The sequence below is a fragment of the Actinoplanes sp. KI2 genome (genome assembly GCF_025630775.1).
GTDB lineage: Bacteria > Actinomycetota > Actinomycetes > Mycobacteriales > Micromonosporaceae > Actinoplanes.
Window position 1 is genome coordinate 112,347 of record NZ_JAOSZE010000016.1, and the last position, 56,504, is coordinate 168,850.

A 56,504-nucleotide genomic window follows, 5' to 3' on the forward strand; every position below is an offset into this window, starting at 1 on the left:
GCACACCCCACTTCGGTTTCGGACGGGTTCACGGATGGGCATCATGGTGAGATGCGGATCCTGATGGCCGGCGCCTCCGGCTTCCTCGGCACGCGGCTGGGCGACCGGCTCGCCGAGGCCGGACACGAGATCACCCGGCTGGTCAGGCGGCCGGCCCGGACCGCCGACGAGTCGCCCTGGCGGCCGTCGCAGGGCCAGATCGACCCGGCCGTGGTGGCCGCCGCCGACGTGGTGATCAACATGGCCGGCGCGAACATCGGGACGCATCGCTGGACCGCGCACTATCGCGGGGTGCTGCGGTCGAGCCGGGTCGACACCACCGCCACGCTGGCCGACGCGATCAAGCAACTGCCGCCCGCCGACCGGCCGGGCACGATGGTGCAGGCGTCCGGGATCAGCGCGTACGGCGACACCGGGGACCGGCCGACCACCGAGGCGGGACCGGCCGGGCAGACCTTCCTGGCCGACCTGTGCCGGGTCTGGGAGGCCGCGGCCCGGCCCGCCGAGGACGCCGGCACCCGGGTGCTGCTGTTGCGTACCGCGCCGCTGATCGACGCGACCGGCGGCCTGCTCAAGCCGCTGCTGATCCCGTTCCGGCTGGGCCTGGGCGCCAAGCTCGGCAGCGGCCGGCAGTGGATGGCCTGGATGGCGCCGGCCGACTGGCTCGGGGCGGTCGAGTTCCTGCTGGACCGCGAGGACGTGGCCGGCCCGGTGAACATGACCGGGCCGGCGTCGTGCACGAACGCGGAGTTCACCCGGGCACTGGCCCGGGCGCTGCACCGGCCGGCGATGCTGACCGTGCCGGGCGTCGCGCTCGACGTGGCGCTCGGCGGGCTCGCCGAGGAGCTGCGGGTGAGTGTGCGCGCGGTCCCCGCCGTACTGGAAAAAGCGGGTTTTCACTGGTCGTACCCGGACATAGACGCCGCGGTTCGGGTCGCCGTCGACACATCCCCGTAGACGAAACAGCTTCGCTTGCTAACCTGCGCGTGATGTTCGTCGCAACGCCTGCCACCGATGCCGCCGAGGACCGCCCGGCCCCGCCCGACACCGTTACGGTGGTCCGGCGGCTGCGGTCCCATCTGCTCGTGGCCGTGATTGCGCTGGCCCTGGCGGTTTACCTGGTCCAAGGGCTCTGGCAGCAGCCGTACCATCACGTCATCGCGGGCAATGTCGGCGACCAGGCGTTCTTCGAATGGGTGCTGGCGTACGGCGTGCACCTGCTCCGCGACGGCGGCGACCCGTTCTTCGCCACCGTGATGAACGCGCCGAACGGCGTCAACCTCGCCGCCAACACCTCGATCACCGCGTACGCGATCCTGTTCGCCCCCCTGACGATCCTGGCCGGCCCGCAGGTCACCTTCGCGACGGTGCTGACGCTGAACATGGCCGGCTCGGCCTTCGCCTGGTACCTGTTCTTCGACCGGTGGGTGACCCGCAACCGGCTTGCGGCCGCCGTCGCCGGGCTGTTCTGCGGGTTCGCGCCCGGCTTCGTCGCGCACGCCAACGCGCACCTCAACTGGACCGCGGGCTGGGTCGCGCCGGTCGTGCTGTGGTGGCTGTTCAAGCTGCGCGAGCCGGGTCGCTGGCTGCGTAACGGCGCGGTCCTCGGCGTACTCCTCGGCGTGTCGTTCACGGTCGCGGCCGAGGGGCTGTTCTTCACCGCGCTGGCCGGCGGCGTGTTCCTCGTCGTCTGGTCGCTGTCCCGGGCCACCCGGGCCGAGGCGCGCGCCGCGCTGCCTACCGTGCTCAAAGGGCTCGGGGTGACCGCGCTGGTGGCCGGTGCGCTGCTCGCCTATCCGCTGCACATGCACTTCTCCGGGCCGCAGACGTTCGCCGGCACCGGCTTCAACCAGCGGCACTACGCCGAGGACCTGGCCGCGTACTTCTCCTTCTCCGACCGTACGATCGCGGCTCGGGCCGGGCTGGGTGCCAACTACGCGGCCAACCCGACCGAGCAGACCTCGTTCTTCGGGCTGCCGCTGATGCTGCTGGTCATCGCCTCGTTCGTGCTGCTCTGGCGCCGGGCCGACCCGGGCCGCCGGGCGACGCTGCGGGCGCTGGCGGTCGTCGGCGGGGTGTTCCTGGTGCTCTCGCTCGGGCCGCGGTTGCATCTGTTCGGGACGGAAACCCCCATTCCCCTTCCGTACGCGTTGCTCGCGCACCTGCCGCTGTTCGACTCCGCGCTGCCGCTCCGGTTCGCGCTGGTGCTGGTCGGCGTGTTCGGCACGATCCTCGCGTTCACCGCGGACCGGCTGCTCGACCGCGACGAGGTGCCGCACCCGGCGCACGCGCCGTTCGCCGCGGCGTTCGCGTTCGCGCTGGTCCCGCTCTTCCCACTGCCGCTGCTCTGGAGCGAGCGCGCGCCCGAGCCGAAGTTCATCGCCGACGGCACCTGGCAGCGGTACGTGCCCGAGGGCGGGACGTTGAGCGCGCTGCCGTTCGCGATCAACGTGGCCGCGGACGGCCAGCGCTGGCAGGCGTACACGATGGCGCGCGGGGGACGGCAGTTCCGGATCCCGGACGGATACTTCCTCGGTCCCGATGTCGGCGGAGCCGACGAGAAGGGCCGCATCGGCGCGCCGGCCCGCCGCACCGACTGGCTGTTCCTGCGGGCCGCGCTGTACGGCTACGTCCCGGTGGTCGACAACTGGGATCGCGCGCAGGCCCGCGCCGACTTCCAGTACTGGGGGGTCGACGCGGTCTTCCTGCCCGACGAGATCACCGGGCCGGACGGGATGCTGTACCGCTCGGCGGTCGAGAAGAGCGCGACCGAACTGCTCGGCCCGCCCGAGCGCGTCGACGACGTGCTGGTGTGGCGAATCCGTCCGGGTGTGGATCCGATCGACCGGTGACGCCGGGGTTATGTTGGGGGGCGTGACATCCTCCACGCTCACCGTGCTGCGTCCCGGCCTGGTCGACTACCGTGAGGCCTGGGCCGAGCAGCGCCGCCTGCACGACGCCGTGGTGGCGGGCGACCAGCCCGACACCATCCTGCTGCTGGAGCACCCCAGCGTCTTCACCGCCGGCAAGCGCACCGAGCCCGCCGACCGCCCGATCGACGGCACCCCGGTGGTCGACGTCGACCGCGGCGGCAAGATCACCTGGCACGGTCCCGGACAGCTGGTCGGCTACCCGATCCTCCGCCTGCCCGACCCGGTCGACGTGGTCGCCTACGTGCGCCGCACCGAGCAACTGCTGATCGACGTGTGCGCCGAGCTCGGTGTCGCCGCCGACCGGGTCGAGGGTCGCAGCGGCGCCTGGGTGCGCGCCGACGACCGCGGGCCGGACCGCAAGATCGCCGCGATCGGCATCCGGGTCGCCCGCGGGGTCACCCAGCACGGCTTCGCGCTCAACTGCGACTGCGACCTGTCGGCGTACGACCGCTTCGTGCCCTGCGGGATCCGGGATGCCGGGGTGACGTCGCTCAGCGCCGAGCTCGGCCGGCCGGTCCCGGTTGCCGAGGTGCTGCCGGTCGTCGAGCGGCACCTGCCGACGCTGTTCGGCTGAGTCGCACACCATGGCTCTCTACCGGGATCCGCGGGACCGCCGGATCTTCGTGCCCAAGGAGGGCGGTGGGCTGGCGCTGAACTTCGGCCACCCCATCGCCTGGGCCATCCTGATCTGCACCACGATCATCCCGCTGGCGATCGTCGCCGCGGTCACCATCGCGGTCCTCACCTAATCGCCGGACGGTCGGCCCTCAGCTGATCCGCCAGACCGTCAACGACCTGCCACTCGCCGGGCAGGCCAGGAAGCGCCCGGCCGCGTTGCAGCCGGACGGCGCGAACACCGGCAGCCCGCCGAGCACCCGGCCGTCGGCCGACCGAGTCACGAACGTGTGGTCGCGGTCGTACCGCAGCAGCAGGTCACCGGCCAGCGAGCCGTGGCCCAGTTCCCGCACGACCCGGCCGGTCGCCGGATCGATCCGGGCCACCCGCTGATCGCGGGCCACCGCCAGCCCGTCCGGGTCGATCACACGCCACCGCGGGCTGTGCCAGCGCACCGCGCCGGTGGCCGGATCGAGCCCCCAGGCGCCCCGCTCGGCGGTGACGCAGATCAGGTTCCCGCACGGCCCGACCTGGTCCGGCGTGATCGGGATGCGCCAGAGCGGCGCGAGGTCGCGCAGGCGGTATGCGGCCAGGGACGTCTGCCCGTACATGTAGATCGTGTCGCCGATGATCTCCGTGGGGGCCACCCCGACCGTATCCGGCCCGGACGTGTCGACGGCCAGGTCCTTCTCGCCGGAGATCACCGAGCCGTCGACCGCCGAGTAGACCACGGCCCGCCCTTCGCCGTCGATGCCGATCACGTAGCGGTTCTCGACGTCGCCGTCGAACGTCCACGCCGACGTGGCCCGCTGCCAGAGCACGCGGCCGGTGGCGACGTCGGCCATCCGGAGCGTTCCGGACAAGTCGGCGTACGCCACCCGGTCGCCGAGAACACGGACGTAGCTCGGTCCCTGGGTTCGCCACCGCTCCCGGCCGGTGCGGGCGTCCAGGAAGGACGTCGTCGGTCGGACCACGAGCGTGCCGTCCGCCAGCGAGAGAGTGAGCGGCGACACGCCGTCCACCCGTACCGACCAACTCGGGCCGCCGGGCACGAGCGGGATAGCCGATACCCGGCCGTCCTCCCGGGCCAGGTAGATGGCGTCGGCGGTGAGCAGGGTGAACCCCGCGTCACCGGTGTTGGTCACCGCCGTCAGCTCGCCGAGCCGGGCCGGCCGCGCCGCCCCCTGCACCAACAGGGTCAGCAGCAGCACGGCCGCGAGCAGCGCCGGCCGCATCCGCCGTCGTCGGGGAGGGGCCGGCGCTGCTCGCGGCAGCACGTCGAGGTCGATCAGCACGCTAGGGCGCGATCCGGTGCAGGTCCCGGGGGAAGGCGGTCACCTCGCGCACGTTAGCCAGCCCCAGCAACCTTGTCACCAGGCGTTCCAGGCCGATCGCCCAGCCGCCGTGCGGCGGCATCCCGTAGCGGAAACCGTCGAGATAGCCCGCGTACGGCTCGAGTGGCTCGCCCGCGGCGGTCAGCGCCGTCACGTAGTCCTCGTAGCGGTGCAGCCGCTGCCCGCCGGTCACGATCTCGAGACCGCCGAAGAGCAGGTCGAAACCGTTCGAGTACGCCGGGTCGGCCGGGTCCGGATGCGTGTAGAACGGGCGCTTGCGCATCGGGTAGCCGGTCACGTACACGAAGGCGGAGTCGTGCTCGCGCCGTGCCCACTCGCCCAGCGCCCGCTCGTAGGCCGGGGTCATGTCGCCCTCACCGGCCGGAGCGCCGGCGATCCGCAGCGCCTCGGCGAACGGCACCGCCGGAATCTCGGACGGCACCTTCGGCGTCTCCACGCCGACACTCTCCGCGATCGTCGCCATCATCACGCGCAGCGTGCTGGTCAGAGTCGCCATCACGTCGCGGTGGTCCGCGACGAAGCCCATCTCGGCGTCCAGGGATGTGTACTGGGCCAGGTGGCGGGCGGTGTCGCTGGGCTCGGCGCGGAACACGGGGCCGACCTCGAAGACCCGCTCGAAGACGCCGACCATCAACTGCTTGTAGAACTGCGGCGACTGCGCCAGGTAGCCGGGCCGTCCGAAGTAGTCGATCGCGAAGACGTCGGCGCCGGACTCGGTGGACGATCCCACGATCTTCGGTGTGTGGATCTCGACGAAGCGCTGGGCGGTCAGCGCCGTACGGAATCCGGCGGCAGCCGCGGCCGCGACCTGCAACGCCAGCCGGCGCCGCGGATGCCGCAGCGCCAGCGCGGCATGGTCGAGCTGGGTGGGCAGACTCGCGCTCAGCGCGGGTCGATGCAGCTCGAACGGCAGCGGTACGTCCACTCGCGACAGCACGTGGATCCGCGGCCCGGTGAGCTCGATCCCGCCCGGCGCCTGCTCGCTGGGCGTCACGGTGGCGGTGACCTCGACCACGCTCTCCTCGGTGAGCGCCTCGAGCTGAGCCCGGGTCTCGGGTGCCTCGACGACGACCTGGCTGAGGCCCTCGGCGTCCCGGACGATCAGGAAGGCCACCGACTTCAGCAGGCGGCGGCGATGGATCCAGCCGGCGATGGTCACGGTCTCGTGCGCGTGCTCCGCCAGCTGGGTGGAGAGGATGCGTTGCATGGCGGGAACCTCCTCTGGTGTCTGCAACGCGGCCCCAGGGAGGTGTGGGCGAGCGGGAACCTCGCGGTGCCACCACACCTTCACGCCGGTCGAAACCGGCGCCTCTTGTCGTGCTCGGCTCAGGACTGTCTTCGCACCCGGCTGTCCGGGCCGCCATCACAGCTACGGCGGCTCTCTCGGCCGGTAGGGCGGGGTGCTACTTGGTTCCCTCGACGCCGTTCCTATTCGATCTGTCGGACGTTAACAGCAGGGGACCAACGGGGAAACCGAATTATCACGGCGTGAGTGACGGCGGTCACATCGTCGCCCACGTGAGCCTCGTCGCCCCTGTCTAGGCAGGAACCTATTCAGGCGTATTTTGGGGCTGTGACTATTGCTCCCGAGGGCCGCCGCATGCTGCGCATCGAAGCGCGCAACGCCGAAACTCCCATCGAGCGGAAGCCTCCGTGGATCAAGGTCAAGGCCAAGATGGGGCCCGAGTACACCCAGATGCGCGGCCTGGTGCAGAAGGAAGGCCTGCACACGGTCTGCCAGGAGGCGGGCTGCCCGAACATCTACGAGTGCTGGGAAGATCGCGAGGCGACCTTCCTGATCGGCGGTGACCAGTGCACCCGCCGGTGCGACTTCTGCCAGATCGACACGGGTAAGCCGGCCGAGTTCGACGCCGACGAGCCCCGCCGGGTCGGCGAGTCGGTGGCCACGATGGGCCTCCGCTACGCGACGGTCACCGGCGTGGCCCGCGACGACCTGCCCGACGGCGGCGCCTGGCTGTACGCGGAGACCGTCCGCCAGATCCACCGCCTCCAGCCCGGCTGCGGCGTCGAGCTGCTGATCCCCGACTTCAACGCCGACCCTTCGCAGCTCGCTGAGGTGTTCGGAAGCGCGCCCGAGGTGCTGGCGCACAACGTCGAGACGGTCCCGCGGATCTTCAAGCGCATCCGGCCGGGCTTCCGCTACGAGCGCTCCCTCGGCGTCATCACCCAGGCCCGGGCGGCCGGCCTGGTCACCAAGAGCAACCTGATCCTGGGCATGGGCGAGGAGCGGGCCGAGATCTCCCAGGCGCTGCGCGACCTGCACGGTGCCGGCTGCGAGCTGATAACGATCACGCAGTACCTGCGGCCGACGCCGCGGCACCACCCGGTGGAGCGGTGGGTGAAGCCGGAGGAGTTCGTCGAGCTGCGCGAGGAGGCCGAGCAGATCGGCTTTGCCGGGGTGATGAGCGGGCCGCTGGTCCGGTCGTCGTACCGGGCCGGGCGCCTCTACCGTCAGGCCCTCGAAGCCCGCGGTTGATCGTTCCGCTCCTGTTCGCCCGATGCCCCGGCCCACGCCGGGGCATTGCCATGTCCGGGCGTGATCCTTACCACCGCCGGCCGGGGCTATGGCTCGATACTCACCCTCGGTATGACATTTCGGGCATGCGCGTTTTGGGCAAGTCGATCACGGTCTTGGCGATGCCCACCAACCGGGCCTAACCTCGATCAGCCGGGACAAACCAGCCCCGGCGGGGAGACGCAGACCCTGGCCGAGCTCGATCCGGTCACCGTTCCACGGCCAGGCGAGTCAGTGGTGAGACCGCCCCCACCCGAACCATGTGGGGACCACATCATGCGCCGTTTGTTGCTGATCCTCGCCGTCATGGCGACCTCCCTCGTCCTGGCCCCCTCCGCGGCGGCCACCGCCTCCCCGGCCGCCACCGCCACCACGGCCGCCACCGCCACCACGGCCGCCACCACCACGGCCGCCACCACCACCACGGCCGCCACCACCACCACGGCCGCCACCGCCACCAGGGCTGCCACCAGCGCCGTCGCCGCGGCCGCGGCCACCACCTGCGTGTCCGCCGAGAGCGCCTCCTACCGCCACTCTTTCAACGGCCCGGCCGGCACGGTCACGATCACCGCCACCCGCCCGCTCTGCGCCGGCGAGTCCCAAACAGTCGCTCTGGCCTCGTACACCGCCGCCGGCACCCCCGGCACCGCCGCCGGCCAGTTCGTCTACGACACGGCGACCGGCAGGCTCACCGGCGGCAACCGCAGCCTGACGCTCAAAGTCGCCGTCCCCGGCTGCCTCACCCAGGTGGTCGCCTTCTTCGGCACCGCCGTCCAGACCGAGCTGACCAGCACCGGCGCCCCCTACGGCAGCGCCAAGCTGGGCAGCGCCGCCGGCCGATCGACGGGCCCGCTCTCCTGGTATGCCGGGGGCGCCGCCGCGTGCACCATGACGCCCACGGTCGCCTACACGTACGCCTGCGACGGGACCTTCGTCGCGACCCTGGCCAACGGCGCCGGCGCCAACACTTCGGCCGTCTTCCTCACCGGGGGCCGCCGCATCCGCCTCTCCCCCGGCGGCTCCACCACGGTCAACGCCGCCGCGGGCGCCACGCTGACCGTCCGGGACAGCAGCTTCACCACCCACGTGGCGACGTGGCGGTCGCCCGCCACCGGCTGCGCCGCCGCTCCCCCGCAGGCCCCGGCCATGCCGGTGGCCCAGCCCGCGACGGCCGCGCCCACGGCCTCGCCATCGGCCTCCGCGGCCCCCGCCACCACCGCGCCGCTCACCACCGAACCCGTCTTTGACGCACCCGCCGCCTACCCGACGTTCGCCGACAAGGCGGCGAAGGCGATCACCGCCCGGACCGGCATGGGCCTCGGCAGCGTCCTCCTGATCGCCCTGGGTGTCCTGATGGTCGGCGCCGGCATCGCGGCCATCGCCTACCTGGTCCGCCAGAATCGCAGCCACGCGTAACCGGCCTCAGCCTCACCGGCCGACCAGCCCCCGCCAGGCCAGCCTCAGCCCTCACCAGGCCGGCCTCAGTTCCCCAGCAGTCCCAGTCGGTGCGCGACCGCCGCCGCCTCCATCCGATTGGCCACCTCGAGCTTCGCGATGATCCGCGAGACGTGCACGCTGGCCGTCTTCGACGAGATGTACAGGCTGGCGGCGATCCGGCCGTTGCTGTACCCCTCGGCCACCAACCGCAGCACCTCCCGCTCCCGCGCCGTCAAGACCTCCGGTCCCTCCGCGGCCACGGCCGTCCCCGGAGTCCGCAACCCCAGCCGCCGCGCCAGCGTCTCCGAGGCCTCCAGCAGCGGCCCGGCCCCCAGCTCGTCCGCGATCATGGCGACCTCGCTCAGCGTCTCGGCCGCCACCCCGCGCGACGCCGCCTGCGCCTCGGCGAGCCCGAGCAGCGCCACCGCCAGCTCGTACCGCCGGCCGTCGGCCCGCCAGGCGTCGACCGCGGCCCGCCACCGCTCCTCACCGCCGTGCAGCGTCGCCCCCACCTGCGCCGCATACGCCCGTTCCGCGGGCTCCTGCCGGGTCAGCCGGCCGGCGACGTCGCCGACCGCCGCCGCGAGGTCTTCCGCACCCGGCGCGGCGACGGCCGCCCGCGCCGCCGTGGCCAGCAGCGGCCACGAATACCGGGGGCGCTCGAAGACGAACGACTCGTGGATCGCCTTGCGCGCCACCTCGGCCGCCGCGATCGGGTCGCTCGCGTCCAGCGCCAGCAGCATCTTCAGATCGAGCAGGTAGAGCCGGTTCTCCGGCTGGAGATACGGCTTGCCGAGCCACAGCACGGCCTGGTTGCCCAGTGCCGCGGCCCCGTCCATCCCGCGGGCCAGCCGCAGCCAGGCCCGAAGCCGCAGCCACGGAAGCGCCAGCCGCCCGGGCGGGTCGTACCGGGCCGCCTCGGCCAGCCGGGCGTCTGCCTCGTCCCACCGGCCCAGGGCGAGCAGCGCCTCGGCGTGGTTGGCCAGCAGGAACACCCCGGTGGTCCGGCTGACCCCGACCCGGTCGGCGTCCGGCACCCCCTCGGCGGCGGTGGCCGCGGACTCCTCGTACCGCCCGATCTCGTACAGCGCGTCGGAGATGTTGACCAGCGAGTGCGACAGGCTGGACAGGTCGCCGGCGGCGCGGGCTCGTTCGGCCGCCGCGTACATGGTCGGGAGGGCTTCCTCCGGCGGCATCAGCCCCGCGCAGACCTCACCGAAGACCACCTCGGCGGCGACCAGGGTGGCCAGGTCACCCTCGTCGGCGGCGGCCTCCCGGGCCTCCCGGGCGAACGCCGTGGCCCGCTCGCCGTCGATGCTCGCGTAGATGTGGGCCAGATCGGCCAGCAGCCGCGCCCGGTCGGGCCCCTGCGGCGCGAGGCCGAGCAGGCGGTGCGCCTCCAGGCACTCGGCCGAACCGTCGCTCTTGCCGGCGTTGCGCAGCAGTTTGGCCCGGCGCAGCAGCAGCCGGGCGGCGCGCAGCGGCTCGGCCTCGGCATCCAGGTCGCGCAGTGCGGCCCGGGTCAGGGTGAGCGCACGCATGTGGTCGCCGGAGTCGACGGCGACCATCGCCGCCACCTCCAGCAGGTCGAGATGGCCGATCCCGAGCAGCGTCTCGGCGTCGGGCACGTCCTCCCACAGCTCGAGCACGCGGTCGAGCAGCTTGCCCTGCTCGCCGTACGCGAAGCTCCGGCCGGCCGTGTCGGCGGCCCGTTTCGCCGCGACCAGCGCCCGGGCGTGGTCGCGCGCGGCATACCAGTGGTGGGCGATCTCAGCCGGCGCCCGCCCGGCGGAGACCAGCGACGGATCCTCCTCGACCGCCACGGCATAGCGCGCGTGCAGCCGGGCGTGCTCGCCGGGCAGCAGGTCGTCGTGCACCACCTCGCGCACCAACGCATGCCGGAACTCGTAGCCGCCGTCGGGATCGAAAATGATCAGCTGGGCCGCCACGATCGCCCGCAGCGCCGACTCGAGGGCGCCCTCGTCCATCCCGGCGACCCGGAACAGCAGCTCGTGGCCGAACCGGGTGCCGCCGACCGCGGCCACCCGCAGCACCCGCTGGGCCGGCTCGGGCAGCAGGTCGACCCGGGACAGCAGCAGGTCGCGCAGGCTGGTCGGAATGTCGCTACAGGCCGGGTCGGCGGCGGCCGCGAACTGCTCGATGAAGAACGGGTTGCCCTGGGCACGCTCGTTGACCGCGTCGACGGTGGTGGCGTGCGGCTCGACGCCGAGGAGCTGGGTGAGCAGCTCGGCGGTGCCCTCCCGGTCGAGCCGGTCGAGCTCGTGGCGCTGCACGCCACGGACCCGATCGAGCTCGGCCAGGAACGGCCGCAGCGGATGCCCGCGGTGCAGCTCGTCGGTGCGATACGTGCCGATGAGCAGCAGCTGCGGCACCCGGGCGGCGCGCACCAGGAACCCGATCAGGTCGCGGGTGGACCGATCGGCCCAGTGCAGGTCTTCGATGATCAGGACGACGGGCTGCTCGCCCCCGACTCGCTCGAGCAGAGCGCCGACCGACTCGAACAGCAGGCCGCGCCGCGCGTCGCCGGGCTCGGGCGGCGGCCCGAGCTCGGGCAACAGGCGGGCGAACTCCCGCTCACGCCCGTCCAGGATCGCGGTGCCCTCGGCGCGTACGAGGTCGCGCAGGGCCGAGGCGAACGGCGCGAAGGGCAGACCCTCCTCGCCGAGCTCCAGGCACTGGCCGGTGAGCACCCGCACCGGCTCGCCGGCCAGACCGCGGCGGAACTCCTCGATCAGCCGGGTCTTGCCGACCCCCGCCTCGCCGCCCACCAGGACGGTGGCCGGCTCGGCCGAACGGGCTCGTTTCAGCGCGTCGCGCAGCGCGGTCAGATCGGCCTCGCGGCCGACCAGGACCTCGCTGTGCGCATGCGCCGTCATGAGGTCGAGCATGCCATGGGGGTACGACAAGAATCGCTCGACTTTTTCCGCGGTCATGGCGGCGCTCAGGCCGCGGCGGTCACGTGGCCACCGCGGCCCCGCTCCGGCCTGCGGCGCCACCGGCCGAACCGGCGGCTGCGGCCGGCGGAGGCGCCGCTGGCCAGCCTGTAGTCGGCGGCCTCGCGGATCATCTGGGCCACCTTCTGGCGGTGCAGCTCGAGCGCGGTGTCCGGGTAGACGTTGGAGAACATCTCGGTGCCTTTCGACGACTTCTTTCGCTGATGTCATCGACTCTTCGCCGGAAGGCACCCCCGCCACATGAGGCAGCCTCCTCATTTCCGCGCCCGTACCCTCCTTACCCGGGCCTTCGGCAGGTGCCCGGGCCGCGTAAGGCACCGCAGCACTACTACACTTCCGGGTATGGCAAACCCGCAGGAGAAGGTGTCGTTCGGCGAGCGCCTGAAGCAGATCGGTCAGGTGTTCTCCTTCACGGCAAAGCAGGACAAGTGGTTCGTTCCGCTGCTCGTCGCGGCGGTCGCGATCCCGGTCGCTGTGACCGTGCTCGTCGTTCTCCTGACCGGCGGCTACATCTGGATCCCGGTCGGCATCATGGTCACCCTGCTGGCCGCCGTGATCGTGCTCAACCTGCGGTCCAACGCCGCGATGATGAACGCGGCCGAGGGCCAGCCCGGCGCCGCCGCGTCCTTGATCGAAAACATGCGCGGCGACTGGCGCGTGCGCCCCGCCGCGAGCTCCACCACCAGCTTCGACATGGTGCACGTGGTGATCGGCCGGCCCGGCGTGATCCTGCTCGGCGAGGGCCACCCCCAGCGCGTCCGCGGCCTGCTCGGCCAGGAAAAGCGGCGCCTGTCCAAGGTGATCGGCAACGCACCGATCTACGACTGGATCATCGGCAGCGAGGAGGGCCAGCTCAACATCCGTAAGCTGCGCACCACGCTGATGCGCCTGCCGAAAAACCTGACCGGCAAGGACGTCAACGCCCTCGACAAGCGCCTCGGCGCCCTGATGGCCCGCCCGCAGATGCCCAAGGGCGCGATCCCGAAGAACATGCGGCCGGCCCGCGGCGCGTTCCGCCAGCAGCGCCAGCGCTAGAAAACCCGAAAACCGCCGATTTCGTACGCGGCGAGCCTCGCCCCACGCGGATCAGCGGCCGTCCCCGCCTCGCCCCGTCACTGCTTCCGGCGGCCCTGAATCATCACCGAGCCGGCGACCCGGTCGTGCACTCCACGACCGTCCCCATCGGAGATCATCGCCGGGATGAGCAGCGCCAGCAGCGCCGCCCGCAGCAACGCTCGCGGAATGCCGACCGCCCCGCCGTCCGCGATCGACACGCACCGGATCCGGACCAGCGCCATGCCCAGCGTCTGTCCGAAGAGGCCGACGAAGAACGCGTGGGCCAGCACGAACACGGCCAGTTGCGGCCACGGGTTCCGCGCCAGGCTGTCCACCAGGAAGCTGGCGACCAGCGTGGCCGCGAGCCAGTCGACCAGCAACGCCAGCAGCCGCCGCCCGAACGACGCGATCTCGGTCTCACCGAGGTCGGCGGCGGGCGGCTTCGGGTTGCTGGTGGTGGCCATGGTGTCAGGGTAGCCGGGCAGGTTTCGGCGACCGGGCACGCGGGCGGCCGTGGCCGCGATAGCCTCGCCTTGATCCCTGCCGTCCAACCCACTCCGTAACACGACGGAAACAATAGGGATACGCCGGGGCAACTCCGTACCCATAGCGTCGCGACCAGCCTAGCCACGCGGCGGACCCAACGCCGCCCCGGTATCGAGTCATGTGCCAGGAGGACGTGTGTTCGCCAATCCCGAGGAACTCCTGCGGTACCTCAAGGACGAGGACGTCAAGTTCGTCGACGTACGCTTCTGTGACCTGCCCGGTGTGATGCAGCACTTCAACACCCCGGTCGAGTCGTTCGACGACAGTGTGATCACCGACGGCCTCGCCTTCGACGGTTCTTCCATCCGAGGGTTCCAGGCCATCCACGAGTCCGACATGATGCTGCTGCCGGACGTCACCACCGCCTTCATCGACCCGTTCCGGCAGCAGAAGACGCTGGCGCTGAACTTCTTCATCCACGACCCGTTCACCCGCGAGGCCTACTCGCGTGACCCGCGGAACGTGGCGAAGAAGGCGGAGACCTACCTGGCCTCCAGCGGTATCGCCGACACCGCGTACTTCGGCGCCGAGGCGGAGTTCTACATCTTCGACTCGATCCGCCACTCCACCGCGGCGAACCAGGCGTTCTACTACATCGACTCGATCGAGGGCGCCTGGAACTCCGGCAAGGAGGAGGAGGGCGGCAACCGCGGCTACAAGACCGCGTACAAGGGTGGATACTTCCCGGTCTCCCCGCTGGACCACTACTCCGACCTGCGCGACGCGATGGTCCGCCGCCTGCTCGACGCCGGCTTCACCGTCGAGCGCTCGCACCACGAGGTCGGCACCGCCGGCCAGGCCGAGATCAACTACAAGTTCTCGACGCTTCTGCACGCCGGCGACCAGATGCAGCTGTTCAAGTACATCATCAAGAACACGGCGTGGGAGAACGGCAAGACCGCGACCTTCATGCCGAAGCCGCTCTTCGGTGACAACGGTTCCGGCATGCACACCCACCAGAGCCTTTGGCTGGGCGGCGAGCCGCTGTTCTACGACGAGACCGGCTACGCCGGCCTGTCCGACACGGCCCGCTGGTACATCGGCGGCCTCCTGCACCACGCGCCTTCGCTGCTGGCCTTCACCAACCCGACGGTGAACTCGTACCGCCGCCTGGTGCCCGGCTACGAGGCCCCGGTCAACCTGGTCTACTCGCAGCGCAACCGCTCCGCCTGCACCCGCATCCCGGTGACCGGCAGCAACCCGAAGGCAAAGCGCGTCGAGTTCCGCGTGCCCGACCCGTCGAGCAACCCGTACCTGTCCTTCGCCGCCCAGATGATGGCCGGCCTGGACGGCATCAAGAACAAGATCGAGCCCCCGGCCCCGATCGACAAGGACCTCTACGACCTGCCCCCGGAGGAGTGGGGCAGCGTCAAGCAGGTCCCCGGCTCCCTCGACGCCGTCCTCGAGTCCCTCGAGGGCGACCACGAGTTCCTGACCGCCGGCGGCGTCTTCACCGAAGACCTGATCTCCACCTGGATCGACTGGAAGCGAGCCAACGAAATCGACCCGGTCCGCCTCCGCCCGACCCCCCACGAGTTCGAGATGTACTACAACGTCTGAGGCCCCCTAAGGCACTGACCAGCGGAAACACCCGCCGGTCCGATCTTGGGCACAGCTCGGACACAACGTGAGAAGCGGCGGTCATGCTCGGCTCCCAGCCGACGTGGCCGCCGTTTCGCGTCGCCCGAGCGCCCCGTCGACCAGTGACCGGGTTCGGTCGAGCGCATCCGGCCACTCGTGCGCGTACTCGTTCAGCGACCTGTCCCAGGCCGGCTACGACGCCCAGGCCGAGCTGGTCCGCCGTCACCGTCGGAGTCGAATGGCCAAGAGCGAGTTGCACCGTCTTGACGCTGGCCCCGGCGTGGATCAGCAGGGTCGGGTAGTAGTGCCGGCAGCTCGACCGCGTCGTCAAGGCCGTGAGCCGGCTGGCTGCGGTAGGCCCCACCGTTAAGGCCCCCGCCCTCTTACCCCTCGACGGCTCGGCGGCCCTTGGTCGTCCGCCCGCGGACGCCGGCCGACGGACGTCGGCATGGCCGCCCGCCTTGCAGGGGGCGGCCGTGACGCCCTGGCCGACGGAGTGAGCGGCCCGTTTTGGGGCCGCCTTGAATGCGTACAGAAAACTTTGAGCGGTCGCGCCGTTTTAGATCCGGCAGCGCGACAAAGCGCGACACAGCGACACAGCGCGACAAGCCCGTGTCCCGTCACGGCTTATGCTTGACACTCACGTCCCACCATGCTGGCTTGGGCTCACGTTCCGGCTAAGGGGCTTGGCTACGGCGGAGGTAGGCCACCTTTCCGCTTAGCTCGAAGTTGACGATCTCCCAGCCGCGGGTCTCGAGCCACTCCACTGCGGTGAAGACGGCGTCGACTTTGGCCGCGTAGGCGGTGCCGCCGAACGGTGTGGTGATTGATGGGTGTATCGAAATGTAGATGTAGCGGAACGGGTAGCCGTCGAGGTTGACCCGGCCGCTGAGGATGTCGTCGGCGACGAACCAGCGTGGCGGTCGGGGCGCGGTCATCGGGCGACCAGGTCGTCGAGGACGTCGTTGGTGATCTCGGAGGCGGCCTGGTGCAGCGGCGTGGTGTCGGGCTTGCCGGTGGGTGGTTTCAGGCGAACGGTCGCGACGGCGTTGCCGGAGATCGTGCGGACGACGACCGCGTCGGGCTCCTCGGCGATGAAGCCCTGGTCGCCGACGTCCAGCGGGGTGCTCTGGCCGGTGCTGAGGGTCTGCCACTGGGCGTCGGCGGCTTCCTGGCTGGCCCAGATGGAGACGCGGGCGTCGACGGCGTTGCCGTGCCCGTCACTGGAACCCCAATGGCAGTCGGCCTGAGTCACCACCGCGCTGGTCGAGTACTCGTCAGTGGGGGCACCTGGACCTGCCACGCCGAGGTCTTTCGCCGCGGCGCTGGTCAGCTTTGGGCACTGGGAGGCGAACCCTTTCCAGTGGCCGCCTGGTGACGGGAGTGGTCGCTGGGACGCCGAGGACGAGGCGTTCGGAATGCCGCTGTCGATCGGTGAGGTGTCCACGTTCGTGCAGCCGGCGAGAACGAACGCCGGCACGGCCAGGACAGGCCAGGCTCGTCTCATCCGTTGACCGCCTGCGGCCATCTGCCCTGGGGTAGGCCGGTGTGGTCGCCGTACTCGGCGGCGAGCTGGGTGATTTGCTGCAGTACATCGGCGAGCCGGTTGGCCAGGTTGGTCAAGTACTGCGACATCTGCGTGGTGACCGTGCCGAAGAACTCCGACAGGTGCAGGGCGCCGCCCTGCACGGCCGGGAGGTCACCGGCGGCGGCCTCGCCGACGTCCGTGACGATCGCGACCAGCGTTCCGGTCAGTTCGGCGACCCGGTCGGCCAGCTCGACGATGTACGCGGTGTTGGCCTTAGCGACGTCGGAGAGCCAGAGGCTGGTGGCCTTGACCTTGCCAACGACGGCGTCAACCGCGTCGGTCTGGTCCTGCACCCGTGTCTTGTACGTCTCGTGGGCCGGGCCGCGCCAGTTGTCGATAGCCCCGGACGGTGACAGGTCGGGACTGATGTCGGACAGCGGCGTGTCGACCTTGGTGGCCCAGGCGAGCCCGACGTCGAACAGCGACAGCACGGGGACCGATCCGTTGACCGCCTTCTCCAGCGTCTGCAGGATGCCGTCGATCTGCTGCCGCGCCTGCTCGATCAGCTCGCGGATGCGGGCGATGCCGTCCCTGATGTCGTCGGTCCACCACTCGGTGAGCTGTCCCCACCAGCTGTCGTTCTCGAGGGCCTGCTGCACGCGGGCGAAGAATCCGTTGATCGCGTTGATCAGGTTGTTCCACTCGCGGCGCACGCTCTCGATGCCGCTTTCCAGTACCGACACCCCGGTTTGGAAGGCACCCATGATTGCGGGGGCGAACGGCTGGTTGGTGCCGGTCTGTCCCGGGCTTGGCTGCGTCACCGTGACACCCCGCTCACTCGGTCGCGATCTTGTCGAAGTTCTGGGCCGAGTTCGCGTCCGCGTGCTCGTACCACTCAGCGTTCTTGCTCAGCGCCGCGCCCATCGCATCGAACTGACCGACGGCCTGCGTGAACAGGCTGTTGAGCCACTCGTACATCTTGTCGTAGCCGTCCTTGAGGTCAAGGGCGGTAACCGCGCCGGTCAGCGCGTCGGTGACGGCGAACGCGGTCACCTGTAAGCCTTGCCCCTGGGCGGTCGCCGAGACCCCCGCCATCCGGTCGGCCAGGCCGTGCCATTTCTTCGCCTCAGCCCGCAAACCGTCGGCCGCGACCTGCACAGCCTCCTCGGAGAACCAGTTGTAGTCGCCCATCAGCCCTCCCAGCCATTCGCGAACGGCCGGCGGGCGGCCAGCAGCGCGTCACGTGCATCAGCTGCCAACTCGTCACCATCCTCCGGCCGCAACGCGTATTCATTCACCCGCGCACCAACGACCGAGAGCCCTCGAAGCAGGACGTAGAACATCCCGCGAGGGCCGGCCACCTCGCGCGGCTCACCGCTATCGCGTTCCCGCGCCAACCGCTCGGCGCTGCTCAGCACGGACGCCGCCCGACTCACTTTGCGCAACAACTCGTCGGGAAAGTCAGGGGCATCGTAGTCGGGAAGCTCCCGCGGCGGGTCCCCAGTGAACAAGGACTGATAACCCGGTGCCGGCACCACGTACGGGATGCGGTGCCGGTCCAGCAGCATGCGCGCCAGCCCGGCCTTGTCACGAGCAAAGCGCAGCGACTCCAGAACGGCCGCCGCGACACCATGCGAACCGACCGCATCCCACCAACCTGCGACAATCTGCACCTGACGGAGGCTGCCGCCCAGGTCGACCACCGCATACACGGTCCCGGACTGGTCAACCCCATCGATGGCGTCCGGAACCGGAGAATGCCCACCCGGACGTGCACGAGAGACAAGATCTTCGAGGTTCGTCAGGAAGCCACGAGCGTCCCGCTCCTGCAGCTGGTTGACTACCATTCCCCGTTGCGTTCCTCTCCCTCGCCTACCCGGATGCTATGCCCCAGCCACAACCGGGTTGGCTTCGCTCAGTAAACATGCCCGTCTCGCCCGAAAGCGAACACGTACTGTGACCCCATGGTCAAGTCGGAGACACGCGGATGCGCTGGTGCTGGCCGACATGGGTATCCCAGAGGCGTTCGATGCGATCAGCGAACGGCTGCGCGACCCGCGGACGGCACGAAGTCGCGGAAGGTCAGCCGGTCCGCATTTGGCCTGCTCACCGGCGTTAACGCGGACATCGGAGCGGACACGTGGAACCGCCTGCGCGACCGCGTGCAGGCCGCCCTACTCACCGCCGATGACGAACAACGGACTGAGGTCCTGGAGCCGCTGCTCGAGATGTTTGTGTAGTTGCCACGACCGGCGAAATCCAGGCGCCGGACATCAGCCACCTGAACCGCCGCCACTCCGCCGGGTGCTGATGGAGTTGACCATGGCGGAGCAGCGGTAGCGGGCTGTGTTGAGTGTCCAGACCGCTGGCGGTGAGCCAAGATGCCGAAGCGCGCACTGCGACACGCTCCGTTGTTCTCGACAAGCTTGGCGGTTATGGGTACACGTCATGGTGCCTGGCGGATCGCCTCTGCCCGCTGCTGCAACGGCTCCGCCTCGGCCGCCCGGCCCAAATCGCGCAAGGTGGCCGCCAGGTTGCCCAGCCGGACGGCGACGTCCGGGTGGTCTGGGCCGAGCGCGTGCTCGCTGATCGCCAGCGCCCGCCGCTGCAACGGCTCCGCCTCGGCCGCCCGGCCCAAATCGCGCAAGGTGACCGCCAGGTTGTTCAGCCCGATGGCGACGGTCGGGTGGTACGGGTCGAGTGCCTGCTCGCTGATCGCCAGCGCCCGCCGCTGCAATGGCTCTGCCTCGGCCGCCCGGCCCAGCTGGCGCAAGTTGACCGCCAGGTTGCTCAGCTCGGTGGCGACGTACGGGTGGTCCGGGCCGAGCGTCTGCTCGCTGATCGCCAGCGCCCGCCGCTGCAACGGCTCCGCCTCGCCCGGCCGGCCCAGCTGGCGCAAGGTGATCGCCAGGTTGTTCAGCCGGGTGGCGACGGTCGGGTGGTCCGGGCCGAGCGTCTGCTCGCTGATCGCCAGCGCCCGCCGCTGCAACGGCTCCGCCTCGCCCGCCCGGCCTAGATCGGCCAGGGTGAGCGCCAAGTTGTCCAGCCGGGCGGCGACGTACGGGTGGTCCGGGCCGAGTGCCTGCTCGCTGATCGCCAGCGCCCGCCGCTGCAACGGCTCCGCCTCGCCCGCCCGGCCCAGTGCGCGCAAGGTGACCGCCAGGTTGTGCAGTCGCGTGGCGACGTCCGAGTGGTTCGGGCCGAGTGCCTGCTCGCTGATCGCCAGCGCCCGGGTCTCGGCCTGCACAGCCGCTTGATAGCGGCCCTGCTCCCAGTCGAAATACGCGTTCGCGGCGATCAAGGAGGCCAGGTCGTTGCCACCAGTCGCATCGTCACAGCACCCGGCCAAGGCGCTGATGTGCGGGCTCAATACCGCCCACCGCGGCCACGTCGCGAACTCGACCTCGGGGCGGGCAGTGTTGAGGGCGTCCAATGCGGTCCGCAGTGTCGTGGTCCATGCGCCGCTGCCCGCCGTATCCGAGACACCTGCTGTGTCGGCGGCGGTGGTTTGGAGTTGGGCGCGGATGACGGCCTGGACCAGCCGGTGCACGGTCACGGTGGCGTCGGTGAGGGTGAGCATGTTGTAGGAGGCGAGCAAGCCCAGGGCCTGATCGAGGTCGGCTGCCGACCCCGCGAGCGGGCTGAGCACCTCCCGGGGCAGATCATCGGGAGCCAGGCAGGACAGCACGTTCAACACCGTCACCGCGGTCCGATTGTGCGCGGCGACCTCGGTCAGGGTCACCGACCACACCCGGGCGACCGCGCGTTCGGCGTCCGTGTCGGCCGCGACCGCCCGCAGCATGCCGGCCGGGTCCTGACGCAACTGCAGCAGATAGCCGGCCATCGCGGTGCGGGTCTGCCGCAGGTACGCGCCGGCCTGCTGCAGGGCCAGCGGCAGACAGCCCAATTCCCCGGCCAGTACCGCCGCTGACGCGGGATCGTCCTGCCCGGACAGCCGCCGCAGCAGCGCCACCGCCGCGTCCGGGCGCAGCACCTCCAGCCGCAGACAACCGTCGGTGATGTCCTCCCAGCCCACATCCCGCCGGGTCGTGATCAGCACATGCCCACCGGTCAGATCCGCCAGCAACGGTTCCACGTCGTCGCGGTGCTCGACGTTGTCCAACACCAGCAGCCAGCCCGGATGCGACTGCAGCCACCCCACCGCCCAGACCGCCGCCTGCTCGTCGGTCGCCGCCACCTGCGCATCCGGATGCAACCGGAACGCCAGCTCCGCCAACCCGGACTCGATCGCCGCCGGCGTGTCGGCCAGCACCCACCAGACCACCGTGAACTGACCGCGCCGGGCGTGCGCGAACTGCAACGCCAACTCGCTCTTACCCACCCCGCCCAACCCGTGCACCGCCTGCGCGACCACCCCGGCACCAGCCGCGACCAGCCGACCCACCTGCGCCAACTGCTCGTCGCGGCCGACGAACGTACGCGCCGGGGGCTTCGGCAACCCGACCAACCCGGCCACCGGTACCGGCACCTGCGACGGCGGGCCCAGCGGCACCGGCGGCCCGGTGAACTGCACCGCCCGCGCCCGGTCCCCGGTCTGAACAATCCCCGAGCTACTGCCCCACGCCGCCGACCGCGCCCCAGCAGCGGTCGCCACCGGCCCGGATGCGACCGGGTCAGGCGCGCTCACCGCGGATCGGGCGGGTTCGGCAGCTGGGCGGCCTGACCGTGATCGCCGGTCTGCACGATGCCGTAATTGGTGTGTACCCCGACCGCCCGTTGACCAGACACCACGATCGACACACCCGCCTGCCGCAGCATCGCCTCGACATCGGCCGCCAACTGCGGATCGGCTTGCAACGCCCGCCGTAGCTCCGTCTTCAACACCGTCACCCGCTCACCATCGGCCGGTGCCTGCACCAACTCATCGACCGCCTGCTGCACCGCCGGCGCCGACTCCCGCCGCCGCAGCACCCGCCGCAACACGCTGCCACCCAACCGCACGGTCGCATCAGCCGACGACTCGGTCGCCTTCGACAACACCGACGACCCGTACGCCGTCACCGCCGCCACCACCGACGGCACCGCCGCAGCCGCCACTGCCACCACATCGATCACCACAACCACCTCACCCGGCCGACGCCGCTCCGATCTGTAGCACGGCCGCCCACAACCGTCACCGGCAACAGCCACCATCCGACAACACCAGAACCTGACGGACAGCCATACCGCCGGTGCGGCCGGCGTGGACCATGCCGACGTGGCTGCGTTGCCCGGCGACGGCCAGGGAACCCCAGACCCACTTGGGACACCCGCAATGCCAATGCTCGACCGCAGGTAGCATCGTCCCGTGTTCGCCTCGCGCAAGCCGAGCCTCAGAGCACGTATGGCGTTCTTCTTCATCTGGACGGGGCTAGCCGGCCTCTTTTTGCTCGTTGCCTTGTTCACCCAGTCGAGGCGAGATCACCGGCGGTCAGTCGAGGCATCTGACGAGACCAACCGGTGAGTCGGCGGCACTCATCCCAACACTGGAGGTTCCATGCCCAAGGGCTACTGGGTCAGCGTCTACCGCACCATTTCAGACCCCGAAAAGCTGGCTGCTTACAACAAGCTGGCCGGTCCGGCCGTCAGGGCCGAGGGCGGCCGGACCCTCGTCCGCGGCGGTCGGGTCGTGGCGCATGACGCCGGAATCGCCGAGCGCACCGTGCTGGTCGAGTTCGACAGCTTCGAGCAGGCCGTGGCGGCGCACGAGAGTGCTGCCTACCGCGAGGCGCTGGTCGCCCTCTCCGACGGCGTCGAGCGCGACTTCCGCATTGTCGAAGGCATTGACTGACCGATTCCTAGTCGGATCTTCACTGAAGCCTAGAACCCGGCAACCGGTCCGTCGACATCCTCGCCCCCGCGGAACGGCATCGGACGCCTCCCTCTGGGCCTTGCAGGGGGTCACGCTGCTCGCAGTCGCCGTCTTCGGCCGGCCGATCCGACACCGCGAACCGAGCCCGCCGGAGCTGGCCGACCACCGTACGAGCGCCTAGAGATCCTGGTCAGGCGCCGATGGCGGTTCGGAGATCTCGGACAGGAGCCGATCGTATTCGCTTCGGGTGCCGATGGCCGAACGGTGCTCGGGGTGGGTGGTGTAGTACCGGATGGCCAGCGCCGCCAGCTCCTGATCGATGCTGTTGGTGAAGAGCTGACGCCGGCTCGTGACCAGCCCACGCCGGCGGACGAGCTCCGGCCGGGCGCAGCGAACGCGCAGGGTGGCATGCTCGTTCGGGTGCCCGGGGATCGGAACCACGGGTAGCGCTTCCCACGGCATGATCATCGTGCCTGCCCATTCCCGATCCCGCAGGCCGTCGGGACGCAGCTCGATGCCCAGACCGCGCCATATGCCGACGTACGGCGGGACCGTCACGAGTATCGAGAACAACGCGCGGAGCCAGTCGATGACCGTATCGGTCGTCCCGAGATCCCGGAGCACCACGCCGGTATTGCCCGCCGCCAGGACCAGGAGCGCCAGGGTGGCGAGGACGGTGACCGGACTGGCCGGCGCGCTGAACGCGGGTACCTGCGGTCGGACCTGGAACACCCAGGGCCGCGGAATCATCGCCGCGACGGTCGCCAGCACCAGGAGACACAGGACCAGCGTGATCAAGGTGGGGAACGCGCGCTGGGCCAGATCGGGCAGCCAGAGGTTGGCCGTCACGTACCCGACGGCCAGGGCCAGGCCAACCGCCAGGATGACCCGCCGATTGCGGCCGACGGCCGAGAAAAACCTGGTCACAGTCGGCACAGTACGGGTGTGCAGTTCCCCGGCAACAGAAATCCCGATCACGTCAAGCGTCAGGTGGGCGGCTCACCGCCGGTGAACAGAAGCCCGCGCGCACCGCAAACACCGCGGATTGAGTACGCCGGGCAGAATCGTAGCCGTGGACATCGCGGTGCTCGGGCCGGTCGAGCTGCGCGACGGGGGCGGTCGTGCCGTGCCGGTCGCGGGCGCCCGCCTGCGTACCCTCCTGCTTCTGCTCGCCCTCGACGCCAACCGCACCGTGTCCGCCGAGCGTCTGATCGACGGCGTCTGGGGTGACGAGCCGCCGCAGGCGGCCGGGAACGCGCTGCAGGCCCTCGTCTCGCGCCTGCGCCGCGCCGCCCCGGAGCTGACCGTCGAGTCCTCGGCGAACGGTTACCGCCTGGCCATCGAACCGGACCGGGTGGACGCCGTCCGTTTTATTCGGGAGGCCCAGAGTGACCCTCAGGGCGCCCTCGGCCTCTGGCGCGGTGATCTCGAGTTCCCCGCGGCGGCCCGCGCCGACGCGGTCCGGCTGGAGGAGCTGCGGCTGGCCACGCTGCGCCGGCACCTCTCGACGCAGCTCGGCGACCGCGACGTCGTTCCCGAGCTGGAAGGCCTGGTCGCCGCGCACCCGCTGGACGAGCAGCTGACCGGCCTGCTCATGCGGGCCCTCGGTTCGCAGGGCAACCCCGGCCGCGCCTTGGAGATCTTCGAGGATCTGCGCCGCCGCCTCGCCGACGAGCTGGGTGTCGACCCGAGCGCCGAGCTCGCCGCGATCCACCTCGATCTGCTGCGCGCGCCCCTGCAGCGAGGCAACCTCCCGGCCGAGATGAGCAGCTTCGTCGGCCGCGACTCCGACGTCCGCCAGGTGCGCGCCCTGATCGACGACCATCGGCTGGTCACCTTGATCGGGCCGGGCGGCAGCGGCAAGACCCGGCTCTCTGTTGAGGTGGGCAACCGGTCGCCGGGCGAGGTCTGGCGGGTCGAGCTCGCCCCGGTCAGCGACCCGGCCGAGGTCCCGCAGGCGATCCTGAGCGCGCTCCGGCTGCGCGGCCAGGCCCTGATCGGCCGGAAGGCGACCATGGCCGACTCGGTGCCGCCGCTCATCCGGCTCAGCGAGGCGCTGGCCGGCCGGGAGATGCTGCTCATTCTCGACAACTGCGAGCACCTGATCTCCGCGGCCGCCGAGGTGGCCGACGTGCTGTTGCGGGCCGCGCCGCGGTTGCGCCTGCTGACCACGAGCCGGGAGCCGCTGGGCATTCCGGGCGAGCGGCTGTTCGCGGTCGAGCCGCTGGCTCTCCCGCCGGTGGGTGCGGACGCTGCCACCGCTTCCGGCTTTCCCGCCGTACGTCTGCTGCTCGATCGCGCCGCGACATTTGCCCTCACCGCGCGGAACGTCGAGGCCGTGGTGCGGATCTGCCGGGCGCTGGACGGCATGCCCCTGGCGATCGAGCTGGCCGCCGCCCGGCTGCGCACGCTGCCGGCCGAGGTGCTGGCCGATCGCCTCGCCGATCGGTTCCGGCTGCTCACCGGCGGCAGCCGGGCCGCGCTCCCCCGGCATCAGACGCTGCGCGCGGTGGTCGACTGGAGCTGGGACCTGCTCGACGACGACGAGCGGCGGCTGTGGCGGCGGTTCGCGGTCTTCCACGGCGGCGCCGACGTGCCGGCCGTGGAGCAGGTCTGCGCGGCCGACCTCGACCTGCTCGGCACCCTGGTCGACAAGTCGCTGCTGGTGCTCGGCCCGGACGGCCGCTACCGGATGCTGGAGACGATCCGGGAGTACGGCTTGGAGCGGCTGGCCGAGTCCGGCGAGGCCGAGTCGCACCGGCTGACCCTGGCGCGTTACCTGCTGTCGCTGGCCGGCGAGGCGGAACCCCGGCTGCGCACCGCCGAGCAGCTGGTCTGGCTGCGCCGGCTGACCGACGAGCACGACAACCTGCAGGCCTCGCTGCGGGCCGCGATGGAGGCCGGCGACAAGGCCACCGCCGCCGCGTTCGTGGCCCGGATCGGCTGGTACTGGTGGCTGCGCGGGCACCGGATGGAGGGCGCCGCCGTGGCCGCCGAGGTCGCCGCGATGCCGGGCGAGGCGGACGCCGAGGACCTGGCGCTCACCCACGCCTTCGCGGCGATCAACGGGCTCGAGGGCGGGCTGCCGATCACGGCGGTGCAGGAGCACTTCCTCGAGGCCGAGGCGCACGGCGCCGGGCCGCACGCCAAGCATCCGGCGCTGCGGCTGTTGCGCCCGCTGGCGGCCATCTTCGACAACCCCGACCTCGACTCCGGCTTCCGGGCGGTCCTGCCGCTGTTCGAGGACGACGACGCGTGGCTGCGCGCGACGGCCAGGATGATCGTGGCGCACCTGCGGCTGAACTTCGGGCACAGCGGCGAGCCCGCGGCCGCCGACATGCGGGCGGCGCTGGCCGGGTTCCGCGAGATCGGCGAGCGTTGGGGGATGGGGTTCTCGCTGAGCGCGCTCGGCGACATGGCCGCGGCCGACGGGGACTTCGCGCAGGCGGTGCGCTGGCAGCGGGAGGCGGCGGCGCTGATCCGCGAGGTCGGCATCCGGGAGGACCTGCCGCAGCTCGAGGCGAAGATGGCGCACCAGCTGTGGCTGGCCGGCGAGCCCGCCGAGGCGCGCCGGGTGCTCAAGCACGCCCAGCAGACGGCCGTCGAGATCGGCCTGCCCGAGGTGCTGGCCTCGGTGCACTACGGCTACGCCACGCTGGCCCGGATGGCCGGCGACCTGGACGAGGCTCGCGAGATGATCGGCCGGTCGGTCGCGATGATGTCGAACCCGTCGTTCGCCCCGCAGTTCAGCGCGACGACCCGCAGCACGCAGGGCCTGATCGAGGCGGCGGCCGGCGATCTGCCGCTGGCCCGGCGGTGCCACGAGGAGGCGATGCGGATCGCGATCGGCTCGCGGGACGCGCCGGTGGTGGCGATATGCCTGGTCGGGATGGCCGACCTGGTGTGGCGCGAGGGCGATCCGGAGCGCGCGGCCTACCTGCTGGGCGCCGCGGACGCGATCCGCGGCTCGGCGGACCGCACGGTGCATGACGCCGCCGACGTGGAGCGCGAGGCCCGCGCCGCACTGGGCGACGCGGGCTTCGAGGCGGCACACCGCCGGGCTGCCGGGCTGACCGTGGCCACCGCGGCCGAGGCGGTCGGGCTAGACGCGGCGGCGGAAGGCCCAGACCGAGAGCGGGGCGAAGACCACGAGCAGGATGGCGGCCCAGATCAGTGACTGGGTGACCGGCGTGGCGACCGGGCCGCCGCCGAGCAGCCCGCGGACCGCGTCGGCGAGGATCGACACCGGGTTGACCTTGACCCAGGCCTGCAGCCAGCCCGGCATGGTCTCGGTCGGCGCGAACGCGTTGCTCGCGAAGGTCAGCGGGAACAGCAGCACGAACCCGAAGATCTGCACCTTCTCCGGCTCGTTGACCAGCATCGCGACCAGCACCGACATCCAGGACGCGGCAAAGGCGAAAACCAGCAGCAGACCGTACGTGATGAGCACCTCGGCCGGGCCGGTGGCGATCCGGAAGCCCAGGATCGTGCCCACGACCAGCAGCAGCGTGATCGCCCACGCCTGCTTGACCACGTCGGCCACGATCCGGCCGGCCAGCGGCGACCAGCGGGAGATCGGCAGCGACCGCAGCCGGTCGAACACGCCCTTGCTGATGTCCGTGTTCAGGCCCACGCCGGTGTTCAGGGTGGCGAACAGCATGTTCTGCACGATGATGCCGGGCAGGCCGAACGCCAGGTACTCGGACGTCGACCCGGAGATGGCGCCGCCGAACACGTACGTGAAAAGCACCAGGAACATGATCGGCTGGACGCTGAAGTCGAGCAGCTCGAACGGGTTGTGCTTGATGGACACGAGCGTGCGCCAGGCCAGCGTCAGCGTGTTGCGCACGGCGACGACCGGGCTGACCCGCGGCTGAACAACGTCGACGGTGGTCATCATGCGATGCTCTCTTCCATGGCGCCGGCGGTGTGGCCGGTCAGGGTCAGGAACACCTCGTCGAGGCTCGGGCTGCGCAGCGCCAGCTCGGCGACCAGCAGGCCTTTCTCGTCGAGCCGGCGCACCAGGCTGGTCAGCGCGGCCGGATCGGTGACCGGGGCGCTGATGACCGGGCCACGCAGGTCGACCGCCCCCGAGGCGATCCCGCCCACGATGGCGGCGATCGCGTCCCGGTCGTCCTCCGAGGCCGGCCGCACGGTGACGGTCTGCGCGCCGGTGCGGGCCTTGAGCTGGTCCGAGGTGCCGGTGGCGATCACCTGGCCCTGGTCGATCACCACGATCTCGTCGGCGAGCTGGTCGGCCTCGTCCAGGTACTGGGTGGTCAGCAGCACGGTGACACCCTCGCCGACCAGGTCCCGGATGATGTCCCACATGTCGTTGCGGCTGCGCGGGTCGAGGCCGGTGGTCGGCTCGTCCAGGTAGAGCAGCCGCGGCCGGCCGACCAGCCCGGCCGCCAGGTCGAGGCGGCGCCGCATGCCGCCGGAGTATTTGCCGGCCGCCCGGTCGGCGGCGTCGTCGAGGCGGAACTGGGTGAGCAGTGCCCGCGCCCGGGCTCGGGCCTCTTTCCGCGGTATGCCGAGCAGCCGCCCGATCAGCACCAGGTTCTCCACCCCGGTCAGCGTCTCGTCGACCGAGGCGTACTGGCCGGTCATGCCGATCAGGCTGCGCACCTGGTGTGCCTGCTTCACCACGTCGTACCCGCCGACCGTGGCGTGCCCGGCGTCCGGCCGGATCAGCGTGGCCAGCACCCGCACCGCGGTGGTCTTGCCGGCCCCGTTCGGCCCGAGCAGGCCGAGGACGGTCCCCTCCGGTACGGCAAGATCGACGCCGCCGAGGGCGGTCGTTTCGCCGAAGCGCTTGACCAGCCCCTCGGCGACGATCGCGTTCGTCATGAGCAACTCCCGTCATGGTTCGTTGACGGAACTCACCCTCCCCGGTGCCGCTGACAGGCCGCTGACATCGCCACCGGTGTCCGTATCAGGCCGCGTCAGCGGGCGCGGGGCGCCCATCGGCGTCCAGGCCAGCAGGGCGAGGCTGAAGTAGACGTAAAGGTTCCCGCCGAGCACATACAGCGGCGGACGCGGTGCCTTCTCCCACAGCCAGGCCAGGTGGGAGGTCATCAGCACGAAGGCCGCGCCGGCCAGATACAGCGGCCGGCGGTCCCGCCCGGAGAGTCCGGCGTCCACGCAGCGGACCAGCGCCGGGATCAGCCAGACGCAGTGGTGGATCCAGGTGACCGGACTGACCAGGCACCCGACCACCCCGGTCAGCGCGAGCCCGCCCAGCACGTCGGCGGGCTCCTTGCGTACGCGATAGACCCAGAACGCCAGGGTGACCAGCACGCAGGCGAGCCAGACCTTGGATTCCACCCGGTCGATCGGGAGCCGGGCGAGGAAGCCGCGCTCGGACTGGTTCGACAGGAACGAGAGCACCCCGACGCGGTTGGTGTCCCACAGCGCCGACGTCCAGAACTCCCGGGACTCGTCCGGGAAGACCGCGCCGCCGACCAGCGTCGCCGCGGCCGCCGTGCCCGTCGCGACGGCGGACGCCCGCCACCGCTTGGTGACCAGTAGATAGAGGATGAAGACACCGGGGGTGAGCTTGACCGCGGTGGCCAGGCCGATCCCGACGCCGGCCCAGCGCCGCCCGCGCGCCACGCCGAGCAGCATGTCCCCGGCGACCAGGGTGAGCAGCAGCGTGTTCACCTGGCCGAAGGTGATCGTCTCGCGGACCGGCTCGAAGATGACCGCGAGGCAGCAGGCGATGCCGAACGCGTACCAGACCGGCCACCCCATCCGCTTGATCAGCGGCCCGGCGAACCACCAGGTCAGCAGCGCGGTGGTCAGCAGCGTGGCGATCACCGCGATCACCACGACGGCACCGAACGGCAGCACCGCCATCGGCGCCATGACCAGGCCGGCGAAGGGCGGATAGGTGAAGCCGTAGGGGGTGCCCGGCCGCAGCCAGTCGTAGACCATCCCGCCGTCGCCGTGGAACCAGTACTGGATGGCGCCGTAGTAGACCTTCGAGTCGAAGTACCCGTTACGGGTCTCGGCGAAGTAGTCGATCGCCAGCGCGAGACTCGCCAGCAGCGACAGGATGAACACTTTTCGCTTCATGTAGTGCTTTCCGGGCTTTGACACCGAAATAGACGAGTAGGGCGGTCATGGCGATGGCGCCGGGCACCTTCGTGGCCAACGCCAGGTTGTATCCGTCGGGCATGCACAGCGCCGCCGCCACGGCGCACGGCAGGACGAGCCAGCGCGTTTCCCGCCGCACGGTCACGGCCAGCGGCGCCAGGGCCCAGACCGCGTACCAAGGGTGGAACACCGGCGCGAGCACCACCGTCGCGGCGAGCCCGAGAGCCGCGTACCGCAGCGGGTCGGCGAAGCGGGCCCGCCACCAGAGCCAGATCAGCACTCCGGCCAGCAGCACCATACCGATCACCCGGGTCACCGGCACGGCGTTCACGCCGAAGAACCCGAGCACCATCCCGACCGCGGTCGACGGCGAGGTCCATTGCACCGAGACGCCGCTGCCGGACAGCCCGGTGATCCACCCCAGTCCCCGGCCGGCGGCCAGGGACACCGCCAGCAGGGCGCCGACCAACCCGCCGAGCAGCGCGAGAACGTTGGCACGCCGACGCGGGGACACGGCGACGATCAGCACGACGAAGGGCACGACCACCACGGCCGTCGCCTTCACCCCCACCGCCAGCCCGAGCAGCGCACCCGCCGCCGTCACCATCGGCAGGGAGCGCCGGGTGACCGCCAGCGCGAGCCCCGCCATCAGCAGGCCCACCATCACCGCGTCGTTGTGCGCTCCCGACACCAGATGGATCGGCACGAGCGGGCAGGCCAGCACCAGCCACACCGCCCGCTCCGCCGGCACGCCCGCGCGCCGGGCCAAACCCGGCAGGCAGACCGCGATCAGGCCCACCCCGAGCAGCGCGATCACCCGCAGCACCGCGATGGTGCCGCCCAGCGAGTGGCCCAGCTTCGCCGCCAGGGCCGCCAGCAGCAGAAACACCGGGCCGTAGGGCGCCGGGGCGGTGCGCCAGGTGGGTGCGACGGCGTCGGCCCAGGGACACCCCAGAACATTCACCCCGCCCGCGTACGGGTCGAGCCCGGCCGCCTGCTGCCAGCCCTGGCACGCGTACGAGTACATGTCGTAGCTCGCCAGCGGGAGAAACGGCAGCAGCGGCGCCACCCACAGCCCGGCCGTCACATAGGCCCACCGCGTCGAGGGCACGTACTTGCGCCCGGCCCACCACGCGCCGATCAGCAGCGCCGTCCCGAACAGCCAGGCCAGCGGCAGCACCACCCCGTTCTCGCCGCGGAAGACGGTGAGCGGGGTGATCGTCGGTTGCCACGGGCGGCTCGCGCCGCCGAGCCAGGCGGCGACCGCGAGGAGCAGACTGCCTGCCAGGCCCGCGTATCGGACCAGGGCGGGGCGGGACATGGCGAGCACCCTACCGTGACAGGCTGCGACCGCCGGTCCGCCCGGTAGGGTCGGGCGCGTGTTGGCGCGGTACCGGCTCGAGTGGGGCACGGCCCTCACGGCGGCCGTACTCGGCGCCGTGTACCTGCTGCTGCCCGCGATGGGATCGGACCTGTCCGCCCAGGTGGCCCGGGCCGAGTTCTTCGCCCACCACGGCTATACACCGATCGACCTGCGGTGGTACGGGGGCGTCGACCAGTTCGGCTACAGCCTGCTGTCCCAGCCGGTGATGGCGCTGCTCGGCGTACGCGTCACCGGGGTGGTTGCTCTGGTGGTCGCCACCACCCTGCTCGCCGTGCTGTTCCGGCGCACCTCAGCGCCGCACCCGTGGCTCGGCGCGGTGGCCGGGGTGGCCTGTGTGGCGGGAAATCTGGTGAGCGGGCGGGTCACGTACGGCCTGGGTGTCGCCTTCGGTCTGGCCGCCCTGGCCCTGCTGACCTCGCCGCGGTGGCGCTGGCTCGCGATCGTGCCGGCCCTGGCCGCGGGCGCCACCAGCCCGGTCGCCGGCCTGTTCCTCGGGCTGGCCGGCGCGGCGCTGCTGCTCGGCGGCCGGACGGTCGACGGCCTGCTGGTGGCGGTGCCGGCCGCGGTGCCGCTGGCGCTGACCGCGCTGCTGTTCGGCGACGGCGGCTGGATGAACATCAGCCACACCGACACGCTGAAGGCGGTGCTGGCGAGCCTGCTGGTGGCCGTGCTGGTGCCGCATCGGGCGGTGCGGATCGGGGCCCTGCTCTCCGCGCTCGGGGTGCTCGGGGCGGCGCTGGTGCACACGCCGGTCGGGTTGAACGCGACGCGGCTGTCGGTGATGTTCACGCTGCCGCTGCTGGCCGCCTACGCCGCGGTGCCGCGGCGGCAGGCGACGCCGCTCGGCGTGCACGAGCAGGGTGGTCCGCTCGAGCTGCCGCTCTGGGCGGTGCCGATCCTGCTGGTCGCGGCCTGCTGGTGGCAGCCGCCGGTGGTCGTCGGGGATCTGCGGGACATCGGCAACCCGACCGCGTCCCGGTCGTATTTCCGGCCCCTGCTCGATCGGCTGGCCCAGGAGACGCTGACCGGCCGGGTGGAGATTCCGCCGACCCGGGACTACTGGGAGTCGGCGCACATGGCGGACGTGCCGCTGGCGCGGGGCTGGCTGCGCCAAGCCGATATCGACCGTAATCCGCTATTTTTCACCGACATTCCCGGTACGTCGGGCACGGGGGTCGCGCTCACCGCCGAGAGTTACCGCACCTGGCTCGCCACCCTCGCGGTCCAGTTCGTCGCCGTCCCGGACGCCGAGCTCACCTGGTCCGGCCGCCCCGAGGCCGACCTGGTCAACGCCGGCCTTCCGTATCTGTCGGAGATATGGCGTGGCGACCATTGGACCCTCTACCGTGTCGCCGACGCCGAGCCGATCGTCGCGAACCTGGTGTCCCAGGACGCCACCTCGGTGACCTTCATCGCCGACGCGCCCGGGGGCATCGTCGTCCGGGTCCGTTACTACCGCTGGCTGAAGGCCTCCGGCGGCGCCGTCGTCGCCGGCAGCGGCCCGTGGACGCTGGTCCGGGTCCCCGAGGCGGGCCGCTACACGCTCACGAGCTGAGCGGTTCGATCACCGGCTTCCGGACGTGCTGGTAGATCACCGAGCTGCGGAAGCCCACGATCTCCCGCCGCGCGCTGAAGCGGTCCATCAGAAACGAGTGCAGCGCGTCCACGCTCGGCACCGCCACCTGCACCAGGAAGTCGTCGCCGCCGGCCACCACGAAGACGGCGAGCACCTCGGGCAGCCCGGTCACGTACGTCTTGAAGCCCTCGATCACGTCCCGGCTCATCGGCCGGACCTGGACGTGGAGGAAGGCCTGCACGTTCCGGTTGAGCGCGGCGAGGTCGATCTCGGCGTGGTAGCCGGTGAGCACGCCGCGCTCGCGCAGCAGCCGCACCCGCTCGAGGCAGGTCGACGGCGCGATCCCGACCGCGCGAGCCAGGTCCCGGTTGGTCTGCCGGGCGTCGCGCTGCAGTTCCCGCACGATCGCCGAATCAATGTCGTCCACGACCGCTCTTCTCCACTCCGCACCGAACTTCGTTCGGCGAAACCGCCGATCGGCACGTCCGGCGCCTACCTTGCAGTCATGTTCCCGCATGAACGCGTGGTGGTTCGCCGCGGCCCCGAATCCGGTCTCCCGATCATCGTCGCCGTCCACTCGACAAGCCGCGGCCCGGCCATCGGCGGCTGTCGCCTGAAGTCGTACCCGGACTGGCGTGCCGGCCTGTCCGACGCCCTGCGCCTGTCGGCGGCGATGACCGACAAGTGCGCGCTGGCCGGCCTGCCGCACGGCGGCGGCAAGACGGTCGTCGTGCTGCCCCCGGACGGCGCCTGGTCGCGACCGGCCGCGCAGCCCCTGCACGGCGACGCGTCCCGGGCGGCCGCGCAGCCTCCTGATGGCGACGCGTCCCGGGCGGCCGCGCTGCACGACGTGGGCACGACCATCGCCGAGCTGGCCGGCGCCTATGCCACCGGGCCCGACGTCGGCACCGGCCCCGACGACATGGCGGTCATCGGTGAGCGGACCGAACACGTCTTCTGCCGCCCCGACCGCAGCGGCGACTCCTCCCCCGCGACCGCGGCCGGCACGGTGGCCGCGCTGCGAGCCCTCTGCGAGCACCGCTTCGGCTCGCCCGACCTGTCCCGCCGATCCTTCGCCATCCTGGGCCTCGGTCGCGTGGGCGGCGCGATCGCGGGCCTGCTTCGCGATTCCCGCCTGGTCGTCAGCGATCTCGACGAGTCCCGCCGGGTGCCCGGCGCGGCCTGGACGAGTCCCGAAGAATGCCTGCGAGCCGACGTGGACGTGCTCGTGCCGGCCGCGCTCGGCGGCGTGCTCACCGCGGCGACGGTACCCACCCTGCGCTGCGCGGCCATCGCCGGCCCGGCCAACAACCAGCTCGACCGCGACGACACCGCCGCCCTGCTGTACGACCGCGGCATCGTCTTCGCGCCCGACGCGGTGGTCAGCGCCGGCGGCATCATCTACGCCACCGGCATCGAGCTGCGCGGCCGCACCCCGGCCGAGGCGAGGGCCGACGTGGAGGCGATCGGCGACACCCTCGGCCGGCTCCTGCGCGCCGCCGCCGCGCAGGGCCTTCCGCCGGCCGAGGTCGCCCGCCGGATGGCCGCGACCGCAGCTTAGGCTGCGCTCCCGCGTTCGCCGGCCTCCTGGCGGCCTGCGGGCGGCGCTAGGAGTCCAGGACGCGTTCCATGGCGGCCCGGGAGCGCCGGGTCAGCCGTAGATAGCGGTCGACGAACTCGCCCGGGTCGCCGCCGCCGAGCAGCTGGACCGTGCCGGCCAGCTCGACGCCGTGCCGGGGCAGCTGGTCGGTCGGGCGGCCGCGGACCAGGGTCAGCGCGTTACGGACCCGGGCCGCGAGGGTCCAGCCGGCCTCCATCGCGGCCGCGTCCACCTTGCCGACCAGGCCGGCCGCGACCGCGGCGGTCAGCGCCTCCAGGGTCTGCGTCTTGCGCAGGTCCGGCAGCGCGTACGCATGCCGCAGTTGCAGCAGCTGCACCGCCCACTCGACATCGGCGAGCCCGCCCCGCCCCAGCTTGGTGTGCGTGTTCGGGTCGGCGCCGCGGGGCAGCCGCTCGGTCTCCACCCGGGCCTTGATCCGGCGGATCTCGATGACCTGCTCGCGGGTGAGCCCGCCGGACGGGTACCGCATCGTGTCCGCGAGCCGCTCGAACTCCCGGCCGAGCGACTCGTCCCCGCACACGAACCGGGCCCGCAGCAGCGCCTGCGCCTCCCACACCTTCGACCAGCGGGCGTAGTACTGCTGGTAGGCACCGAGGCTGCGGACCAGCGGGCCCTGCCGACCCTCCGGTCGCAGGTCGGCGTCGATGCCGAGCGGCGGGTCGGGGGCGGGCGCGGTGAGCAACCGGCGCAGCTCCTCGGCGATCGCATGGGCGGCCGCGCTGGCCTCGCTCTCCGGCGTGCCGGCCGGCGGATCGTACGCGAAAAGCACGTCGGCGTCGGAGGGGTAGCTCATCTCGTACCCGCCGAGCCGGCCCATCCCGATGATCGCGAAGCGCAGGCCGGGCGGGCCGGGCTTCGCGTTCCGGGCCGCCCGGAGCACCGCGTTGAGGGTCGCGTCGGTGACATCGGACAGAGCCATGCCGAGCGTCTTCACGTCGATCGGCTGCGCCGGCGCCAGGTCACCCGCCTGGCTCAGGATGTCGGCGCAGGCCAGCCGGAACAACTCCCGCCGGCGCAGCGCGCGCACCGCGGCGGTGGCCTTCTCGGCGTCGCCGGCGTGCCGCTCGGCCGCGGCCGCGAAACCCTCGACCAGCGCCATACGGTCGCGGGGCAGCAGCTCGGCGTCGTCGGCGAGCAGGCGCAGGGCCTCCGGGTCCCGGGTGAGCAGGTCGGTCGCGTACCGGGAAAGGCTGAGCACCCGGGCCAGCCGGCGGGCGACCGGGCCGCCGTCCCGCAGCAGCCGCAGGTACCAGGGCGTGCTGCCCAGCTTGTCGGAGACGTCGCGGTAGTTGAGCAGGCCGCGGTCCGGCTCGGCCGCGTCGGCGAACTCCTGCAGCAGCATCGGCAGCAGCGTCCGCTGGATCGCGGCGGTCCGGGTGACACCGCCGGTCAGCGCGGTGAGGTGACGCAGCGCGGCGGCCGGGTCGGCGAAACCGAGGATCTCCAGTCGCTTGCGGGCCGACTCCGGTGTCATCCGCAGCTCCTCGGCCGGCACCCGGGCCACCGACTCCAGCAGCGGCCGGTAGAGGAGCTTGACGTGCAGGCGGCGGACCTGTGCGGCGTGGCCCACCCAGTCGGAGCGGAACGCCCCGACCGCGTCCCGCCCGGGCATCGCCGTGTACCCCAGCGACGCCGCGAGCCACTTCAGAGCGTGCGGATCGTCCGGCACGGTATGCGTACGCCGAAGGTTTTGCAGTTGCAGCCGGTGTTCCACCCCGCGCAGGAAGCGGTAGCCCCGCAGCAGCGCCTCGCCGTCCTCCCGGCCCACGTAGCCGCCGGCCACGAGCGCACGCAGCGCCGGGAGCGTGCCGCCCGAGCGCAACGTCTCGTCCACCCGGCCGTGCACCAACTGCAGCAGCTGTACGGCGAACTCGATGTCCCGCAGGCCGCCCGGCCCTCGCTTGATCTCCCGGGCCAGCTCGTTGGCCGGCACGTTCTCGATGATCCGGCGGCGCATGTCGCGGACGTCGGCGACCGCCTCGGGCCGCTCGGCCGCGTGCCAGACCAGCGGCGCCAGGTCGTCGATCCACTCCCGGGCCAGCGCGAGGTCGCCGGCCGCCGGGCGCGCCTTGAGCAGCGCCTGGAACTCCCACGTGCGCGCCCAGCGGCGGTAGTAGGCCTGGTGGCTGGCGAGCGTGCGGACCAGCGGCCCGCGACTGCCCTCCGGCCGCAGCGCCGCGTCGACCTGCCAGGCGACCTGCCCGCAGATCTCGATCAGCCGGGCCGCGACCGTGGTCGCCGCGCTCAGGTCCTCGTCCCCGGCGGCCACGAAGATCACGTCCACGTCGGACACGTAGTTGAGCTCGTTCCCGCCGCACTTGCCCATCGCCACCACGGCCAGGCGCGGTTCGGTCACGCTTTCCGGGAGGCCGGCCACGGCGATCTCGTACGCCGCGCCGAGCGTCTCGTCGGCGAGCCGGGACAGCGCCGCCATGGTCGGCTCGAGGCCGCGGCCGCCGGTGAGATCGGCCGCCGCGATGCGCAGCAGCGATATCCGGTACGCCCGGCGCAGCCCCGGCACGGTGAGGTCGCCCTCGACCTCCAGGTGGCCCTCGGCGCTGGGCGGCAGCCCGCTCGGGCCGGTGGCCAGCGTCTGCCACTCGTCCGGGTTCGCCACCAGGTGATCGCCGAGCGCCGAGGAGGCGCCCAGCACCGCGACCAGTCGCCGGCGCAGCCCGTGGTCGCGGAACATGGCCTCGAACAGCGCGTCGGTCGCGTCGTTCGGGGTGATCTCGCCGCTCGGGCCGGCCACCCGGCGGCCGTTGCCGCGGTCGGCGGCCCGGCCGACCGCCTCGACCAGCCGGTGCAGCTGACGCAGCGCGAGGGTCGGGTCGGCCGCTCTGGACAGCGAGTGGATCAGCTCGGCGGCGTCGGTGCCGGCCGGGCCCTGCGACTCGGGGTCCCACAGCCGCAGCCCGGTCGGGCCCAGCAGGCCGGCCGCGGACGCGCCCGCATCGGCGAAGCCGTACCGGGCGAGACGGCTGGGCCGGGTCACGTCACTGCCCCAGCAGCGGCAGCGTACGGCCCGTTCCGGGGTTGGGTATGTCGGCGTCCGGCAGCGTGCCGAGGGCGAGCGAGGCGAACCGGGCCGCAAACGGCTGCCACACCTCCTCGACGTCGGGCAGCACCTCGGCGACCGCGTAGACCACGGCCTCGGCGTCGTACCCGAGCTCGTCGAGGGTGGCCGCGTCGTCGGCCGCCCACCGCTCGATCATCTCGACGTCGCACTCGATGTGGAACTGCACGCCCCAGGCCCGGTCGCCGAGCCGGAACGCCTGATGCGGGTAGTGGCTCGACGCGGCCAGCAGCACCGCCGTCAGCGGCAACTCGGTGATCTCGTCGCGGTGCCACTGGATCACGTCGGGCAGCAGCGGCACCCACTTGAACAGCGGGTCGGTGTCGGCCGCGTCGCGCTTGCCGACCAGCCCCGGCCCGATCTCGGGGCCGGAGGTGCTGCGCTCGACCAGCCCGCCGTGCGCCTGGGCCAGCAGCTGCCCGCCGAGGCAGACCGCGAGGGTGGGCACCCGGTGACGCACCGCCTTGCGCAGCAGCCCTTCGAGGGCAGGGAACCAGGGCGCGCCGGGGGTGCCGTCGGCGGCGGAGTACGCGTTCTGGTCGCCGCCCAGCACGACCAGCGCGAGGTGGTCGTCGAGCGTCTCGGGCAACGCGTCCCCGGCGTACGGCCGGAGAACGGTCAGCTCCAGACCGGCCTCGGTCAGCCAGTCCCCCAGCCGGCGCAGATCGTCGGTCGGGTCGTTCTCGATGACAAGTGCGGTTCCCACGCTCCGAAACTAGTCCGAACCCGATCCGGAAACACCGACAGGAGGCTGTCGCCGCGCTCCACGAGGGTGGACACCGACCGAGAAAACGAGTGAAGGAGCACGACATGCCCGGGATCAACGGAATCGGCTGGTTCGAGATCGCCACCGACCAGCCGGCGGCGGCCGAGCGCTTCTACGGCACCGTCTTCGGCTGGCGCTTCGGCGACGACGAGGGCGGCGCGACCGGCGCCGACGGCTCGACCTACCGCATGATCACCACGCCCGGCGACGAGCGCCCCTCCGGCGGCCTCTTCCCGACCGGCGGCAAGGTCCCCAACTACGCCGTCTTCTACATCCTGGTCGCCGACCTGGACGCAACCTGCAAGGCGGCCGAGGCGGCCGGCGGCAAGGTGCTGGTCGCGCCCCAGACGACCCCGGACGGCCTGGCCTTCGCCCAACTGCTCGACCCGTCGGGCAACCAGTTCGCCGTCTTCACCCCGCCGACCCGCGGCGAGTGACAACGCCGGGCTGCGGTCCGCGCACCAAGGCCACCCCAGCCCCCGAGTGGCACGGCCCGCGGTGAGCTACACGGCCCACCCGGGCTGCAGCCCGCGCACCAACGCCAGCCCAGCCCTGCGAGCGGCGCGACCGCGGCGAGCCAACCCGGCCCGCCGCGAGCCGCGCGCCCGGCTGATCGGCCACGCGCCCGGCTGACCGGCCACGCGACCCCACAAATCGGCCGCGCGACCCACCGATCGGCCGCACGGGCTGCCGTGAGCCGCATGCCCGGCTGATCGGCCGCGCCACCCCACAAATCGGCCGCGCGACCCACCGATCGGCCGCACCGGCTGCCGTGAGCCGCGCCCGGCCGATCGGCCGCGCGACCCCGCAAATCGGCCGCGCGACCCACCGATCGGCCGCGCGACCCACCGATCGGCCGCGCGACCCACCGACCGGTCGCACGGGCTGACGTGAGCCGCACGGCCCGCTGGTCGGCCGCGGCGCGGGCCGTCGGTGGCTCAGCCGAGCGTGAGGCTGTGGACGGCGTTGTTGGGGATGTCGAAGGCCTCCGGCTCGACCAGCCGCACCGGTGGCACCTCGGCCGTCACCGTGACCGAGGCGATCCGGTCGGTGCGGAAGGCGCGCATCGACTCGCGCAGCCGGCAGTAGGCCGCCAGATACCAATGGGTGGGCGTGCCGATGAAGGCCAGCGGCTCGATCTCGCGCACGCTGTCGCTGCCGCCGCGGTCCTCGTAGCGGATGCGCAGCACCCGCCGCAGCTGTAGCGCGTCGGCGATGACCCGCGGCACCGTGGCGGCCGGGCCGCCGCCGACCAGGTGGACCCGGCCGGCCAGCTCGCGGGCCGCGGCCGCGTCGGCCGGCGGCATGGCGACGACCAGCTTGCGCAGCGCCGTCGAGGCCGGGCCGTGGAACGGTGTGCCGTCGAGCCGGTGCAGCGCGAGGGCCATCGCGACCGCCTCGGCCGCGGTGAAATTGACCGGCGGCAGGGTGTGCGCGCGGTCCAGGCAATACCCGCCGGTGCGGCCGGTCTCCGCATACACCGGGGTGCCGGACTGCTGGAGGGCGGAGATGTCACGCTCCACCGTGCGCACGCTGACCTCGAACCGGTCGGCGAGCCAGCGGGCACTGCGCGGTCGCGGCGCGACGGCGCGGAGCTCCTCGACGAGGGCGTACAAGCGGTCGGTGCGATTCACGTCGCACACGCTACGGAAGGGGTACGACAGAATTCGGCGGACCACCTAGGCTGCGGCAATGGCCGAGCCCTCGCCCGCTGTCCGGGTGTCGACGCTGGAACTGTTCTTCGACCTCGTCTTCGTCTTCACGATCACCCAGCTCGCCGCGACGCTCGCCGCGGACCTGAGCTGGCGCACGCTCGGCGACGTCCTACTGATCCTGGCCGTGGTCTGGTGGATGTACTCCGGCTACGCGTGGCTCACCAACGCGGTCGCGCCGAACTCGACCACCCGGCGCACGCTGCTGCTGACCGGGATGGCCGGTTTCCTGGTGATGGCGCTGGCGATCCCCGGGGCGTTCGGCGAATACGGCTGGCTGTTCGGCGTCAGCTACCTGGTCGTCAACGTGGTGCACACGCTGCTGTTCCGCACCGCCGGCCCGGACGCCCGGCAGGCGCTGCGGGTGCTCGGCCCGCTCAACATCCTGGCCGCGCTGCTGGTGCTGGCCGGCGGCCTGGTGCCCGAGCCGTGGCGGCATCTGCTCTGGCTGGCCGCCCCGGCCGTGCAGATCACCAGCAGCTACGTACACAAGATCGAGATGCACACGATCTCGGCGGGCCACTTCGCCGAGCGGCACGGCCTGGTGGTCATCATCGCGATCGGCGAGTCGATCATCGCGATCGGTGCCGGGTTCACCGGCCTCCACCTCGGGTTCGTCGAGATCCTGGTGGCGCTGCTGGGCCTCTGCGTCGCCTACTACCTGTGGTGGTTCTACTTCGCCGGCGACGACGCCCGCGCCGAGCACGTGCTGGCAAGCACCGACGATCCGCACCGCCGCGGCCGCCTCGCCTTGCAGGCCTGGGGCTACGCCCACTACCCGATTCTGCTGGGCATCGTGATCGCCGCGGTCGGCATCAAGAAGACGGCCCTGCACGCCTGGGAACCACTGCACTGGTCCGAGGCCGTGGCGCTGGCCGGCGGCGTCGCCATCTACCTGCTCGGGCACGCCGCGTTCCTGGCCCAGCTGCGCCTGCGCGGCGTCTACCACCGCCTGGCCTGCGCCGCGGTCGTCCTGGCCACGATCCCGCTCGGCCAGGTGCGTGCCGTCTTCCAGCTGGCCGCGGTCGTGGTCGTGCTGGTGAGCGCCGCGATCATCGAGGACCTCCCCGAGGTGCGCCGCAGCGGCTCCACCGCCATCGGCGACTTCGGCCGCACCGGCGGCCACTGACAGCCGCACCAGCGGCCACCGACAGCCGCGCCGGCGGCCACTGACAGCCGGACCGACGGCCACTGACAGCCGGACCGACGGCCACTGACAGCCGGACCGGCGGCCACTGACAGCCGCGCCGGCGGCCACTGACAGCCGCGTCGGCGGGCACCGACCGGCCCCGCCGGAGGCCACCGACCCGCCGACCGGCCTTAGGTGGCCGACCGCCGGGGAGTGGGTCGCCGGTGCGGCGGCCTCACCGGCCACACCGGAACCGCACCCGGGTGACGCCATCGCGGTGCTCGATGGCGAGCCAGTCGCTGAGCTGATTGGCGATCCACAGCCCGGCACCCGCGCGGCACGGGTTCTCCGGCGGGCGGTACCCGACGAGCGGGTCGGCCGGCCCGTCCCCGTCGTCCGTCACCTCGCAGGTGATCGCCGCCCGCTCGACCCAGACGTGCATGCGCCGGTCGCCGCCGCCGTGCGCCAGGCTGTTGAGCGCCACCTCGCTCACCACCAGCAGCAGGTCGCTGATGGCCGCGTGCTGCCAGCCCAGGTGGCGGGCGATCGCCTCGATCGCCCGGCGAGCCCGCCGTACCGACGGCGGATCGGTCAGGCTCATCACCACCAGCGGCGCCCCGCTGACCGGCGGCGGTGGCTCCTCCATGATCCGTAGCAGCTGATCGGGCTCCTGGTAGAGATCGCCGTGGTCGCCTCCGGCGGGCGCGACGACCGGATGGGTCCGCAGGGCGTCGTGCACCACCCGGTGCGGCAGCCGGCGGGCGTCGTACGGGCAGATCACCCAGGCGGGCACGGTGGCGAACACGTCGTTGATCGCCGACTCGTACCTGGTCCAGCTGTCGTGCCGCTCGCCCGGGCCGAAGGCGACCTCGCCGACGATGCGCACCGACGGGTGGCCGCGCTCCATCGCGGCGCCCACCAGGTCTTTCCACCCGGCGATCGTCGACGCCGGCCGCTGGTACCAGACGTCGCTGTCGATGAAGGTGACCCGCTCCGCCGCCGCGCCGAGGCTCCGCCGCAGCAGGTCGGTGTTGTGGCCGGGAACGACCGCGACGGCGGCCTCCCGCCGGCGCAGGCCCTCGGCGAGGAACGGCGTCAACGCCGCGACGAACTTCTCGTCGTCGTCGTAGATGAGGGCCTCGTGCCGCAGGGTCGGACCGGTCATGGTCAATCCTCGAGCCGCACGCTCGGGAAGAAGGACGACCAGGTGGTCGACTCCCAGATCTTGCGGAGCAGCGGTGGCGCGGCCCGCAGGCGGGTCGGCCCGTGCCGGCCGGCGATGGCCTCGCACGCGGTGCCGATGCTGCGGGCGCCGCTGACGTCGACGAAACTCACCCCGCTCACGTCGAGGACCGCGGTCGGCCGGCTCGGCGCGGTCTCGACCAGGAGCCGGTACACCTGCTCGGCGGTGAGCAGGTCGATCTCGCCGGACAGCCGGAGGGTGCCGTCCCGGCCGGCGTGCATCCGGAAGGCGCCGGCGTCGCGCGATCTTCGGGTGTGGACCGTCTCGGCCAGGGCCAGGTCACCGGGGGTCCACTCGCGGACGTCGTAGGCGCAGACCACGGTGATCGGGAGTTGCTTGGCGAGCAGGTCGGCGCGCAGCTCGTACTCGGGCCACGCGGTCCGGGCCCGGGGCTGGTCGAGGAGGCACCGGGTCTCGAGGTACACCCGAAGGCCGGCGAGTCCTTCGTTCAGGGCCGTTCGGGTGTCGGCGGCGAAGGCCTCCAGCAACCCGCCGGCGTCGGCCGGGCGGGTGTCCCGGGCGGGGCCGACCGCCAGCATCCCGGCACCCACCAGGTCGTCCACCGGCAGGCCGACGGCGCGCAGGTCGTCCTCGATCGCGGCGCCCGGCGCTCCGGGTTCGATGTAGACGTGGACCCGCTCCTGGCGGGCGAGCCCGGCCACCGCGAAGTCGAGCAGACCCTGACGAGCCTCGGCGTCCCGGTCGTACACGAAGCACAGGTGGTCGTGCACGATCAGGTCGGAAACGGCGCGGACGGCCTGCACGATAGTCACTCCCCACTTATCATGCGCGGTCCAGTTCGAGGCCGGTTGCGGCTCCGCGAATACTATGGCGCGGCCGGGGTCCCGGTACCGGCCGAACGGCAAAACCCCTCGTTCGAGGACGGCAGACGGGACGGCAGCGCCCGGCCTCGCGGACCGCGGGACCGGGCGCCACTCGTACGGCAACAAGGATCTTTCAGAAGGTGTGCTCCGCGGCCGGGAACTCGCCGCCGCGCACCTCGGCCGCGAACTGCTGGGTCGCGTGCGCGAGGGCACCTGCCAGGTCGGCGTACTGCTTCACGAAGCGCGGCATGTGGCCGGTGCGCAGGCCGGCCATGTCCTGCCAGACCAGCACCTGCGCGTCGGTGTCCGGGCCGGCGCCGATGCCCACGGTCGGGATCGACAGCTCCTTGGTGACCGTCTTCGCCACCTCGCCGGGGACCATCTCGAGGACCACCGCGAACGCGCCCGCGTCGGCGACCGCGCGGGCGTCGGCCAGCACCTGGGCGCCCTCGTTCTCGCGGCCCTGGACGCGGTAGCCGCCGATGGTGTGCTCGCTCTGCGGCGTGAAGCCGACGTGGCCCATCACCGGGATGCCGGCCCCGGTCAGCGCCTCGATCTGGGCGGCGACGCGGCGGCCGCCCTCGAGCTTGACCGCGTGCGCGCCGCCCTCCTTCATGAACCGGACGGCGGTGCGCAGGGCCTGGGTCGGGCCCTCCTCGTAGCTGCCGAACGGCAGGTCGGCGACGATCAGCGCGGTCCTGGTGGCCCGCACGACCGCGCGGACCAGCGGCAGCAGCTCGTCGACGGTGACCGGCAGGGTGGTCTCGTAGCCGAACACGTTGTTGGCCGCCGAGTCGCCCACCAGCAAGACCGGTACGCCGTTCTGGTCGAAGATCGACGCGGTGTACTGGTCGTAGGAGGTCAGCATCGGCCAGCGGTCGCCGCGGGACTTGGCGGCGATCAGGTCGCGGGTGCGTACCCGTCGGGTCGGCGGGCCGCCGTACAGGGTGGGAATGTCCGACATGATCTCTCCTTCCCTCGAGGCCGCGAAGTGCGGTCCCCGGGTCCGGCAATCGTCGCACCCGGGATGGCCGCTCGGTCAGGGGTCAGTGGACGTTCTCACAAACCTTCTCGAAACCTGTTGGTAATAGGAAGGCGCCGGTCGCGGCCGAACGCCTTGCCGGAGATCTTGGGTCCGGGCGCCGACTGCCGGCGTTTGTACTCGGCCAGGTCGACCATGCGCAGCACCCGGTCGACCAGGGCCGGATCGTTCCCCGCCGCGATCAGCTGAGCCCGTCCGAGGTCATGATCCACATAGCCCTTGATGATCGGGTCGAGCAGGTCGTACTCGGGCAGCGAGTCGGAGTCCTTCTGGTCGGGACGCAGCTCGGCGCTCGGCGGCTTGGTGATCGAGTTTTCCGGGATGGGCGGCTCGCCCTGCGTGTTCCGCCAGCGGGCCAGCCGGTAGACCATGGTCTTCGGCACGTCCTTGAGCGGGTTGAAGCCGCCGACCGAGTCGCCGTAGAGCGTGGAGTAGCCGACCGCGAGCTCACTCTTGTTGCCGGTGGTGAGGACGAGGTGGCCCTCCTGGTTCGACAGCGCCATCAGGATCACGCCCCGGACCCGGGCCTGCAGGTTCTCCACGGCCAGGCCGGCGAGCGCCATGTTCGCCAGGAACGCGTCGACCATCGGCTGGATCGCCTCGGCCCGGTAGTCGATGCCGGTGCGCTTGGCCAGGTCGGCGGCGTCGTCCCGGGACCCCGCGGAGGAGTGGCTGCTCGGCATCGAGACCGCGAAGACCCGATCGGGACCCAGCGCGTCGACGGCGATCGCGGCGACGACCGCCGAGTCAATTCCACCAGAAAGCCCGAAAATAACCGATCTAAAGCCATTTTTGTTGACATAGTCTCGAAGCCCCAGGACCAGCGCGGACCACACCTCGGCCTCGTCGACGATCCGCTCCGCGATCCCGCCATCCTTCTTGTCCCGATGCGCGGGTCGCGGCGACGCGTCCAGGACGACGCGCTCGATCTCCATCTCGTCGTCGATCCACTGCTCGACGATCGGCAACGGCTCGGCGTCGGTCTTCTCCGCCTTGTTCGGAGTGGCGTCCGCGGCCGGCAGCGGCAGGTCGTGGATCAGCAACTCCTCGGTGAACTGCCCGGCCCGGGCCAGCAGCTCACCACCGGCCGTCACGATCATCGAGTCGCCGTCGAAGACCAGCTCGTCCTGTGCGCCGACGGCGTTCACGTAGGCGACCGTCGCGCCGGCCTCCGCCGCCCGCCGCATCACCAGCGGCAGCCGCACGTCGTCCTTGTTCAGCTCGTACGGCGAGGCGTTGATGTTGAGCACCAGGCCGGCGCCAGCTCGCCGCGCCGCGGTGAACGGCCCGCCGGCCTGCCAGATGTCCTCGCACACGGTCAGCGCGATGTCCACGCCGCCGAACCGCACCACGGTCAGCGACCGCCCCGGCTCGAAATAGCGGTCCTCGTCGAAGACCCCGTAGTTAGGTAAATGGTGTTTGTAGTATTTTGCCCGCACTTGTCCGCCATGCAGCAGGGCGGAAGCGTCTCGGCGGCCCCGCCCCGGCGTGGCCTCCGAACTGGTTGCCGCAGGCCCATCGGCGTCCACGTATCCGACGACCACCGCGAGATCGCCGAGCCCGTCCGCCGCAAGATCGGCGGCCAGCGAGGACGTGGCAGATATCGACGAATTGACGAATGAGTCCCGAAATACCAGGTCTTCGATCGGGTAGCCGGTCAGCATCATCTCCGGGAAGGCGACGACCTGGGCACCGGCGTCCGCGGCGAGCCGGGACCAGCGGCGAACCGCCGCCGCGTTTCCGGCGATCTCACCGACCGTCGAGTTCACCTGAGCCAGGGCAATCCGCAGCGTGGGCATGCCGCTCATTCTTCCGCACGGACGGCACCCGGGACGCCGCGGCGGCACCAGGCCCGCGTAATCTCGGTGTAACGGAGCCGGGTGACACTGGCTCGTCAGGGCCGGATCGACCAGGAGTGACCGTGGACCGACAGCAGGAGTTCGTGCTTCGCACACTGGAGGAGCGCGACATCCGTTTTGTCCGGCTCTGGTTCACCGACGTCCTCGGCACCCTGAAGAGCGTCTCGGTCGCGCCCGCCGAGCTCGAGTCCGCCTTCGAGGAGGGCATCGGCATCGACGGCTCGGCGATCGAGGGCTTCGCCCGGGTGTACGAGTCCGACATGGTCGCCATGCCCGACCCCACCACGTTCCAGGTCTTCCCGTTCGAGGGCGGGGCCAGCGGCGAGAGCGCCCGGATGTTCTGCGACATCCTGCTCCCCGACGGCAGCGCGGCCTGGGCCGACCCGCGCCACGTGCTGCGCCGCGCGCTGGCCCGGGCGGCGGAGAAGGGGTTCACCTTCTACACCCACCCCGAGGTCGAGTTCTTCCTGGTGCAGGACGGCCCGCTGGACGGCTCGGTCCCGGTCCCGGTGGACACCGGCGGCTACTTCGACCACACCACCCACTCGGTGGCCCGCGACTTCCGCCGACAGGCCGTGCTCGCGCTCGAGCGGATCGGCATCTCGGTCGAGTTCAGCCACCACGAGGTCGCCCCCGGCCAGCAGGAGATCGACCTCCGCTACGCCGACGCGCTGACCACCGCCGACAACATCATGACCTTCCGGCACGTGGTCAAGGAGGTGGCGCTCTCCCAGGGCGTCCGCGCGACCTTCATGCCGAAGCCGTACACCGACCAGCCCGGCAGCGGCATGCACACGCATCTGTCGCTGTTCGAGGGCGAGCGCAACGCGTTCTACGACGCCGACGACCCGCAGAAGCTGTCCAAGACGGCCCGCGCGTTCATCGCCGGCCTGCTGGTGCACGCCCGGGAGTACACCGCGGTCACCAACCAGTGGGTCAACTCGTACAAGCGGCTGTTCCCGCTCCAGCTGCCCAACGCGATCACCGAGTCCCCCGCGTTCGTCAGCTGGGGCCACCTCAACCGCAGCGCCCTGGTCCGGGTTCCCGCGTTCGGCAAGCCCAACTCGGCCCGCGTCGAGGTCCGCTCGATCGACTCGGCGACCAACCCCTACCTCGCCTTCGCGGTCATGCTCGGCGCCGGCCTCAAGGGCATCGAGGAGGGGTACGAGTTGCCGCCCGGCGCCGAGGACGACGTCTGGTCGCTCTCCCCCGCCGAGCGCAAGGCGATGGGCTACGACGCCCTGCCGGAAAACCTGTCCGAGGCGATCGACGTGATGGGCAAGTCGGAGCTCGTCGCCGAGGTGCTCGGCGAGCACGTCTTCGACTTCTTCCTGCGGAACAAGACCGCCGAGTGGGAGCAGTACCGCCGCGAGGTCACCCCGTACGAGCGGGAACGTTATCTCGGAGCGCTGTAGAACTGTAGAGCTGTTCTTGTACGGTCTGTCTGACTTCGCTGAAGGAGAGACCGTGCTGCAAGATCTGCTCGAGGGTGCTGGCCGCAGCATCGTGTTCGGACTCATCGGCATCGGCCTGATGGCCCTCGGATACGTCCTGATCGACTGGCTCACCCCCGGGAAGCTGCGCGACCTGATCTGGACCGACCGCAACCCCAACGCGTCGCTGCTGCTCGCGGCCAACCAGCTGGGCATCGCCCTGATCGTGTTCACCGCGATCTTCACCAGCTACGACTCGTTCGGCCAGGGCCTCGCCTCCACGGTCATCTTCGGCCTCGTCGGCATCGGGATCATGGGCCTGGCGTTCCTGGTGCTCGACTGGATGACCCCCGGCAAGCTCGGCGACGTCATCTGCACGCCCGACCGCCACGGCGGCGCGCTGGTCTCGGCCGCGACCCACTTCGGCGCCGCGCTCATCATCTGCGCCTGCATTTCCTGAGACCTTCCCGACGTACGAGGTCGGGCCGCGCCGTCACGGCACGCGTTCGAACTCCACGCGGCGCGCGGCCGGGTCGGCGACGGTGAGCCGCGCCCTGATCCGCTCGCCCAGCGGCAGGTCGCCGAGGCAGCGCGCCCGCACCGCCGGCTCGTCGAGCGCGACCGTCCCGCCCGGCGCACGATTCCCGCGCGGCTCGTCCCGGTCGACCACGCCCACGTCGAAGCTCTCCCCCACCCGCCCGGTCAGCAGCACCGCCTCGGCCAGGTCGATCGCGCCCCGGCCCGCGGCGCCGGCCAGCCGGTCGCTGTCGCCCATTGCCTTGGGCAGCCTCGGCAGCGCCTCCCGCGCCCACGCGGGCACCTCGGCGCCGGCCACGAGCGCCAGGCACACCTCGGTCGCGTACCGGTCGGCGAGCCGCCGCAGCGGGGCCGTGACGTGCGCGTACGCCGCGCCCACGCCACCGTGCCCGGTGTCGGCCGGCGGCGTACCGTCGAACGGCGTGTACGCCGCCCCACGCAGCAACTCGGCCGCCTGGTCGAGGAAGGCCGCCCCGCGCGGCGTGCCCGGATCGACCCCGGCCACCACCGCGCCGACCGAGGCGCCGTCCGGCCAGTCGACGCCCAGCGACCCGGCCGCCGCCCGCAGCTTCGCCACCGCCTCGGGCCGGGCCGCCGGCATGGTCCGCAGCAGCCCGACCCCGCCGCGCAGCATCAGGGTCGCCGCGGCCACGCCGGTGAGCAGCGAGATCTGCGCGTTGTGCTCCTCGACCGCGAGCGGCGCCCGCAGCACCAGCCGCCAGCCGCCGCCGTCCCGCTCCACCTCCTGCTCGGGCAGCGGCAGGTTGACCGCGCCCCGGGCCGCGGCCCGCTCGGCGAGCAGCCGGCCCAGTTCGGGCAGCAGCGCGACGGGTTCGGCCGCGGTGCCCGCGTCGACCTGCCCCTGCACGGTCGCGTAGTCGAGCTTGGCCCGGCTGCGCACCAGCGCCCGCTCGAGCCCGATGCCGGCCGTCTCGCCCGAGCTGTCGAGGTCGATGGTCCACACCACCGCGGGCCGGTCCCCGTCCGGCAGCAGGCTGGCCGCGCCCTCCCCGAGCACCTCGGGGTGCAGCGGGATCCGCCCGTCCGGCAGGTACACGGTCTGCCCGCGCACCCAGGTCTCCGCCTCCAGCGGGCCGCCCGGCCGGACGAACGAGGCGACGTCGGCGATCGCGTACCGCACCCGGTAGCCGCCGCCGTCCCGCCGGCTCAGGTGCATGGCCTGGTCGAGGTCGCGCGACGCGGCCGGGTCGATCGTCACGAACGGCACGTCGGTCAGGTCGGTCGCGGGCCGCGCGGGCCGCGCCGCGGACTCGGCGGCCTCGTCCAGCGCCGCCGGCGGAAACTCAGCCGGCAGCCGCAACTCCCTGCGCAGCACCGAGAAGTCGATCTGCGGCGCCCACACCCTCTTGATCGGCACCGCTCATTACTACCAGCACCGACGCCGATGGCCACGCACATGGCGTGGCCATCGGGACAAACCATCGGATCACGCGCGCTTGGCGGCGACCTTCCGTCCAGCAGCCGTACGCCCGGACGTCGCCCGCGGCGCATTGCGGGCCGCGGCCTTCCGGACCGCCGCGCCGGTCGCCGCCTTGGCCACCTTGGGCGCGTTGGTCCGCGACGTCTTCGCGGTCGGCGTCGCCTTCGCCACGTTGGTCGCCTTGGCGACATTCGTGGTCTTGGCGGCCCGGCCCCGCGCGGTTGCCGACCTGTTCGTCGCCGACCGCTTGGCCGCCTTGGCCGGCGCCCGGGTGTTGGCCGCCTTGGCCGCCATCGACCCGGTCCTGGTCGCCTTGGCGGCGGTCCTGGTCGCCGTCGCCCGGGTCGCGGTCACCTTGGTCCCGGTCGCCCGGGTCGTCGTCGCCCTCGCCCGGGTTGCCTTGGTCGCCGGCGCCTTGGCCGCGGTCTTCCTGGCCGGAGCCTTCTTGGCGGGAGCCCGCTTCGCGACCTTCTTGGCCGCGACCTTCTTGGCCGCTGCCTTGGTAGCCGCCGCCTTGGTGGCCGCCGTGCGAGCCGGCGCCTTGGAGGCCGCCTTCTTGGCCGTCTTCGAGGCCTTGACCGCCTTGGCCGCCGCGCTCTTTGCCGCGGTCGCCGTCCTCCTCGCCATGGCCGTCTTGGCCGCCGTGGCCTTGGCAGCGGTCTTCTTGGCAACCGTCTTCTTGGCAGCCACCTTCTTGGCAGCAGTCGCCTTGGCCGCGGTCGCCCTCGTCGCTGTCTTCTTGGCAACCGTCTTCTTGGCGACCGTCTTCTTGGCAGCCACCTTCTTGGCAGCGGTCGCCTTCGTCGCCGTCTTCTTGGCAGCCACCTTCTTGGCAGCAGTCGCCTTGGCCGCGGTCGCCTTCGTCGCCGTCCGCTTGGCAGCCGTCGCCTTGGCAGCCGTCTTCTTGGCTGCCGTCTTCTTGGCAACAGTCGCCTTGGCCGCGGTCGCCCGGGTCGCCGTCTTCTTGGCAGCGGTCTTCTTGGCGGCCGTCTTCTTGGCGGCTGCCGTCTTCGTCGCCGCCCGCGCCGCCGCAGCCGTGCTCGCCGTGGCGGCTCGGGTGGCGGTCGCCGCCTTGGTCGCGGTCTTCTTGGCCGCGGTCTTCTTGGCCGCCGCCTTCTTGGCCGCCGCCTTCTTGGCCGCCGCCGCCTTCGTCATAGCCACCTTGGTGGCCGGCGCCTTTTTGGCCGTGCTCTTGCCGGCCGGCGCGGTCTTTGCCATCACAGCCGCCGCCTTCTTTACCGCAGTCGCGCTCTTGACCGCGGTCGCTTTCTTGACCGCGGTTGTCCTGGTCGCCGCGGCCTTCGCCGCGGTCTTCTTCGTCGCCGTGCCCGCCTTCGCGGCCGTCCTGTTAGCCACCGTGCCCACCTTCGCCGCCGTCTTCTTCGCCGTGGACGTGGTCGGCCGGGTCGTCTTGGCCGCCGTCTTCTTCGCCGTCGACGTGGTCGGCCGGGTCGTCTTGGCCGCCGTCTTCTTCGCCGCCGTCTTCTTCGCCGCCGAGGGGGTCGGCCGGGTCGTCGTGATCGCCGTCGTCGCCGCCGAGGGGGTCGGCCGAGTCGTCGTGATCGCCGTCGTCGCCGCCGAGGGGGTCGGCCGAGTCGTCGTGGCCGCCGGCCGGGTCGCCGCGGTCTCCGCCGGTGGCGCCGGCGTAGCCACCGCCCGGGTTGGCGTCGCCGGCGGCTTCTTCACCTCCGGATCGGGCGTGACCACCGGCATCCCGCTGATCGACCCGAGCACCGAGGGCATGTCCGGGGCCAGGCCGTACCGCACCGGCAGGTTCGCCGGCCGGACACCCGTCTCGGTCCGCTCGTCCGTCGACGTCGACGTCGCCGACTCCGGCGCCGGCGACGTCGGCATCGACTCGTCCATGTCCGCCGCCGGCGTGGGCTCCGGCGGAATCGACGCCGACATGATGCCCGGCCACGGGCTCACCGCCGCCGCAGTCCGCCGCGGGGTGACCGGCCGCCGGTTGCCCGACGCCGACTTCGCGGCCGGCTTGGTCGCAATCCTGGCCGCTTTCCCGCCTATCGTTTTCTCGGCCGTCACTTGGGTCGCAGCCGGCGTGGCCGAGGCCCGTCGCTTGGCGGCGGTCACCTTCTTGCCCGCGGACTTCCCGGCGGCCGGCGGCTTCCCCGCCGCGGCACCGCCCCGGGACGGCGTGCTCGGCTTGGGCACCGCCGGCCGCGTCGTGGTGGTCGTGCGGACCGTAGCCGTCCCGGCGGCCGCGGCCGCCACCTCACTCACCGCCGGCTTCGTCTTCCCGGCGCCCGTTTTTGCTCTGGTCGGAGCCTCTTTGGCAGCGGCCATCTGGGTGTTCCTCCTTGCGAATGACTGCGGGCTCGTCTCCGCCTGGAGACTGCGAATTCCGGCTTGGACACAGGGGGTCGGCGCCGGTGCTAGCTTTCCTCCCCAGTCCAGCGAGCATCCTCGGCATCCCACTCGGCATTGCGCTTCTCGACCGTCTCGAGTGCCCGCGTCGCTTCGTCAGCCGTGGCGTAGGGGCCGAGCCGGTACTGGGCGGGACACAGGTCGTCGCCGGTCTCGACGCGGCTGTCGCGGAGGCACCAGAAGTAACCCCCGCCGAGCCCACTGTCGTTCATGCCATCACTGTGCACCTCAAACCGGCCATCCGCCACCGATTCGGGTAAAAAGTCCGAGATTTCCACATTGGATATGATCCCGGCTCCACAAAAAAACCGCCCCGGGCCTCCTACGGCCCGGGGCGGTCTGTTGCCGGAATGCGTCAGCGCAGCTCGGCGGCGATCAACTCGGCGACCTGCACCGCGTTCAGCGCGGCACCCTTGCGCAGGTTGTCGTTGGAGACGAAGAGCGCGAGCCCGTTCTCCACCGTCTCGTCGGTCCGGATGCGGCCGACGTAGGAGGCGTCGCGACCGGCCGCCTCGAGCGGGGTCGGCACGTCGGAGAGCTCCACCCCGGGAGCCACCGCGAGCAGCTCGCGGGCCCGGGCCGGCGACAGGGGCCGGGCAAAGCGCGCGTTGATCTGCAGCGAGTGGCCGGTGAAGACCGGGACACGGACGCAGGTGCCGGAGACCAGCAGCGACGGGAGGCCGAGAATCTTGCGACTCTCGTTGCGCAGTTTCTGCTCCTCGTCGGTCTCGTCGCGGCCGTCGTCGACGATCGAGCCGGCCAGCGGCAGCACGTTGAAGGCGATGTTCTTGGCGAACGAGCGGGGCGCCGGGAACTCCACGGCGGAGCCGTCGTGGGTCAGCTCGGTGGCCCGGTCGACCACCTTTTTCACCTGCTCGTCGAGCTCGCTCACGCCGGCCAGCCCGGCGCCGGAGACGGCCTGGTACGTGGTGGCGACCAGCGCGACGAGACCGGCCTCGTCGTGCAGCGGACGCAGCACCGGCATCGCGGCCATGGTGGTGCAGTTCGGGTTGGCGATGATGCCCTTCGGCCGGTTGCGGGCGGCGTCCGGGTTCACCTCGCTGACCACCAGCGGGACCTCCGGGTCCATCCGCCAGGCCGACGAGTTGTCGATGACCACGGCACCGGCCGCGGCGACGCGCGGCGCCAGCTCCTTCGAGCTGCCCTTGCCGGCCGAGAAGATCACGATGTCCAGCCCGCGGTAGTCCGCGGTGGCCGCGTCCTCCACGGTGACCTCGCCGTCACCCCACGGCAGCGCGCGACCGGCGCTGCGGGAGGACGCGAAAAGGCGGAGCTGCTCAACGGGGAACTGGCGCTCGGCCAGAATGCGACGCATGACGCCGCCCACCTGCCCCGTCGCGCCCACGATGCCGATTCTCATGCCGACAAAAGTACGGCCTGACGTGCCCAGGAAGAAATCACTTAACTCACCGCGTACCGGATGATGGGATTTTGTTCTCAAATACAGGGACAACGGGGCTAGCTTCGAAGGCATGGCGACCTACACGCACGGACATCACGAGTCGGTCTTGCGCTCGCACCGCTGGCGGACCGCAGAGAATTCGGCGGCATACGTGTTGCCGCGGCTGACTTCCGGAGTTTCGGTTCTCGACGTCGGATGTGGCCCGGGCACCATCACTGCCGACATCGCGACCCTGGTCACACCTGCCCGGGTGACCGCGCTGGAGGTCACGGCGGAGGCGCTCGACCTGGCCCGCGCCGAGATCGCCCGGCGCGGCCTGACCACCGTCGACTTCGTGGTCGGCGACGTGCACGCGCTCGACTTCCCCGACGACACCTTCGACGTGGTGCACGCCCACCAGGTGCTGCAGCACGTGACCGACCCGGTCGCCGCGCTGCGCGAGATGCGCCGGGTGACCCGGCCGGGCGGCGTGGTGGCGGTGCGCGACAGCGACTATGCGGCGTTCACCTGGTTCCCGGAGTTCCCCGAGCTGACCCAATGGCTGGATCTGTACGAACGGGTCGCCCGCGGCAACGGCGGCGAGCCGGACGCCGGACGCCGGCTGCTCGCCTGGGGTCGTGCGGCGGGCTTCACCGAGCTGACCGCGACGTCGAGCACGTGGTGCTTCGCCACCCCGGCCGACCGCGCGTGGTGGGGCGGCATGTGGGCGGATCGGGTGCTGAAGTCCGAGATGGCGACCACCGCACTGCGCACCGGCGCGGCCACGCAGGAGGATCTCCAGCGCATCTCGGACGGGTGGCGGCGCTGGGCCGCTCATCCGGACGGCTGGCTGTCGCTACTGCATGGCGAACTGCTGGCCGGCGTCTGACGACCCGGGCTTGAAGCCCCAGTGCCAGCTCTCCCGCGGCGCGGTGTTGTAGAAGCCGTAGCTCGCGCCGTTCGCCCGCACCCACGCCAGCGCCTTGGCGTCCAGGTCGAGGTCGGCGGCCATACCCCACCCGTGTTCGCTGGTGCCGGGCTTGGCCGCCAGCCCGCCCTGGGAGTACAGCCCCTTGCGGCGGGCCAGATCGACCTGCTCGTCGTACGTGCGGTAGGAGTCGGTGATGCCGATGTGCACGCCGGCCCGCTGGGCGTCGGACATCATCCGGGTCAGCGCCTCGGCGGCCGGCGCCCAGAGTTTGTGCCGGGTGTTGCCGACCTGTTCGAGCGCGCTCGCCGGGATCTGCCCGTTCCCGTACGCCTCGAGGTCGGTCGGAATCCCGTTGCTGTTCAGCGTGTAGCCGCGGCTGGAGCCCGGTGCCTGCGAGACGGCATCGGACAGGTAGCTGGCGAAGTCGTCGCCGGACGCCACGCCGGCCGTCGTGGACGACTGGCTCTGCTGGGCGGTGCGGCCGGCCGCTTGGGTCTGCATCGCGATGATCCGGCTCTGGATGTTGGCGATCCGCGCGTTCACTCCCTCGATTCCCACATCCTTCCGTTCGGCGCGGGAGCGGGAATCTGAGCGTCAGCCGGCAATCGGCAGCGTCAGGGTGTGCCGAGATTGCTCGACCTTGGCCTGCAGATACCGGACGTTCGCCGCGGTCTGGTACACCCCGGTCGGGACCACGTTCCGCACCTCGAGGCCGAGCGAACGCAGCTGGGCGGATTTGTCCGGGTTGTTGGTGAGGATATCGATCTTCCGGACGTCCAGCGACGTCAGCATCTGCGCCGCCGCCGAGTAGTCCCGCTCGTCATCCCCGTGCCCGAGAGCGCGGTTCGCCGCGTACGTGTCCAGCCCTTGATCTTGAAGCGCGTACGCGTCGAGCTTGGCGTAGAGCCCGATCCCGCGCCCCTCCTGCCGCAGATACAGCAGGTAGCCGCCCACCTCGGTGATCCGCTCGGCCGCCTCGCGCAGCTGCCGCCCGCAGTCGCACCGCTCCGAGCCGAACACGTCCCCGGTCAGGCACTCCGAGTGCAGGCGCACCAGCGGGGTAGCCGCCGGCGTGCCGAGCCGCAGCGCCAGGTGCTCCTTGCCGTCGGCCAGCCCGGTGAACGTGCTCACCTGCGCGGTGGTGGCGTAGCCGTCGGGGAACCGCAGCGGGACGGTGACGGTGGTGCGTACGGGCATGCCACGGAGAATCGGCCGACACGCTCCCCGGATTAGTGTTGCCGGCCATCGGTTTTGCATCCCTCGGCGCACCCCCGGGCCCGCCCCCGCGGCTCGTTCCCGGCCCGGTGAATCCCCGCCGGCGGGTGATCGGTTCCGGAATATCGATCCGTCCAGGCCCGGGTGGAAATTCTCGCGAAAAATGGCACGCCTGGCCGAAAAACGCATAGTCGATCCGGATGACGCGGACAACCCGCACGATGCGTTCACCTATCCGAGCGATCTCGCATCAAAGGCCACCAATGCCCGAGAGTGACTGTTCAGGAACGTGACACCGGCGTCACCAGGTCGTATGTGGATCTAGACCGCTCCGTGACACGCCCTGCGTTGACGTGCAAGTTGCACGACTCATAGTGTCGAAGGTGTGACGGCGAGTGGAAGCCGGGGTTACGGGCCCTGCTCGGCGCCACGGTCAGCAAGGATCACAAGCGGCCTAGGAGCCTTCGATGACTGTTTCGATCGGCATCAACGGATTGGGCCGCATCGGCCGCAGCGTAACTCGGATAGTCGCCGCGGGCGGGCATCGTGGAATATCGATTGCCGCGATCAACGACCTTGCGTCTACCGAAAAAATGGCGTACGGGCTGCGCCGCGACAGCATTAGGGGCTCATTTCCCGGCACCGTCACCGCACGCACCGATCACCTCGTCGTGAATGACCACGCAATCCGCGTCTTCCACCATCCGCGCCCGGAACGCATACCCTGGGCCGACGCCAGCGTCGATGTCGTCATCGAAGCCACCGGCCGGTTCCGGGCCGGCACCACGGCCCGCACCCACATCACCCACGGCGGCGCCCGCAAGGTCGTGATCAGCGCCTCGGCCGACGACCCCGACGCGTTCCTGGTCTACGGCGCCAACCACCACATGTACGACCCCGCCGAGCACGACGTGGTCTCCCCCGGCTCGTGCGGCGTCAACGCGCTGACGGTGATGGCCAAGGTGCTGCTGGATCGATTTGGCCTGGGCTCGGTGAACACCTCGGTGATGCTGGCCGTCCAGGGCTGGCAGAAGGCGCAGGACTCGGTGATGAGCACGTCCCGCGAGGACCCGCGGCTCGGCCGGGCCGCCGGCGAGAGCATCATCCCGCACAACTACGTGGCCGGCGATCTCGTACGGGTGGCGCTGCCCGAGATCGGCGAGATGCGTTACAGCTACTACTGCGTACCGACCCCGATCGGCTCACTCGCCGAGCTGGCCGGCCAGACCGACCGCCCGGTCAGCGTCGAGGAGGTCAACCGGGCGATGGCCGAGGCCGCCGCCGGACCGCTGCGCGGCATTCTCGCGTACGATCCGGATCCCACCGTGTCGATCGACGTGAAGAACAATCCGGCGTCCTGCCTGTTCGATCCGTCCGGCACGCAGACCACCGCGAGCGGCGGGGTCAAGGTGCGCGGCTGGTTCGACAACGAGTGGGGCTTCTCCAACCGGCTGCT

The 56,504-nt window shown here is 71.6% G+C and carries 49 protein-coding genes (1 of these 49 only partly in view); 18 read left to right on the forward strand and 31 right to left on the reverse strand.

The genetic code is table 11. The annotated features are described in order from the left end of the window. The first annotated feature begins 51 nt into the window (after positions 1 to 51). From ODJ79_RS18575 to ODJ79_RS18590, 4 genes are read left to right on the forward strand one after another with little or no spacing between them, the layout of a single operon-like run. Positions 52 to 957 carry a TIGR01777 family oxidoreductase gene (locus ODJ79_RS18575; protein ID WP_263024740.1) on the forward strand — a complete coding sequence of 302 codons (906 nt, stop codon included), beginning with the start codon at positions 52 to 54 and terminating at the stop codon, positions 955 to 957. A 32-nt stretch (positions 958 to 989) separates the two neighbouring features. Next, entirely contained in the window at positions 990 to 2,852 is a 1,863-nt protein-coding gene (locus ODJ79_RS18580; protein WP_263024741.1) for a DUF2079 domain-containing protein, read from the forward strand. A 22-nt stretch (positions 2,853 to 2,874) separates the two neighbouring features. Beyond that, entirely contained in the window at positions 2,875 to 3,507 is a 633-nt protein-coding gene (lipB, locus tag ODJ79_RS18585; RefSeq protein ID WP_263024742.1) for a lipoyl(octanoyl) transferase LipB, read from the forward strand. Positions 3,508 to 3,517: 10 nt separating this feature from the next. Further along, positions 3,518 to 3,682, forward strand: a complete 165-nt coding sequence (locus ODJ79_RS18590) for a peptide ABC transporter substrate-binding protein (RefSeq protein WP_263024743.1) — start codon at positions 3,518 to 3,520, stop codon at positions 3,680 to 3,682. A gap of 18 nt (positions 3,683 to 3,700) precedes the next feature. On the opposite strand, the gene ODJ79_RS18595 is transcribed toward ODJ79_RS18590, so the two are convergent. After that, a complete protein-coding gene (locus ODJ79_RS18595; RefSeq protein ID WP_263024744.1) occupies positions 3,701 to 4,783 on the reverse strand; it encodes a PQQ-binding-like beta-propeller repeat protein in 1,083 nt (360 codons plus the stop codon). Between the two features lie 61 nt (positions 4,784 to 4,844). Next, positions 4,845 to 6,110: an aspartate--tRNA(Asn) ligase gene (gene aspS, locus ODJ79_RS18600; RefSeq protein WP_263024745.1), complete on the reverse strand. Its 1,266-nt coding sequence runs from the start codon at positions 6,108 to 6,110 to the stop codon at positions 4,845 to 4,847. 393 nt (positions 6,111 to 6,503) lie between these two features. Between aspS and lipA the strand changes: the two genes are divergently transcribed. Continuing rightward, on the forward strand, positions 6,504 to 7,400 hold the full coding sequence (lipA, locus tag ODJ79_RS18605) for a lipoyl synthase (RefSeq protein ID WP_263024823.1): 897 nt from the start codon (positions 6,504 to 6,506) through the stop codon (positions 7,398 to 7,400). A 315-nt stretch (positions 7,401 to 7,715) separates the two neighbouring features. Beyond that, positions 7,716 to 8,855: a hypothetical protein gene (locus ODJ79_RS18610; RefSeq protein ID WP_263024746.1), complete on the forward strand. Its 1,140-nt coding sequence runs from the start codon at positions 7,716 to 7,718 to the stop codon at positions 8,853 to 8,855. A 65-nt stretch (positions 8,856 to 8,920) separates the two neighbouring features. Here the strand turns inward: ODJ79_RS18610 and ODJ79_RS18615 are convergent, their stop codons facing one another. Next, positions 8,921 to 11,773, reverse strand: a complete 2,853-nt coding sequence (locus tag ODJ79_RS18615; RefSeq protein ID WP_263024747.1) for a helix-turn-helix transcriptional regulator — start codon at positions 11,771 to 11,773, stop codon at positions 8,921 to 8,923. A 65-nt stretch (positions 11,774 to 11,838) separates the two neighbouring features. After that, complete coding sequence (locus tag ODJ79_RS18620; RefSeq protein WP_263024748.1) at positions 11,839 to 12,024, reverse strand: hypothetical protein; 186 nt, start codon at positions 12,022 to 12,024, stop codon at positions 11,839 to 11,841. A gap of 169 nt (positions 12,025 to 12,193) precedes the next feature. Between ODJ79_RS18620 and ODJ79_RS18625 the strand changes: the two genes are divergently transcribed. Continuing rightward, the gene (locus tag ODJ79_RS18625; RefSeq protein WP_263024749.1) at positions 12,194 to 12,886 is read left to right on the forward strand and encodes a DUF4191 domain-containing protein; all 693 of its coding nucleotides are present in this window, start codon (positions 12,194 to 12,196) and stop codon (positions 12,884 to 12,886) included. A 77-nt stretch (positions 12,887 to 12,963) separates the two neighbouring features. Here ODJ79_RS18625 and ODJ79_RS18630 read toward each other — a convergent pair whose 3' ends face one another. After that, positions 12,964 to 13,371, reverse strand: coding sequence for an RDD family protein (locus ODJ79_RS18630; RefSeq protein WP_263024750.1), 408 nt, complete (start codon positions 13,369 to 13,371; stop codon positions 12,964 to 12,966). 217 nt (positions 13,372 to 13,588) lie between these two features. Between ODJ79_RS18630 and glnA the strand changes: the two genes are divergently transcribed. After that, the gene (gene glnA, locus ODJ79_RS18635) at positions 13,589 to 15,013 is read left to right on the forward strand and encodes a type I glutamate--ammonia ligase (RefSeq protein WP_263024751.1); all 1,425 of its coding nucleotides are present in this window, start codon (positions 13,589 to 13,591) and stop codon (positions 15,011 to 15,013) included. A gap of 698 nt (positions 15,014 to 15,711) precedes the next feature. Here glnA and ODJ79_RS18640 read toward each other — a convergent pair. The 7 genes from ODJ79_RS18640 to ODJ79_RS18670 all read right to left on the reverse strand — a co-directional run bounded on the left by ODJ79_RS18640 (position 15,712) and on the right by ODJ79_RS18670 (position 21,641). Next, positions 15,712 to 15,972: a hypothetical protein gene (locus tag ODJ79_RS18640; protein ID WP_263024752.1), complete on the reverse strand. Its 261-nt coding sequence runs from the start codon at positions 15,970 to 15,972 to the stop codon at positions 15,712 to 15,714. After that, entirely contained in the window at positions 15,969 to 16,541 is a 573-nt protein-coding gene (locus ODJ79_RS18645; RefSeq protein WP_263024753.1) for a hypothetical protein, read from the reverse strand. Before ODJ79_RS18645 ends, ODJ79_RS18640 begins: the two co-directional genes overlap by 4 nt. Continuing rightward, positions 16,538 to 17,383 carry a hypothetical protein gene (locus ODJ79_RS18650; RefSeq protein ID WP_263024754.1) on the reverse strand — a complete coding sequence of 282 codons (846 nt, stop codon included), beginning with the start codon at positions 17,381 to 17,383 and terminating at the stop codon, positions 16,538 to 16,540. Before ODJ79_RS18650 ends, ODJ79_RS18645 begins: the two co-directional genes overlap by 4 nt. A gap of 13 nt (positions 17,384 to 17,396) precedes the next feature. Then, the gene (locus tag ODJ79_RS18655) at positions 17,397 to 17,753 is read right to left on the reverse strand and encodes a hypothetical protein (RefSeq protein WP_263024755.1); all 357 of its coding nucleotides are present in this window, start codon (positions 17,751 to 17,753) and stop codon (positions 17,397 to 17,399) included. After that, positions 17,753 to 18,409, reverse strand: coding sequence for a hypothetical protein (locus ODJ79_RS18660; RefSeq protein ID WP_263024756.1), 657 nt, complete (start codon positions 18,407 to 18,409; stop codon positions 17,753 to 17,755). Before ODJ79_RS18660 ends, ODJ79_RS18655 begins: the two co-directional genes overlap by 1 nt. Before the next feature lie 599 nt (positions 18,410 to 19,008). Next, positions 19,009 to 21,177, reverse strand: coding sequence for a tetratricopeptide repeat protein (locus ODJ79_RS18665; protein ID WP_263024757.1), 2,169 nt, complete (start codon positions 21,175 to 21,177; stop codon positions 19,009 to 19,011). Between the two features lie 29 nt (positions 21,178 to 21,206). Then, positions 21,207 to 21,641, reverse strand: a complete 435-nt coding sequence (locus ODJ79_RS18670) for a hypothetical protein (protein ID WP_263024758.1) — start codon at positions 21,639 to 21,641, stop codon at positions 21,207 to 21,209. Positions 21,642 to 22,059: 418 nt separating this feature from the next. Between ODJ79_RS18670 and ODJ79_RS18675 the strand changes: the two genes are divergently transcribed. After that, positions 22,060 to 22,353 (forward strand): DUF1330 domain-containing protein, encoded by a 294-nt coding sequence (locus tag ODJ79_RS18675; RefSeq protein WP_263024759.1) that lies wholly within the window; start codon positions 22,060 to 22,062, stop codon positions 22,351 to 22,353. Positions 22,354 to 22,551: 198 nt separating this feature from the next. On the opposite strand, the gene ODJ79_RS18680 is transcribed toward ODJ79_RS18675, so the two are convergent. Further along, positions 22,552 to 23,301, reverse strand: a complete 750-nt coding sequence (locus tag ODJ79_RS18680; RefSeq protein WP_263024760.1) for a hypothetical protein — start codon at positions 23,299 to 23,301, stop codon at positions 22,552 to 22,554. 145 nt (positions 23,302 to 23,446) lie between these two features. Between ODJ79_RS18680 and ODJ79_RS18685 the strand changes: the two genes are divergently transcribed. Then, positions 23,447 to 26,551: a BTAD domain-containing putative transcriptional regulator gene (locus tag ODJ79_RS18685; protein WP_263024761.1), complete on the forward strand. Its 3,105-nt coding sequence runs from the start codon at positions 23,447 to 23,449 to the stop codon at positions 26,549 to 26,551. Here ODJ79_RS18685 and ODJ79_RS18690 read toward each other — a convergent pair. Genes ODJ79_RS18690 through mptB form a run of 4 tightly spaced genes read right to left on the reverse strand, consistent with a single transcriptional unit; the run spans position 26,477 to position 30,793 of the window. Further along, positions 26,477 to 27,271, reverse strand: a complete 795-nt coding sequence (locus ODJ79_RS18690; RefSeq protein WP_263024762.1) for an ABC transporter permease — start codon at positions 27,269 to 27,271, stop codon at positions 26,477 to 26,479. The two genes, ODJ79_RS18685 and ODJ79_RS18690, sit on opposite strands and share 75 nt — an antisense overlap. Further along, on the reverse strand, positions 27,271 to 28,224 hold the full coding sequence (locus tag ODJ79_RS18695) for an ATP-binding cassette domain-containing protein (RefSeq protein ID WP_263024763.1): 954 nt from the start codon (positions 28,222 to 28,224) through the stop codon (positions 27,271 to 27,273). The genes ODJ79_RS18690 and ODJ79_RS18695 overlap by 1 nt, the downstream gene beginning before the upstream one ends. 12 nt (positions 28,225 to 28,236) lie before the next feature. Next, a complete protein-coding gene (locus ODJ79_RS18700) occupies positions 28,237 to 29,451 on the reverse strand; it encodes a glycosyltransferase 87 family protein (protein WP_411267344.1) in 1,215 nt (404 codons plus the stop codon). Further along, on the reverse strand, positions 29,375 to 30,793 hold the full coding sequence (gene mptB / locus ODJ79_RS18705) for a polyprenol phosphomannose-dependent alpha 1,6 mannosyltransferase MptB (RefSeq protein ID WP_263024765.1): 1,419 nt from the start codon (positions 30,791 to 30,793) through the stop codon (positions 29,375 to 29,377). The genes ODJ79_RS18700 and mptB overlap by 77 nt, the downstream gene beginning before the upstream one ends. Before the next feature lie 139 nt (positions 30,794 to 30,932). Here mptB and ODJ79_RS18710 point away from each other — a divergent pair, with 139 nt between their 5' ends. Then, the gene (locus ODJ79_RS18710; RefSeq protein ID WP_263024824.1) at positions 30,933 to 32,411 is read left to right on the forward strand and encodes a hypothetical protein; all 1,479 of its coding nucleotides are present in this window, start codon (positions 30,933 to 30,935) and stop codon (positions 32,409 to 32,411) included. On the opposite strand, the gene ODJ79_RS18715 is transcribed toward ODJ79_RS18710, so the two are convergent. After that, complete coding sequence (locus ODJ79_RS18715; protein ID WP_263024766.1) at positions 32,401 to 32,859, reverse strand: Lrp/AsnC family transcriptional regulator; 459 nt, start codon at positions 32,857 to 32,859, stop codon at positions 32,401 to 32,403. The two genes, ODJ79_RS18710 and ODJ79_RS18715, sit on opposite strands and share 11 nt — an antisense overlap. A gap of 78 nt (positions 32,860 to 32,937) precedes the next feature. Here ODJ79_RS18715 and ODJ79_RS18720 point away from each other — a divergent pair, with 78 nt between their 5' ends. Continuing rightward, positions 32,938 to 33,993: a Glu/Leu/Phe/Val dehydrogenase dimerization domain-containing protein gene (locus tag ODJ79_RS18720; protein WP_263024767.1), complete on the forward strand. Its 1,056-nt coding sequence runs from the start codon at positions 32,938 to 32,940 to the stop codon at positions 33,991 to 33,993. Positions 33,994 to 34,039: 46 nt separating this feature from the next. Here ODJ79_RS18720 and ODJ79_RS18725 read toward each other — a convergent pair whose 3' ends face one another. Further along, positions 34,040 to 37,048, reverse strand: a complete 3,009-nt coding sequence (locus ODJ79_RS18725) for a bifunctional [glutamine synthetase] adenylyltransferase/[glutamine synthetase]-adenylyl-L-tyrosine phosphorylase (protein ID WP_263024768.1) — start codon at positions 37,046 to 37,048, stop codon at positions 34,040 to 34,042. A gap of 1 nt (position 37,049) precedes the next feature. Continuing rightward, a complete protein-coding gene (locus ODJ79_RS18730) occupies positions 37,050 to 37,835 on the reverse strand; it encodes a type 1 glutamine amidotransferase (protein ID WP_263024769.1) in 786 nt (261 codons plus the stop codon). A 104-nt stretch (positions 37,836 to 37,939) separates the two neighbouring features. Here ODJ79_RS18730 and ODJ79_RS18735 point away from each other — a divergent pair, with 104 nt between their 5' ends. Continuing rightward, positions 37,940 to 38,332 (forward strand): VOC family protein, encoded by a 393-nt coding sequence (locus tag ODJ79_RS18735; RefSeq protein ID WP_263024770.1) that lies wholly within the window; start codon positions 37,940 to 37,942, stop codon positions 38,330 to 38,332. A gap of 501 nt (positions 38,333 to 38,833) precedes the next feature. Here ODJ79_RS18735 and ODJ79_RS18740 read toward each other — a convergent pair. After that, complete coding sequence (locus ODJ79_RS18740) at positions 38,834 to 39,529, reverse strand: helix-turn-helix transcriptional regulator (RefSeq protein ID WP_263024771.1); 696 nt, start codon at positions 39,527 to 39,529, stop codon at positions 38,834 to 38,836. Between the two features lie 58 nt (positions 39,530 to 39,587). Here ODJ79_RS18740 and ODJ79_RS18745 point away from each other — a divergent pair, with 58 nt between their 5' ends. Further along, the gene (locus ODJ79_RS18745; protein ID WP_263024772.1) at positions 39,588 to 40,736 is read left to right on the forward strand and encodes a low temperature requirement protein A; all 1,149 of its coding nucleotides are present in this window, start codon (positions 39,588 to 39,590) and stop codon (positions 40,734 to 40,736) included. A gap of 235 nt (positions 40,737 to 40,971) precedes the next feature. Here ODJ79_RS18745 and ODJ79_RS18750 read toward each other — a convergent pair whose 3' ends face one another. The 4 genes from ODJ79_RS18750 to ODJ79_RS18765 all read right to left on the reverse strand — a co-directional run bounded on the left by ODJ79_RS18750 (position 40,972) and on the right by ODJ79_RS18765 (position 45,644). Beyond that, positions 40,972 to 41,901, reverse strand: coding sequence for a sensor histidine kinase (locus tag ODJ79_RS18750; protein WP_263024773.1), 930 nt, complete (start codon positions 41,899 to 41,901; stop codon positions 40,972 to 40,974). Positions 41,902 to 41,903: 2 nt separating this feature from the next. Beyond that, complete coding sequence (locus tag ODJ79_RS18755) at positions 41,904 to 42,752, reverse strand: MEDS domain-containing protein (RefSeq protein ID WP_263024774.1); 849 nt, start codon at positions 42,750 to 42,752, stop codon at positions 41,904 to 41,906. Between the two features lie 184 nt (positions 42,753 to 42,936). Continuing rightward, complete coding sequence (panB, locus tag ODJ79_RS18760) at positions 42,937 to 43,767, reverse strand: 3-methyl-2-oxobutanoate hydroxymethyltransferase (protein ID WP_263024775.1); 831 nt, start codon at positions 43,765 to 43,767, stop codon at positions 42,937 to 42,939. Positions 43,768 to 43,862: 95 nt separating this feature from the next. Then, complete coding sequence (locus ODJ79_RS18765) at positions 43,863 to 45,644, reverse strand: NAD+ synthase (protein WP_263024776.1); 1,782 nt, start codon at positions 45,642 to 45,644, stop codon at positions 43,863 to 43,865. A gap of 122 nt (positions 45,645 to 45,766) precedes the next feature. Here ODJ79_RS18765 and ODJ79_RS18770 point away from each other — a divergent pair, with 122 nt between their 5' ends. Both ODJ79_RS18770 and ODJ79_RS18775 read left to right on the forward strand, forming a co-directional pair. Beyond that, positions 45,767 to 47,119, forward strand: coding sequence for a glutamine synthetase family protein (locus ODJ79_RS18770; protein ID WP_263024777.1), 1,353 nt, complete (start codon positions 45,767 to 45,769; stop codon positions 47,117 to 47,119). Between the two features lie 52 nt (positions 47,120 to 47,171). Next, positions 47,172 to 47,597 (forward strand): DUF350 domain-containing protein, encoded by a 426-nt coding sequence (locus tag ODJ79_RS18775; protein ID WP_263024778.1) that lies wholly within the window; start codon positions 47,172 to 47,174, stop codon positions 47,595 to 47,597. Positions 47,598 to 47,630: 33 nt separating this feature from the next. Here ODJ79_RS18775 and ODJ79_RS18780 read toward each other — a convergent pair whose 3' ends face one another. The 4 genes from ODJ79_RS18780 to ODJ79_RS18795 all read right to left on the reverse strand — a co-directional run bounded on the left by ODJ79_RS18780 (position 47,631) and on the right by ODJ79_RS18795 (position 52,881). Next, complete coding sequence (locus tag ODJ79_RS18780) at positions 47,631 to 49,052, reverse strand: RNB domain-containing ribonuclease (RefSeq protein WP_263024779.1); 1,422 nt, start codon at positions 49,050 to 49,052, stop codon at positions 47,631 to 47,633. Positions 49,053 to 49,121: 69 nt separating this feature from the next. Further along, complete coding sequence (locus ODJ79_RS18785) at positions 49,122 to 51,356, reverse strand: histone H1-like repetitive region-containing protein (RefSeq protein WP_263024780.1); 2,235 nt, start codon at positions 51,354 to 51,356, stop codon at positions 49,122 to 49,124. Positions 51,357 to 51,508: 152 nt separating this feature from the next. Then, a complete protein-coding gene (locus ODJ79_RS18790) occupies positions 51,509 to 51,778 on the reverse strand; it encodes a hypothetical protein (protein WP_263024781.1) in 270 nt (89 codons plus the stop codon). A 77-nt stretch (positions 51,779 to 51,855) separates the two neighbouring features. After that, the gene (locus ODJ79_RS18795; RefSeq protein WP_263024782.1) at positions 51,856 to 52,881 is read right to left on the reverse strand and encodes an aspartate-semialdehyde dehydrogenase; all 1,026 of its coding nucleotides are present in this window, start codon (positions 52,879 to 52,881) and stop codon (positions 51,856 to 51,858) included. Between the two features lie 112 nt (positions 52,882 to 52,993). Between ODJ79_RS18795 and ODJ79_RS18800 the strand changes: the two genes are divergently transcribed. Then, positions 52,994 to 53,791, forward strand: a complete 798-nt coding sequence (locus tag ODJ79_RS18800; RefSeq protein ID WP_263024783.1) for a class I SAM-dependent methyltransferase — start codon at positions 52,994 to 52,996, stop codon at positions 53,789 to 53,791. On the opposite strand, the gene ODJ79_RS18805 is transcribed toward ODJ79_RS18800, so the two are convergent. Then, a complete protein-coding gene (locus ODJ79_RS18805) occupies positions 53,759 to 54,391 on the reverse strand; it encodes a D-alanyl-D-alanine carboxypeptidase family protein (protein WP_263024784.1) in 633 nt (210 codons plus the stop codon). The genes ODJ79_RS18800 and ODJ79_RS18805 overlap by 33 nt on opposite strands. A gap of 36 nt (positions 54,392 to 54,427) precedes the next feature. After that, positions 54,428 to 55,030, reverse strand: coding sequence for a GTP cyclohydrolase II (locus ODJ79_RS18810; RefSeq protein ID WP_263024785.1), 603 nt, complete (start codon positions 55,028 to 55,030; stop codon positions 54,428 to 54,430). A gap of 485 nt (positions 55,031 to 55,515) precedes the next feature. Here ODJ79_RS18810 and ODJ79_RS18815 point away from each other — a divergent pair, with 485 nt between their 5' ends. After that, positions 55,516 to 56,504: the 5' portion of a type I glyceraldehyde-3-phosphate dehydrogenase gene (locus tag ODJ79_RS18815; RefSeq protein WP_263024786.1), read on the forward strand. The gene runs 70 nt beyond the window's last position; only the first 989 of its 1,059 coding nucleotides appear in the window; the start codon lies at positions 55,516 to 55,518; its stop codon lies off the right edge, out of view.

What these genes read in the sequence shown, in the direction of transcription:
- ODJ79_RS18575 (WP_263024740.1), top strand. Translation starts at nt 52, where the DNA reads ATGCGGATCCTGATGGCCGGCGCCTCCGGCTTCCTCGGCACGCGGCTG.
- ODJ79_RS18580 (WP_263024741.1), top strand. Translation starts at nt 990, where the DNA reads ATGTTCGTCGCAACGCCTGCCACCGATGCCGCCGAGGACCGCCCGGCC.
- ODJ79_RS18590 (WP_263024743.1), top strand. Translation starts at nt 3,518, where the DNA reads ATGGCTCTCTACCGGGATCCGCGGGACCGCCGGATCTTCGTGCCCAAG.
- ODJ79_RS18595 (WP_263024744.1), bottom strand. Translation starts at nt 4,783, where the DNA reads ATGCGGCCGGCGCTGCTCGCGGCCGTGCTGCTGCTGACCCTGTTGGTG.
- aspS (WP_263024745.1), bottom strand. Translation starts at nt 6,110, where the DNA reads ATGCAACGCATCCTCTCCACCCAGCTGGCGGAGCACGCGCACGAGACC.
- lipA (WP_263024823.1), top strand. Translation starts at nt 6,504, where the DNA reads ATGCTGCGCATCGAAGCGCGCAACGCCGAAACTCCCATCGAGCGGAAG.
- ODJ79_RS18610 (WP_263024746.1), top strand. Translation starts at nt 7,716, where the DNA reads ATGCGCCGTTTGTTGCTGATCCTCGCCGTCATGGCGACCTCCCTCGTC.
- ODJ79_RS18615 (WP_263024747.1), bottom strand. Translation starts at nt 11,773, where the DNA reads ATGACGGCGCATGCGCACAGCGAGGTCCTGGTCGGCCGCGAGGCCGAT.
- ODJ79_RS18620 (WP_263024748.1), bottom strand. Translation starts at nt 12,024, where the DNA reads ATGTTCTCCAACGTCTACCCGGACACCGCGCTCGAGCTGCACCGCCAG.
- ODJ79_RS18625 (WP_263024749.1), top strand. Translation starts at nt 12,194, where the DNA reads ATGGCAAACCCGCAGGAGAAGGTGTCGTTCGGCGAGCGCCTGAAGCAG.
- ODJ79_RS18630 (WP_263024750.1), bottom strand. Translation starts at nt 13,371, where the DNA reads ATGGCCACCACCAGCAACCCGAAGCCGCCCGCCGCCGACCTCGGTGAG.
- ODJ79_RS18640 (WP_263024752.1), bottom strand. Translation starts at nt 15,972, where the DNA reads ATGACCGCGCCCCGACCGCCACGCTGGTTCGTCGCCGACGACATCCTC.
- ODJ79_RS18645 (WP_263024753.1), bottom strand. Translation starts at nt 16,541, where the DNA reads ATGAGACGAGCCTGGCCTGTCCTGGCCGTGCCGGCGTTCGTTCTCGCC.
- ODJ79_RS18655 (WP_263024755.1), bottom strand. Translation starts at nt 17,753, where the DNA reads ATGGGCGACTACAACTGGTTCTCCGAGGAGGCTGTGCAGGTCGCGGCC.
- ODJ79_RS18660 (WP_263024756.1), bottom strand. Translation starts at nt 18,409, where the DNA reads ATGGTAGTCAACCAGCTGCAGGAGCGGGACGCTCGTGGCTTCCTGACG.
- ODJ79_RS18675 (WP_263024759.1), top strand. Translation starts at nt 22,060, where the DNA reads ATGCCCAAGGGCTACTGGGTCAGCGTCTACCGCACCATTTCAGACCCC.
- ODJ79_RS18690 (WP_263024762.1), bottom strand. Translation starts at nt 27,271, where the DNA reads ATGACCACCGTCGACGTTGTTCAGCCGCGGGTCAGCCCGGTCGTCGCC.
- ODJ79_RS18695 (WP_263024763.1), bottom strand. Translation starts at nt 28,224, where the DNA reads ATGACGAACGCGATCGTCGCCGAGGGGCTGGTCAAGCGCTTCGGCGAA.
- ODJ79_RS18700 (WP_411267344.1), bottom strand. Translation starts at nt 29,451, where the DNA reads ATGAAGCGAAAAGTGTTCATCCTGTCGCTGCTGGCGAGTCTCGCGCTG.
- mptB (WP_263024765.1), bottom strand. Translation starts at nt 30,793, where the DNA reads ATGTCCCGCCCCGCCCTGGTCCGATACGCGGGCCTGGCAGGCAGTCTG.
- ODJ79_RS18710 (WP_263024824.1), top strand. Translation starts at nt 30,933, where the DNA reads ATGGGATCGGACCTGTCCGCCCAGGTGGCCCGGGCCGAGTTCTTCGCC.
- ODJ79_RS18720 (WP_263024767.1), top strand. Translation starts at nt 32,938, where the DNA reads ATGTTCCCGCATGAACGCGTGGTGGTTCGCCGCGGCCCCGAATCCGGT.
- ODJ79_RS18735 (WP_263024770.1), top strand. Translation starts at nt 37,940, where the DNA reads ATGCCCGGGATCAACGGAATCGGCTGGTTCGAGATCGCCACCGACCAG.
- ODJ79_RS18745 (WP_263024772.1), top strand. Translation starts at nt 39,588, where the DNA reads ATGGCCGAGCCCTCGCCCGCTGTCCGGGTGTCGACGCTGGAACTGTTC.
- ODJ79_RS18750 (WP_263024773.1), bottom strand. Translation starts at nt 41,901, where the DNA reads ATGACCGGTCCGACCCTGCGGCACGAGGCCCTCATCTACGACGACGAC.
- panB (WP_263024775.1), bottom strand. Translation starts at nt 43,767, where the DNA reads ATGTCGGACATTCCCACCCTGTACGGCGGCCCGCCGACCCGACGGGTA.
- ODJ79_RS18765 (WP_263024776.1), bottom strand. Translation starts at nt 45,644, where the DNA reads ATGCCCACGCTGCGGATTGCCCTGGCTCAGGTGAACTCGACGGTCGGT.
- ODJ79_RS18795 (WP_263024782.1), bottom strand. Translation starts at nt 52,881, where the DNA reads ATGAGAATCGGCATCGTGGGCGCGACGGGGCAGGTGGGCGGCGTCATG.
- ODJ79_RS18800 (WP_263024783.1), top strand. Translation starts at nt 52,994, where the DNA reads ATGGCGACCTACACGCACGGACATCACGAGTCGGTCTTGCGCTCGCAC.
- ODJ79_RS18810 (WP_263024785.1), bottom strand. Translation starts at nt 55,030, where the DNA reads ATGCCCGTACGCACCACCGTCACCGTCCCGCTGCGGTTCCCCGACGGC.